We start from the raw sequence: 56,761 nt of genomic DNA, 5'->3' as shown, positions 1-56,761 counted from the left end.
GATGACGCGGATCTATGCGCGGATGGGCGATCGCCTCACCTATATCGGCGGGCTGCCCACCGCCGAGACCTTCGCCACCCCCTATCTGACGATGGGCGTGACCACCTATTCCTCGGCGATCTTCAACTTCATGCCGGAATGGGCGCTGGCCTTCTACAAGGCGGTGCGCGCGGGCGACCAGGCCTATGTGATGGACCAGCTTCGGGCTTTCGTGCTGCCCTATATCGCGCTGCGCAACCGCGGCCGCGGCTATGCGGTGTCGATCGTCAAGGCGGGCATGCGCGTCGTCGGCCGGGATGCGGGGCCGGTGCGCTCGCCGCTCACCGACCTGTCGGCGGCGGAAGAGGCGGAACTGCGCGCGCTGATCGAGGGCGTTTCGCCGAAGGCATTGTCGGCGGCGGCGTGACACGCCGGGCGGGGCGGCTTACCCTCCGATGATGTTCGAACTGAGCCAGCTCCGCTGCTTCGTCGCGGCGGCCGAGGAACTGCATTTCGGCCGTGCGGCGCAGCGCCTCAACATGACGCAATCGCCGCTCAGCCGGCAGATCCAGTTGCTCGAGCGCATCCTCGACGTGCAACTGCTCGAACGCACCAGCCGGCAGGTCAGCCTGACCCCGGCGGGCAGCGTGTTCCTGATCGAGGCGCGGCGGATCGTGCGGCTGGCGGACAGCGCGGCGCTTTCCGCCCGCCGCGTCGCCAAGGGCGATGCCGGGCGGGTCGCGCTCGGCTTCACCGCGGTCTCGGGCTATAATGTCGTGCCGCGCATCGTCGCGCAGGCGCGCATCGCGCTGCCCAATATCGAGCTCGAACTGCGCGAGATGGTGTCGGGCGACCAGATCGACGCGCTGCTGACCGGCCTCATCGACATCGGCTTCGTCCGCCCGCCGATCGACCGTCACGAGTTCGAGACGAGCTGCGTGCTGCACGAGCCGCTGGTGGTGGCGCTGCCGCCGGGCGATCCGCGTCAGGCCAAGGCCGCGCTCGATCCCGCCGATTTTGATGGGCTGCCGCTGATCATGTATTCGCGGCAGGGCGCTTCCTATTTCCACAACATGCTGGTGACCTTGTTCGACGAGGCGGCGGTGGCGCCGCTCTACGTCCAGCACGTCACCCAGATCCATTCGATGCTCGGCCTCGTCCATGCCGGGCTGGCGGCGGCGATCGTGCCCGAAAGCGCGACCGGGCTGCACATGATGGACGTCCAGTTCCGCCGGCTGCTGACCCCCCAGGAGAAGCCGGTCGAACTCCACATGGCGTGGCGGCGGGACAATGCCAATCCGGCGCTGCCGGCGATGCGCCAGCTTTGCGCGGAGACGGCATGACGGATCAGGTGGACCGGCGGACGGTGCTGGGGGCGATGGCGGCAGCGCCGGTGATCATCGCGGCGAAGCGCCCGGCAAAGCCCAGCCCGGTCGCCACCACCCGGTACGGCCGCGTGCGCGGCAGCACCGAACGCGACGTGATGGTGTTTCGTGGCGTGCGCTACGGCGCCGACACCGGCCCGCGCCGCTTCCAACGCGCCGTGCCGCCCGCGCCCTGGGCCGACATCGCCGACGCCACCCGCTATGGCGCCGCGGCGCAGCAGACGCGCGCGGATGAGCCGACCTCGGAAGATTGCCTGTTCCTCAATGTGTGGACCCCCGCGCTCGATGCCGGAAAGCGGCCGGTGATGGTCTATCTGCACGGCGGCGCCCACGCGCACGGCTCGGGCAGCGACCCGCTCTATGACGGCGGTAACCTCGTGCGGCGCGGCGATGTCGTGGTGGTGACGCTGAATCACCGGCTCGCGGGGCTCGGCTATGCCTATCTCGCGCAGCTCGGCGGGCCGGCGGAATCGGGCAATGTCGGCAATCTCGACATCATCCTCGCGCTGCAGTGGGTGCGCGACAATATCGCCGGCTTCGGCGGCGATCCGGGACGGGTGATGATCTTCGGCCAGTCGGGCGGCGGCGCCAAGGTGGTGACCCTGATGGCGATGCCCGAGGGGCGCCCGCTGTTCCACAGCGCCGCGACGATGAGCGGCCAGCACGTCACCGCCGCCGGGCCGATGCACGCGACCGAACGTGCGCGGGCGTGGATGGCGAAGGCGGGCGCGGCCGACATCGCGACGCTGCGGGCGCTGCCGGTCGAGCGGCTGGTCGAGGCGATGGCGATGACCGACCCGCTGGAGAACAAGGGCGAGATCAGCTTCGTCTCCACGCTCGACCATGGCGTGCTGCCGCGCCACCCCTTCGTGCCCGACGCCCCGCGTGAGGCGGCACATATCCCGCTGATCGTCGGCAACACGCATGACGAGACCGCGCTGTGGATCGAGAAGATGCTGCGCGCGGGCGATACGACATGGGACAATCTGCCGCAGCGGCTGGCGAGCCAGACAGTGAAGGATCTGGCGCCCGATCATGTCATCCGCCGCTATCGCGAACTCTATCCCGATCGCACGCCGGGCCAGATCCTGCTCGCCGCGACCACCGCGGGCCGATCCTGGCCCGGCCATCTGATCCAGGCCGAGGAGCGTGCGAAGCTCGGCGCGCCGACCTGGATGTATCAGCTCGATTTCCCCTGCCCGGAGGCCGGCGGTGTGCTCGGTGCCTTCCACTCGCTCGATATCCCGCTGGTGTTCGACAATGTCGACGCCCGTGGCGCTCGGACGGGCAATGGGCCGGATGCACGCAGGCTCGCCGGGCAGATGGCGGACGCCTTCATCGCGCTGGCGGCGCGCGGCGATCCCAATGGCGGCGCGCTGCCGGCCTGGCCGCAGTTCGATCTGAAACGCCGGGCGACGATGATCTTCGATCGCGCGGTGCGGGTGGAGAATGATCCGCGGCGGGAGGAACGGCTGCTGTTCGCGGTGGCACCCTATATCAAGCCCGGCGGCTGACACGGCCTTGCCCCCGCCGCCCGGCGATCTAAACCGGCGGCATGAAGATCCTGTTCCTCGCTTCCGCCGCCGCGCTGCTCGCCGGCACCGCCCAGCCCGTTCTCGCGCAGGGGGAGAGTGCCGCCGCCCGCATCGAACAGACCGTCCGCACGCTCGCCTCCGACACGTTCGAGGGTCGCGCGCCGGGAACGGTGGGGGAGGAGCGGACGGTCGGCTATCTGATCGCGCGCTTCCAGGCGCTTGGGCTGGAACCGGCAGGGCCGGACGGGCAGTGGCTGCAGCCGGTGCCGCTGCTCCACACCCGGCTGGGCACGCCGAAGACGCTGGCGGTCGCCGGCCCGGCGGGCACCGTGCCGCTGGAGACGGGCAAGGACATCTATGTTTCCACCATCCGCCCGGACGATGCCGCGCTGATCGACGCGCCGCTGGTGTTCGTCGGCTATGGCGTGAAGGCGCCCGAGCGGAAGTGGGACGATCTGAAGGGCGTCGACCTCAAGGGCAAGGTCGCGATCTTCCTCGTCAACGATCCCGATTTCGAGGCGAAGCCGGGTGAGCCCGCCGCCGGCAAGTTCGGCGACCGGACGATGACCTATTATGGCCGCTGGACCTACAAGTTCGAGGAAGCGGCGCGGCAGGGCGCGGTCGGCGCGCTGATCGTCCATGATACGGCCGGCGCCGGCTATGGCTGGAACGTCGTCGTCAGCCCCGGCGGCGAGAATTACGATATCGCCCGCAAGCCCGAGGATCTCACCAGCGTGCGGCTGCAGGGCTGGCTGTCCGACGCGGCTGCGCGGGCGCTGTTGGCGTCGTCGAAGCTCGATCTCGACACACTCAAGGCGGCGGCGCGTACACCCGGCTTTCGGCCGGTCGCGCTGGAGGGCATGCGCTTCAAGGCGGACGTGCCGGTCTCGCATGAAGTTGTGACCAGCCACAATGTGCTCGGCCGCATCCCCGGCACCACCCGCGCCGACGAGGTGGTGATGTATGGCGCGCACTGGGATGCCTATGGCAAGGGCAAGCCCGATGCGCAGGGCCGCATCTATCGCGCCGGCGCCAATGACGATGCGCTGGGCCTTGCCGGCATCATGGAGATTGCGCGGACGATGAAGGCGGGCCCCGCGCCGGCGCGCAGCGTGGTGTTCGCAGCGTGGACGGCGGAGGAGCGCGGGCTGCTCGGATCCGAATATTATGCCGCCAACCCGGTCTATCCGCTCGACCGCACCGTCGCCAACCTGACCTTGGACATCCTCCAGACCGCCGGCTTCGCCAAGGATGTCGTACTGGTCGGCAAGGGCCAGAACAGCCTGGAGGACGACATGGCCCGCGTCGCGGCGACGCAGGGGCGGCGGGTGACGCCCGAGGGGCTGCCGGAACGCGGCCTGTTTTACCGCGCCGACCATTTCTCCTTCGCCAAGCGCGGCGTGCCCGTGATGCTGCTGATGGGCATCGCCGGCGCCTCAGACCTCAAGCAGGGCGGGGTGAAGGCCGGGCAGGCGTGGATCGATGCCTACACCGGCACTTGCTACCATCAGGCCTGCGACCAATGGGGGCCCGACTGGAACCTCGACGGGGCTGTGCAAGATATTGCACTTGCTGGTACGATCGGCACGGAACTGGCCAATTCGGACGCATGGCCGACGTGGAAACTGGGCTCCGAATTCCGCGCCGTCCGCGAGCAAAGCCTGAAGCGGAAATAGGTTTTGTAGGGGAGGGGGCGACCACCCCCTCCTTACCCCTCAAACGCTCCTCTTTCCCCCCACGTTCACCCCATAACGCGGCCATTCCGGCCGGATCAGGTGGTGGCGCACATAAGGCGTGCCCTCGCAGGTCACTTCGATCACCGTCGTCGGATCGTCGGGGGCTTCTGCAGGCAGGCTGGTGAAGCGCAGCGCGATCTCGTCCTGGGTGAACTGTACCGGCTGGCCGGTCTTGAGCAGCCGCGCCGACAGCGCCTTGCAGCGCACCCCGCCAACTGCGACGACGGTTTCCTTGGCGAGCGACTCGAGCCATTGCGCCGCCGGGCTTTTCGACGGCCAGAAATAGACGTGGACGTAGAGCTTGTCCCCGGCCTTGGTGAAGTTGGTGTAGTTGCCGAACGCGCCGGCGGCGCGGCCGTCTGAGTTATAAATCGCGGCGCCGTTGGTCTGCAGCCAGTCGCCGACGCGCTCCAGCGTCTCGACCGAGGCCTGCGGCACCGTGCCGTCCGCCTCGGGGCCGATGTTGAGCAGGAAATTGCCGCCCTGCTGCACGCACAAGGTGAGGTCGTTGACGATGCGCTTGGGGCTCTTCCACTCGTCGTCGGTGCGCTGATAGCCCCAGCCGAGGTTCATCGTCTCGCAGGTTTCCCAGGCGCGATCGGCGGCGGCGACGCGATGCTCGGGAGTCGAAAAGTCGCCGTCCAGCCCGTTGCGGTTGTTGACGACGATGCTCGGCTGCAGGTCGAAGACCATCCGGTTCATGTCGCCGGCGCGCCATTGCGCGGGCGTCAGCGGCCAATCGACGTCGTACCAGAGGATGTCGATCTGGCCGTAATTGGTCAGCAGTTCGCGGATCTGTGCATGACCGAAGGATACGAAACGCTCGCGGGCCGCCGGATCATCCTTGCAGCGCGCGCCATCGGGGTGGTGCCAATCCATCAACGAATAATAGAAGCCCACGCGCAGCCCCTCGGCACGGGCGGCATCGACGAATTCGCGCACGATATCGCGCTTCGCTGCCTGCTTCACGCTGTTATAGTCGGTCTGTTGCGTGTTCCACAGGCAGAAGCCCTCATGGTGCTTGGTGGTGAGCACCATGTAACGCTGCCCGGCGCGCTTCGCGAGGCGGGCCCATTCGCGGGCGGCGCCCGGCTTCGGCACGAAATGCTGCGCCAGTTTCTCGTAGTCTGGGATCGGAATGCCTTCCGATTCCATCACCCATTCCTGGTGACCGATCAGGCTGTAGAGCCCGTAATGGATGAACATCCCGAACTTGGCGTCGTGCCACCAGCGCATGCGGCGTTCGCGGCTCTGTTCCTGGATAGGTAGACGGGCGGAGGCCGTAGCACCGCTACCACCGTCCTTTTCCTGCGCTTCGGCACGCGGGGTCGCCAGCGCCAGCAGACCGAAACCGCTCGCGCCCATCATCCCGCGACGATTCATCCGGTGATCCAAAACCGTCCCCTCCTTCGATCATTTGCGATCTGTCTGGTGATCGAAAGAAATCTGACAGCGGGCGCGATGTGGCGCAAGTTGCATATGTAAAAGTCGTTTGAAAACGTTCGAGTTTGGATCGCCCGCTCAATCCAGGACGCGGCGAAACGTCAGGTTGAAGCGTGATCCCTCGACGGCCTTGCGCCTGGGCACGGCGTGCTGCCAGAAATGCTGGAGCGCGCCTTTCATCACCAGCAAGGAGCCATGACGCAGCGGCAGCATGATCCTTACCGACGGATCGTCATGACGGCGGATCACGAAATCACGGGCCGCGCCGAAGCTGGCAGACGCAATGATCGGATTGCGTCCGAGTTCCGGTTCGTCGTCGGCGTGCCAGCTCAGATGATCGTCGCCGTCGCGATACCAGTTGAGCAGCACCGAGTTGAAGCGGATGCCGGCGCAGGCCTCGATCTTCTCCTTGAGGTGGAGCAGGCCCTTGTTCCACGGGTTGGGATGCGAGGTGATGCCCGAATAGGTGTAGGATCGGCCGGCATCGCCATACCAGCTCGTCAGCCGGGGCAGCGGGATCTGCTTGCCGTACATGCTGATCCGGTCCTGCTTCCACGCGATGTTGGCGAAGCGGATGCGCTCCAGCGTTTCCGCATCGACATCGCGCGATCGCGCACTGCGCCAGTCGATGCTGTCATTCTCCTGGAAATAGTCGATCGCGCGGTCGCTCACCGCACGGCCGAAAAAGGCCTCGGCGTAGAAGAAGGCGCCATCGGGCACCTCTACGTCGAAACCGCGCAGCGCCTCGTTCCAGCGCGCGGCATAACCATCGCCGCCCGGGAGGCGGAACGGGAGGTCTGTCGCGCCAGCACCGCTGAACAGGTCATCCATCGGACACCTCCAACTGCACGAACCAGACGATGGCATCGGATTTGTCGCCGTTGCAGCGGGAGGCTGCAAGAGCGCTGTCAACTCAAGGGCGCTTCAGTACAAACTCGCCCGGTCGTTTCGCTTCGCCTTTCACGAATGCGGCCTGTCGCACCGCACCCTTGAACGGATTGACCCTGTTCATGCGGATACCGACCGACGCCTTGCCCGGTCCCTGTGGCTTGAACGGCACCGCCGCTTCCGCCTGCAGCGCGCCGTTGACGTAAGAGCGGTAGGTGGTGCCGTCATAGCTCTGCGCGACATGATACCATGCGCCGACGGGGAAGCGCTTCTCGGGCACGATCAGCACTTGGTTGTAGCCGTCGCCCCGCATGAACGCGTCGAGATACCAATGATCCTCGACGACGCGGATCTCGAACAGCATCCGGGTGGTGCCGGTGCCGGGCGCGACCGGCGGGGTCTGGTCGCTTTCGAGGTGGAACCAGCGCTGCTCGAACGCGCCGCCGTCGGGGCGGAACAGCGCTTCGAAGGTGAAGCGCTCCGCGCCGGCGAGGGGGTGATGGTCGATGAAGAGCGCATCATCCTCGCCATCGAAGGTCAGCGCCGCGCCGAGCGGGGAATCGACGAGGATCGGTGCGCCCTCGACGCGGACCGGGTGGCCGCCGATGCGGGTGAGATCGTCGAACGTCCAGATTTCAGCGCGCGGACGGGCGAGCGCAGGGGCGGTGATGAATGTGGTGGCGAGCGTGCCGATCAGCATGTCGCGGCGGGTGAGGACGGGCACGGACTCTCCTTTTTTTGCCCTCTCCCGCACTTCGCGGGAGAGGGGTGGGTGAGGGCGCGAGCGAAGCGAGCGTTCTTCGGCACCGAGCGATCCGCAGATGCGGAGTTGAAGAACAAGAAGAAGCCTCGCTGCGCTCGGCCCCTCACCCAACCCTCTCCCGCGAAGTGCGGGAGAGGGCTTTCTAGCAAATCGGGGTTGCCCGTGACACCGGTTTCCAACTACCAAAAAGACGAAAATAAACCGATGGTCGCCCGCCCTCAGGAGAGTATCCCTTGACCCGTTTCCGCACCGCCTCGCTGCTCTCGCTGGCCACCGCGCTGATCGCCGGTGCCGCGCATGCCCAGAGCGTCGATAGCCCGCGCACGGATCCCGGCCTCCTCTTCCGCGCCTCGGTGGACGAAAGCTTGACCGCCGATGTCGCGGGCGGCGATCCGGTGCCCAATTTCCGCAGCAATCTGAAGGTCGTGCCCAACGGCGCGATCGGCGGCGCGGCGGAATGGGCGGATGACGGCTATGTCGCGTGGAAGGCGCCGGGCAACATGCAGGCGGCGCGCGGCACGCTGGCCTTCTTCTGGCGCGCGCGGCAGCCGGTGGGCGAGGCGCCGTTCGTGATCTTCCGCGCGGGCTATGCCGATCATTCGAGCTGGGACATGGCCTTCCTGCGCATCGACTGGAACGGCAAGGGCTTCGACGCCTTCGTGACCGACGCCAATCTCTCGCGCCTGCGCGTGTCCTTCGCGATGCCGGCGCTGCCCGATCCGGCGGCGTGGCACCACATCGCCTTCGGGTGGGATGAGACCAGCGGCGTGCGGCTGTTCGTCGACGGGCAGGAGGTGGCGAAGCTCGACCAGAAGGCCGATCTCGACGCGGGGCTCGACAGTTTCGGGCTCGCCGGCCGCGTGCTTTCACCGCACCAGGTGCAGAGCCGCTACAATTTCATGCGCGGCTCCGACCTCGACGAGATCCGCGTCTATGACCGGATGCTCGACGCGGCCGCCGTCGCGGCGCTCGCGGCGAAGCGGGAACCGGCGCCGGCTGCCCCGGCGACGCAGGACGGAGCACGCCGCGCCGCCTGGGCGCATCGTTATGGCTGGGATGCCGGCGCGCCGCCGCTGCTGGAAGATCTTGTCACCCGCATCCGCAAGGTGGAATTCGCCGACGCGAAGGACATGAAGGAATGGATGTGGAAGGGCGTGGACGGCATCGCCGAGACCACCTGGCCCGGCGTCTACAACCGCTCCAAACTGCCGGGGCGCGACGATTATTTCCAGCTTCCGGACTGGAACGTCTATGTCGAGGGCGGCAAGATCTATCGGCTGACCGTGCCCGCCGGCGAGCGCTTCAACCGCGTCGAACTGCGCGGTGCCGCCTATGGCACGCTCGACTGGTCCGATGGCACGACGTCGCAGAAGCTGGCGACGCGCAAGGCGGGCGTGGTGCGCAGCGTCGACAGCTTCGCAGCGCGCTCCGGCGGCACTCTGAGCTTCACCAACACCATGCAGGAACAGCCGATCCAGGAAATCTGGGCCTATGATGTCGGCAAGGGCGTGGTGCCGGAGGGCAGTTTCCAGCTCGACTACACGATCCGCAGCGCGGTGGCGCCGCGCATGGAGATATTGAACGACCTCAACGCCTTCATCGCCGGGCGCCATGCACCGGACGAGCGCAGCACCGTGCTCGCCATGCCGACATCGGGCGTGCGCGCCGCGGTGGGGGCGGGCGCTGCGGGCGCGAGCGGCGCCGCCGAGCGGATGAAGGGCGCGGCGCCGATCGTCCATGTGCTCATCCCCGCCAGCTTCGGCCCGGCACCCGCCGACCAGCCGGTCGCGCGCGCCTGGGATTATGGCTGGCAGAACATCCATGACGGGCTGGACGGCATCGCGATCGATCTGCCCGCGCTCAAGGTGAAGGGTGACGGCAAGGGCCTCGTGCCGCTCAACATCCGGGTGAAGGATCCGATCTGGCCGGGACGCGACATGATCGACGTCTCGGTCTCGGTGCGCGCGGGCGAGGCGCGGACCTTGTGGCTCGACCTGCGCGATCGCATCCTTTCGCATGACAGCCTCTATCTGACGGTCGCCTCGGGCGCCGCCGATTTCGACGCGACCAGCCTCGACGGCACCCGCATCCGGCTGGTGTTCAAGCCGCGCAAGGATGCGGCGAAGGAGCATGTCGCCGACCGCTTCAACCAGGTGAAGGACAATTGGGCCTTCCTGGTCGAGGAACATACCGCCTCGCGCCGCGCGCCGCTCTATGACCGCATTTTCGCCGATGTTTCCGACCTGCTGCGCGTCGATCCGGACAATGAGCTGGCGCGGGGATATTGGGCTGACATCAATTATCGCCCGGAGAATTTCCCCGCCGTCGCCTTGCCGCAGGCGCCCGCAAACGTGCCGCTGTGGGCGTTCCGGCAGGTCGAGGATCTGAAGCTGGTCGGCCGCTTCATCAACTGGTGGATCGACAATCGCCAGGTGCCCTATGGCGATTTCGGCGGCGGGCTTTCGGACGATACCGATCTGACCCAGCAATGGCCGGGGCTGGCGCTGATGGGTGTCGACCCCGACAAGATCAACGCCTCGCTGCGCGCGCTGTCCGACGCGGTCTACAAGAATGGCATGATCACCAACGGCCTCGGCACGATCGAGACCGACGAACTCCACGTCTATGAGGAAGGGCTCAACAGCAATGCCGAGCGGCTCTACCTCAATTGGGGCGAGCCGCTGGCGGTCGAGCGGCTGATGGAGAATGTCGACGGCCTCTCACGCGTGCTGCTGCGCAACCCGGCGGGGCATGTCCATTTCGCGTCGAGCTGGTTCGGCGGGCGCAAGATCTACCGCGACGATCCCTGGTCCTGGCAGAAGCCCTACGGCTTCACGGTGATGCACGTGCCGACGATGCTGGCCGCATTCAACGGCAATCCGGTCGCCACCAACCAGATCACCGGGCTGATGGACGGCTGGATGGCGCATGGCCGCAAGGATGAGAAGGGCGTCTGGGCCTATCCGAACGAGATCAATTGGTATTCGGACAAGGAGCGTGCCGGCGACGGCGGCGGATCGACGATCGTGCTGCAGACCGCGTGGGCGGCGTGGCGGCTGACCGGCGACACCAAATATCTCCAGCCCATCGATGCGCGCGTTGCCCGCGCCGGACCGGCATCGATTGCCGAACTGGGCGACAATCTGTTCGATCGCCTCGCGCAGGGCGACGAATGGCGGGATCAACTGGCGGCGTCGAAGAGCAATGACGCGTTCGCGCTCTACGCCCGCTGGGCGGCGACCGGCGACACCGCCGCGCTGACGAAGCTGCACGGCGATTCGATCATCGAGCGCCAGCAGCACATGTATATGAACACCGAGGGCGATTGGTGGTCCGACCGGGTCGATTCGCCCAGCGATATCCTCCAGCGCGAGCGGCTGGGCGCGGTGGCGCTGCGGCGGAACATGCATTTCCCGACGCATTTCGTGAGCTGGCGGTTCGACCAGCCGGGCGGGGCGGAGCAGGTCGCGATCCTCGTGCCGGGCGCCCGGCCGGACAAGCTGCGCGTGATCGGCTACAACCTCTCCGCGGTCGAGCAGCGTGCGATGATGTCCACCTGGAACGTGATCGCCGGCACCTGGCGCGTCCGCCGCTACACCACGCCCGACGACGGCAAGACTTTGGTGCCCGCGGGCGAATCGCATGATGTGACCTTGGAGCGCAGCGCCAACACCGAGGTGCGCTTCACGCCCGGCGAGACCGTGGTCTATGAATTCGAGCTGCTGCGCCCGTCGACCCCGGTGGAGCATCGGCCCGACCTCGGCATCGGCGCGCACGACATCGCGGTGAAGGGGCGGCGCGTGACCCTGACCGTCCACAGCCTCGGCAGCCAGGCCGTTCCCGGCGGCCGTGCGGTGCTGCGCGGGGCGGATGGCGCGGAAGTGGCGAGCGAGCCGATCCCGGCGCTGGAGGCCCCGCTGGATCTCAAGCCGCGCACGGTGGCGGTGACTTTCAAGCTGCCGGCAAAGGTGGATGCGGAGACGCTGACCGCGGAGGTGGCGCTGGCGGAGGATGCGCCGGAACTGACGCGGCAGAACAATCGCGTGCCGTTGGCGTTGCGACAGAAATAGGGGGGGGGCTTTCGCACATCCGGGCTGAAGACCGAATGTTCCTCCCCGAGCTTTGCTCGGGGAGGGGGACCGCCGGCGAAGCCGGTGGTGGAGGGGCCGGCTCGGACCGGCTCGCTCGCGCTGTAGAGAGATCAGATGCTTCGGTGCCGGCCCCACCACCACGCCCTGCGGGCGCGGTCCCCCTCCCCGTTCCGGGGAGGACATAATCCGAGCGCCCGCCAAGTGCGGGAGAAGCGCCCGAAACTTACCGCAGCCAGCCCTCGGCACGATACCAGTCCGCGGTCGCCTTCAGCCCGGCGCGGGTGTCGGTTTCGGCGCGCCATAGATTGGCCGGGGGCTGGCGGATCGCGGTGCTCACCCAGTCCGGGTGGCACAGATAGCCGACGCGGTCGCCGGTCAGCTTGGCGCGGGTTTTCCGTGCGGCGCGTTCGATCGAGGAGGCGACGCGGAGCAGCGGGCGGGGGGTGTGGATCGCGCGGACGCGGCGGCCGACCGCGGCGCCGATCGCGTGCGCGAACCCTTCATGGGTCCAGCCGCCGGCAACGCCGTCATCCACCTCATAGATCTGGCCGGTGCCGGCGCGGCCCGTGGCCAATGTCAGCAGCAGCCGCGCCAGATCCGTGACCGCGACCACGGAGAAGCGGCCGCGGGGCGGCAGCATGATCACGCCGCGCCGCGCCATGCGGAACAGGTCGAGCATCTCGGTGTCGCCGGGGCCGTAGATCGCCGGCGGCCGCACCATCGTCCAGTCGAGCCCGCTTTCGGCCACCACATCCTCGGCACCGGCCTTGGACCAGCCATAGATAGACAGTGACGGCTCGCGCGCGGAGAGCGAGGAGACATGGACGAAGCGGGTGACGCCTTCATGCCTGGCCGCGCGCACCATCGCGCGGGTGCCCTCGATATTGCCGGCGGCGAAGCCCGCGCGATCGGGCGCGTTGACCACGCCGGCCACGTGGATCACCGCATCGGCACCCCGTGCCAGTTCGGCGAGCGGCTCCGGCGTGTCGAGCGCGCCTGCGATCCAGGTGACGCCTGGCATATCGGGCTGCGGCCGGCGGGTGAGCGCGCGGACCTGATGGCCATCGGCCACCGCCATGCGCAGCAGCGTCTTGCCGACGAAGCCGGTCGCACCGGTCAGCGCGAATATGCTCACAGCAAGGCCATATGATCGCGATGAACGAGTGCGGCGCGCGGCGCGTAGCCGAGGATCGCCTCGATCGCGTCGCGCCTTTTGCCGACGATGCGCGCGGCATCCTCGCTGTCATATTCAGCGAGACCGCGCGCGATCGCATGGCCCTGATCATCGACGATCTCGATGAGGTCGCCGCGCGCGAAGCGGCCGGCGACGGTGGTGGCGCCGGCGGCGAGCAGGCTCTTGCCGCCCGCAAGCGCATTGGCCGCACCGGCATCGACCGCGATATGCCCGCGCACTGTCAGTCGCCCGGCGATCCAGCTCTTGCGCGCGCGCGGCTTGACCGCGGCGGTAAAGACGGTGCCGCAGCCGCCGGCGGCGAAGCGCGCGAGCGGGCGATCATGCTTGCCCGAGACGATCGCCAGCGCGGCGCCGGCACCGGTGGCGATCCGCGCTGCTTCCAGCTTGGAGGCCATGCCGCCCGAGCCCATGCCCGAGGATGTGCCGCTGCCGCCCATCGCGACGATCTGGCGATCGATCCGGTCGACCTGCTCGATCCGCGTGGCATCGGCATGGACGGTCGGATCGCGGTCATAGAGGCCGTCGACGTCGGAGAGTAGGATCACACCCTGCGCATGCGCCGCCTGGCCGACGCGTGCGGCCAGCCGGTCATTGTCGCCGAAGCGGATCTCGGTGGTGGCGACGCTGTCATTCTCGTTGATCACTGGCACGACACCCAAGGTCAGCAGCCGGTCGAGCGTGGCGGTGGCGTTGAGATAGCGGCGGCGATCCTCGAGATCGTCGAGCGTCACCAGCATCTGGGCGGCGGTGAGGCTGTGGCCGTGGAGCAGTTCCGCCCAGCAGCCTGAGAGCGCGATCTGCCCGGTCGCGGCGGCGGCCTGCGCATCCTCCAGGCTGGCGCGCCCGCCCTTGGGCAAGCCGAGCCGCCGTGCCCCCAGCGCGATCGCGCCGGAGGAGACGACGATGATCCGCTGCCCGGCGGCATGGCGCTCGGCAATGTCGGCGACAAGCGAGGCCAGCCAGTCCCGCCGGAGCGTGCCGGAGGGATCGACGAGGAGCGAGGAGCCGACCTTGATGACGAGGCGCGGGCAGTTGGCGGGGGTGAAGGTCACGACATCAGCCTTGGAGCAAGCGGGCCGGAATGGTCCGGAACCCCATCACTTCGTCACCCCGGGCTTGACCCGGGGTCCCGCTTCTTCCGGTCTGCCGTGCAAGGGACTGTTCAGCGCCAAGGGAAGAAGAAGCGGGATCCCGGCTCAGGGCCGGGATGACGGATAGATCGGCGTATATGGGATTAGGTCCGGGGTGACGGTCCCCGCGACCTAGATCGGAGACCATTCGCCGGTCCCCTCGCCGTCCTCATCCTCGTCCATCTCGCCGGGTGCGTTGGCTTCGCCCGGCCCGATCTCGGCGACCAGGCGGTCGAGCACCGCGTCCACGCCGGCGCCGGACGCGCCGGACATCGGCAGCACGTCGGCGCCGCTCGCCTCGCGCAGCGCATCGGCGATTTCCTCGACCAGCTCGGCGTCGAGCGTGTCGCTCTTGTTGAGCGCCAGCACTTCGGGCTTGTCGATCAGGCCGCCGCCATAGGCTTCCAGCTCGGCGCGGACGATGCGATAGGCTTCGATCGGATCGTCCAGCGTCACGTCGACGAGGTGCAGCAGCACGCGGCAGCGCTCGATATGGCCGAGGAAGCGATCGCCGATGCCGGCGCCGTCCGCCGCCCCTTCGATCAGCCCCGGAATGTCCGCGACCACGAATTCGCGATTGTGATGGCTGACTACGCCGAGCTGGGGCCGGGTGGTGGTGAAGGCATAGGCGCCCACCTTCGCCTTGGCGTTGGTCACACCGTTGATGAAGGTCGATTTGCCGGCGTTGGGCAGGCCGACGAGCCCGGCATCGGCGAGCAGCTTGAGCCGCAGCCACACCCAGGCCTCGTCACCGGGCCAGCCGGTGCCGTGCTGGCGCGGGGCGCGGTTGGTGGAGGTCTTGTAGCTGAGATTGCCGCGACCACCGTCACCGCCACGCAGGAAGACTTCGCGCTGGCCGACCTTGGTGAAGTCGAGCAGCACATCCTCCTTGTTCTCGGAGATCACCTGAGTGCCGACCGGCACCTTGATGACGAGATCGTTGCCGCCGGCGCCGGTGCGGTTGGAACCGGCACCGCCCTTGCCGCGCGGGGCGCGAAAATGCTGGGTATAGCGGAAGTCGATCAGCGTATTGAGGCCGGCGACCGCTTCGAAGATGATGTCGCCGCCCTTGCCGCCATTGCCGCCGTCGGGGCCGCCATATTCGATGAACTTCTCGCGCCGGAAGCTGACGGCACCGGGGCCGCCCGAGCCGGAGCGGACGAAGATCTTGGCCTGGTCTAGAAAATGCATCCGGGGCCCTTAATGCTTTTGGGCCACAAGTTGAAGGGCGGTGCTAAACCGGCGCGCAGGACGACCCGAGCTTCGATCCGGCGAGCAGCGATCTGAGCGCCAGGTCTCGCGCGGTTTCGCGTGGCAGCCCCAGCGATCCGGCCATCGCCTCCCCCAGCAGCGCGTCGCCCAGCGCGCTCATCACCAGCGACAGCGTAAGTTCCGCGACCGGTGCGCCCTCATGTCCCTCGCCCAGTTCGTCGACGAGTTGGTGGATCGCCTCCAGGATCGGATTCAGCGCGTCGCGGTTGCCCGACAGGATCATCCAGCCCGCGAGCGCGCCCGCACCCTGGCGGCCGAACGCATCGAAGGTGAGGTCGACGATATGGCGCGGATCGCCTTCGCCGGCGCGGGCGCGGACCACCGCCTCGGCGATCGTCGTCGTCACCGTCTCGGCGATCTCGGTGGCGAGCGCGGTCTGCAGCCCCGCCGCGGAGCCGAAATGGTGAAGCAGATTGGCGTGCGTCCGCCCGATCCGGTCACCCACCGCCTTCAGCGTCACCGCCTGCGGCCCCTGTTCAATGAGCAGCGCGCGTGCCGCCTCCAACGCGGCGGAGCGGCTGGCTTCGGGGCTGAGGCGTTTTCTCACTATTGACATCCATGTAAGTAGATATAGGATCGCGCCATAGCTATGGAGCCATTGCATGAGTTCCGCCAAGACCCCCGAGGATCTGACGATCACGCCGCGCGACCGGCGCTTCGGCCGGAACATCGCCCAGCGGCGCTGGTGGCTGAACGACGATCCGGTCGCCACCGCCTTCTACAACGCGCTTTCGGTGACCTTTCCGAAGGGCGAGGCCTATTTCGTCGAAAGCGTGCGCGCGCATCGCGAAGGCACGCCGCCGGGGCTGGAGGGGGAGATCAACGCGTTCATCCGGCAGGAGGTGAATCACAGCCGCGAACATGTCGCGTTCAATCGTCATGTCACCGACCAGGGCTATGATGTCCGCCGGCTCGACGCCGATGTGGATGCGGCGCTGGCGCTGACCAAGGGGCGGCCGCCGATCGCCAATCTCGCCGCGACGATGGCGCTCGAACATTTCACCGCGATGCTCGCGCACGAACTGCTCGCCAATCCGCGCCACCTTGACGGCGCCGATCCGGAGGCCGCGCGGATGTGGCGCTGGCATGCGGTGGAAGAGATCGAGCACAAGGGCGTCGCCTATGACACCTGGCTGCACGCAACGCGGCACTGGCCGAAGCGGCGGCGCTGGTTTGTGCGCGCGCTTGTGATGCTGCGGACGACCAAGCGCTTCGTTCACGGGCGGACGCGTGGCGTCCTCGAACTGCTGCGGCAGGATGGGCTGAGCGGCCCGCGGCTTTGGGGGCGAATGTTCCATTACGCCCTCGTTTCGCCCGGCATCGTCCGCCGGATCGGTCCGGCCTGGCTGGGCTATTTCCGCCCCGGCTTCCATCCGTGGCAGCATGACGATCGCCGGTTGATCGCAAGCGGGGACGGCGATGTGCTGCCGCAATCGGCGGCCGAACCGGCCTGACGCACCGGCCGCCGAGGGGCGTCGCGCGGAACATGTCGCAATGTTGCGCCTTATTCACGGGCTGTTCAACGCGTTGAGCCTATGCCAAGCCCGTGATGACGATGACCAAGACCCTCCTGCTACCCGTGCTGCTGGGCAGCGCCGCATCCGGCGTGGCCTTCGCACAGTCGGTCGGTGACCAGTATAGCGCCTATGCGGCCCGCCAGCGCGGCGACGTGCAACTGCTGAGCGAGATCGAGCAGCGCGTGAAGCGCGAGATGCGTGACGCGGACTATCTGGGCCCCGAATATGATTCGCGCTCGGGCGTGTACCGGTTGAAGTTCATGCGCCACGGCTCCGTCATCTGGGTCGATGTCGACGGACGCACCGGAGCCGTGATAGGCCGTAGCGGACGCTGACGGCCGTACCTCGGCCGCATGAAACAAAGTGCAGGGGAAAAGCATGCGCGTATTGATCGTCGAGGACGAGCCGAGTCTGGGCACGCAACTGCGGAACACGCTGGAGCGCGAGGGCTATGCGATCGACCTCGCGACGGACGGTGAGGAAGGCCATTTTCTCGGCTCCACCGAAAATTACGATGCGGTGATCCTCGATCTCGGCCTGCCCGAGATCGACGGGCTGACCGTGCTCGACCGCTGGCGCAAGGAGGGCAAGGTGATGCCCGTGCTGGTGTTGACCGCGCGTGACAGCTGGTCGGACAAGGTGGCCGGGCTCGATGCCGGCGCCGACGATTATCTCGCCAAGCCCTTCCAGTCCGAAGAGCTGATCGCCCGTCTGCGCGCGCTGATCCGGCGCGCGTCGGGCAATGCCTCGTCCGAACTGATCGCGGGCGACGTGCGCCTCGACACCCGCTCGGGCAAGGTGACGCTGGCCGGCGAGCCGGTGAAGCTGACCGCGCAGGAATATAAGCTGCTCAGCTACCTGCTCCATCACAAGGGTAAGGTCGTCAGCCGCACCGAACTGATCGAGCATATCTACGATCAGGATTTCGATCGCGATTCGAACACGATCGAGGTGTTCGTCACCCGAATCCGCAAGAAGCTGGGGCAGGACGTGATCACGACGATTCGCGGCCTGGGCTACAGCCTCGAGGATCCCGCCGCCTGACATGACCGGCGAGCACGCGCCCTCCGACGCTCCCGCGCCGGCCGCGGAAGCGGAGGGCGAGGCGCCCCCGGCAGCCAGCGGCGACGGCGAGCCGGTCGGCCCCCGCCGGCGGCGCAACCGCAGCACCGGCTCGCTCAGCCGCCGGATGATCGGCATCGCGGCCGGCTGGATCCTGATCCTGCTCGTCGGCGGCGGCATCGCGCTGGACAGCGTGCTGGCGAGCGCGATCACCCGCAATTTCGACGATGGCCTCGAATATGTGCTGACCGCGATGGCGGCCTCGGCGGAGATCGGGCCGGATGGCGAGGTGTTCTTCAACCGACCGCTTGCCGACCAACGCTTCCTCGAACCCAATAGCGGCCTCTATTGGCAGATCAGCGGCATCGGCCATGATCATTGGCGCTCGCGCTCGCTGTGGGACCGGGCGCTGGTGGTGAAGCCGCCGCACAACGACACCGAAGCGCATGTCTATGACAGCAAGGAGTTCCCCGACCAGGACCTGCGGGTGATGGAGCGCGACGTCCGCCTGCCGGGGTCGGACATCCTCTGGCGCTTCCAGGTCGCAGCCAGCCGCGAGACGCTCGACGCGCAGATCGGCACCTTGCGCCGCACGATGATCCGCAGCTTCGCGCTGCTCGGCCTCGGCCTGATCATCCTCGCGGCGCTGCAGACGCTCTATGGCCTGTGGCCGCTGCGCAAGGTGCGCCTTGCGATCGCGGCGATGCGCGCCGGCCAGGCGCAACGCATCGACGAGGCGCTGCCCAACGAGGTCACGCCGCTGGTCGAGGAATTGAACGCGCTGCTCGAACATAATGAGAAGCAGGCGGAGGAAGCGCGGCGCCACGCCGGAAACCTTGCTCATGCGCTCAAGACGCCGCTGACGGTGATCATGAACGCCGCGACCGCCCAGTCGCCCGATCTCTCCGACACGGTGATCCGCGAGGCGACGACGATGCGCCGCCAGGTCGATCACCACCTCGCCCGCGCCCGCGCGGTCGGCCGCCGCGGCAGTGCGCACAGCCGCGCCGAGGTTTGGCCGAGCCTGCAGGCGGTCGAGCGCGCGGTCGGCCGCCTCTATCGTCATGTCCGCCTCGATATGACCGGCCCCAAGACGCTTGCCGTGCATGTCGAACGCCAGGATCTCGACGAGATGCTGGGCAACCTGATCGAGAATGCCGCGAAATATGGCGGCGGCAGCGTGTTCGTCACGGTCGGCGCGGAGGCCGGCTATGTCGAATTCCTGATCGAGGATGACGGCCGCGGTATCCCCGAGGAGGAGCGCGCCCGCATCTTCGATCGCGGTGTGCGGCTGGATACGTCGAAACCCGGTACCGGGCTCGGCATGGCGATCGTCCGCGACGTCGCCGAGATCTACGAGGGCACGATCAGCCTCGAGGAAAGCGAGGATCTCGGCGGCCTGCTCGTGCGGTTGCGGCTGCCCGCGGCAGCCTAGAAGCATACCCTCCCGGCGAAAGCGCCGAGAGGGGAGGGGGAATCGATCAGCCCGCGAGCGAGGCGTTGTCGATCACGAAGCGGTACTTCACGTCGCTGCGGCCCATCCGCTCATAGGCGGTGTCGATGTCCTGCACCTTGATCAGCTCGATGTCGGAGACGATGCCCTTCTCGGCGCAGAAATCGAGCATCTCCTGCGTTTCGGCAATGCCGCCGATCAGCGATCCGGCGATCGACTTGCGGCGGAAAATCAGCGCCGAGACGTCGGGCGAGGGGTGGGCATGTTCGGGCACGCCGACCAGGGTCAAGGTGCCGTCGCGCTTCAGCAGCGCGGTGAAGGCATCGAGATTGTGGCTGGCGGCGACCGTGTCGAGGATGAAGTCGAAGCTGTTGGCGTGCGCCTCCATCTCGTCCGCATTGCGCGAGACGACGACCTCGTCAGCGCCCAGCGCCTTCGCATCCTCGCGCTTGCTCTCGGAGGTGGTGAAGGCGACGACATGCGCGCCCATCGCGTGTGCCAGCTTCACGCCCATGTGGCCAAGGCCGCCGATGCCGACGATGCCCACCTTCTTGCCCGGCCCGGCCTTCCAGTGGCGCAGCGGCGAATAGGTGGTGATGCCGGCGCACAGCAACGGCGCGACCGCGGCAAGCTGGTCTTCCGCGTGCCTGACCTTCAGCACGAACTTGTCGTTGACGACGATGCTCTGCGAATAGCCGCCCAGCGTATGGCCGGGCGCATCCGTCGTCTTGCCGTTGTAGGTGCCGGTGAAGCCGTTATCGCAGAACTGCTCCTCGCCCTCGGCGCAGGGGGTGCAATGCTGGCAACTGTCGACCATGCAGCCGACGCCGACCAGATCGCCGATCGCGAAGCCGGTAACGGCATCGCCGACGGCGCTCACCTTGCCGACGATCTCGTGGCCCGGCACGCAGGGATAGAGCGTGCCGGCCCATTCGGAACGGACGGTGTGCAGGTCAGAATGGCAGACGCCGCAGAAGGCGATGTCGATCTGCACGTCATGCGGACCGGGGGCGCGGCGCTCGATCGCGATCGGTTCGAGCGGCTTGTCGGCGGCATAGGCGCCATAGGCTTGGGTGACCATGCGGGTTCCTCGCTGGGGTTGGTCTGGAAAGACAGGAATGCGGCCGGCCGGCATGGCAGGCACCGACGGCGCGCCGCTCTCCACGACAGGTTACGATTGAAATAGTGTCAGCCCGGAACATCGACTAGGTGACCCTATCTGCATGCGGCTGTGAACAGGGCTCATCAATGAACCGGCAGGACTTCGCCGATCTCTCCGCCTTCACGGTCGTCGCGCGCGAGCGCAGCTTCACCCGCGCCGCGGCGCGGCTGGGGGTGACGCCCTCGGCGCTCAGCCACAGCCTGCGCGGGCTGGAGGAGCGGCTGGGGATGCGTCTGCTCAACCGCACGACCCGCAGCGTGACGCCGACCGAGGTGGGAGAGCGGCTGCTGCAATCCGTGGCACCCCGGCTGGATGAGATCGAGACCGAGATGGCGGCGTTGAGCGCGCTGCGCGAAAAACCGGCGGGAACGGTGCGGATCACTGTGGACGAATATGCCGTGGAAGCGCTGCTGTGGCCCGCGCTCAGGACCTTCCTGCCCACCTATCCCGACATTCGCGTGGAAGTGGTGATCGACTATGCGCTGACCGACATCGTCGCGCAGCGTTTCGACGCCGGCATCCGGTTGGGCGACACCATCGCCAAGGATATGATCGCGGTGCCGATCGGGCCGGACATGCGGATCGTCGCGGTCGCCTCACCGGCCTATTTCGCCGAACGCGCGCCGCCGCGCACGCCGCACGACCTGACCGAGCATCGTTGCATCAATCTTTGGCTGCCGACCTATGGCGGGCTCTATGCGTGGGAGTTCATGGTGGACGGGCGCGAACTGCGCGTGCGGGTGGATGGGCAACTCGTGTTCAACACGATCAACCAGATCCTCACCGCGGCGCTGGAGGGGTTCGGCATCGGCTATCTCGCCGAGCAGCAGGTGCGGCCCTATCTCGACAGTGGCGAACTGGTGATGGTGCTGGGCGAATGGTCGCCGCCCTTCGCGGGGTACCATCTTTATTATCCCAGCACGCGCCAGCCGACACCGGCCTTCGCCCGGCTGGCGGAGCATCTGCGCTACCGGCCGGGCGGTTGAGGATGGAGCGGCTTATTTTTTGGGCGTGACCCAGATCGAGATCGGCGCGACGACCTTGCCAGGCGCGGGCTTGCCCACATCGATGCGGTCGACGGTGACGAGTTCGCCGGTTTCGAGGTTGAACGAGGCCCAGGGCTTGGGGAGGCGGCCGAAGCTCATCTTCTGGAGCGGCTGGCCGGTGGCGGAGTTCATGATGGTGGTTACAACTGGCATCGGGGGCGGATAGGCGGCTGGAGCAAGGTGTGTCCAGAGGCTTGGCAGCCGGAGCTCAGAGTTTCGGGGACATCAGAGTTTCGGGGACATAATACTAAACTATGGCGGCCCCCTCACGCGGAAGAGTTTGGTATTGTGTCCCCGAAATATCTGGCGCCACTTGGGGAGGAAAGGAAGGCGGCGTCATAAATCCGTCACCTCCAGCCGCCAACGGGCGCCTTGGAATCATGCAACACCAGCACGACATCGTTGCCCGTTGGGTGGCGCGCGAGATCCTGCCGCATGAGGCGCGGGTGCGGGCCTGGCTTGCGCGGCATTGGCGCGGGGCGATCGACGTCGACGATGTGATGCAGGAGGCCTATTGCCGCCTCGCCGGGCTCGCCGCGGTCGACCATATCGAAAACCCGCTCGCCTATTTCCGCCGCACCGCCCACGCGGCGGCGATCGACGCGGTGCGCCATGGCAGCGGAAAAAATGTCGTCTCGATGACGGAAAACGAATGGTTCGACGTCATGGATGATAGCCCCGGTGCGGACCGGGCGTTGGAAGGCGCGCAGGAACTGGGGCGGGTGAACGCGATACTGGCCACTCTCTCCGAAACCTGCCGGCGCGTCATCGCGCTCCGCCGCGTCGAGGGGCTGTCGCAGCGCGAGACCGCGGAGCGGCTGGGCGTGAGCGAGAATGTGGTCGAGAACAATGTCGTGCGCGGCATCCGGCGGGTGATCGGGCTGATCGCCGAGCAGGATGGCGACGGCGGAGAGGGTGAGAAGCGGGAGGGCGTGCGGCTTGGCAAGTTCCGTTCCCGCTGACGTGATCGACGCGCAGGCGGCGCGCTGGGCGGCACGGGCGCTCTATGGCGAGATGCCGGCGGCGTTCGACGCCTGGCTCGCCGCGGACCGGCGTCACCGTGGCGCCTATCTGCGCGCGCGCGCCGGCCTCTATGCAATCGAGGATGCGGTGGCGGATTCGGCCGGCGTGGCGGCGGCACCTGCACCTGCACCGGTGCAGGCCGGAAACGATGATGAGGCGCCGGCGCGTCCGCGCTGGCGGATCCCCCGGCCCCTGCTGTTCGGTGGCGCGCTGGCGGCCTCGCTCGCGGCGCTGGTCGGGCTGGGCCTGCCGATGATCGGATCGCTGCAACCGGCGCGCGAAGCCTCGGACCTGCGGCTGACATTGGCGGACGGATCGGTCGCGACATTGGGTGAGGATGCCCGCATCGCCTATGCGCTGCGCGACGGGGTGCGCAGCGTGGCTCTTATCCAGGGCGAAGCCGTGTTCCATGTTGCCAAGGATCGCGCGCACCCGTTCGTCGTCCGCTCGGGGGACGTCTATGCGCAGGCGACGGGTACGGTCTATTCGGTGCGCCGCGTCGGCGGCACCGGTGGCGCGGTGCGGGTGAGCGAGGGCAGCGTGCTGGTGTGGGCGCGCGATGAACGCGACCAGGCGGTGCTGTTCCATGCCGGTGACGCGGTGACGCTCGAACCCGGCACCCGCCAGCCGGCGCCGCCCGCGCTGGCGAAACCTGCCCCGCCGCCCTCGCCGCCGCCGGCGCTGGCGCAGATCGCGCTGGACAATGTCACGATCGAAACGGCGGCGCGGCGCTTCAACCGGATCAACCGCACCCGCATCGAGATCGCCGATCCGGCGGTGGGGCAGATGCGCATCGTCGGCCTGTTCCGCGCTGACGATCCCGAACAATTCGCTCGCGCGGCGGCAGCGGTCGCCCGTGCGGAAGTCGAGATTTCCGGTGATGGTTCCTTCATAAAATTGAAGTGAAATCGTCGCGGATAATTAATGTGAAGTCCGCTGACGGAAAATCACGACCTCTCCCGTCCTTGTCCTTGAAACCAACAAGCGGGGACTGTTCATGAATTCGCGATATTATCGTGCGACCGCGGCAATTGTCGCAGTCGCAGCCGCTATCGGCTTGCCTGCCGCCGCGCAGGCGCAGGTGCGTGCGTTCGATGTGGCGGCGCAGGGCGCGGCCTCGGGCGTGAAGGAACTGGCGCGGCAGGCGGGCATCCAGATCATCGCCGCCGGCCGCGACGTCGAGGGGCGCCAGACCAATGCGGTCAAGGGCCGGCTCGAAACCCGCGCCGCGCTGGAAGCGCTGATCGCCGATACCGGCCTCACCATCCGCTCGTTCGACGGCCGCACCGCGATCCTCGCCGGCGAAGCGCGCAACGACGACAGCGCGCTGGTCGTCACCGGATCGCGCATCGTCCGCGACGGCTATGAGGCGCCGACGCCGACAACGGTGCTTGGCCAGCTTGAGATCGAACGCTCCGCGCAGATCAACATCGCCGAGCAGATCAACCGTCTGCCCGCGCTCGCCGGCAGCAACAATCCGCGCAACACCGCCAGCAACATCAGCGGCGGCTTCATGGGCATTTCAACGCTCAACCTGCGCAACCTCGGGCCGACCCGCACGCTCGTGCTGTTCGACAGCCAGCGGCTGCCCGCCGCCTCGCTCAACGGCTTCGTCGATGCCAATTCGATCCCCAGCGCGCTGGTCAAGCGTGTCGACATCGTCACCGGCGGCGCCTCCGCCGCCTGGGGCTCGGATGCGGTGGCCGGCGTCGTCAACTTCGTGCTCGACAAGGATTTCACGGGCGTGAAGGGCAATGTCCAGGGTGGCATCACCACCTATGGCGACGATGCCAACTACAAGGTCTCGCTGAGCGCGGGCAGCGACTTCGCGGGTGGCCGCGGCCACATCCTCGTCAGCGGCGAGCATTGGTTCAGCGAGGGCATCGATGGCATGCCGCGTGACTGGTATCGCGGCCGCAAGACACTGTTCAACCCGAACTACACCGCCACCAACGGCCAGCCCGAATATCTGGTGCGCGACGGCGTCGGCTACAGCACGGTCGCGCCCGGCGCGATCGTCACCACCGGCCCGCTGCGCGGCCTCTATTTCGGCCCCGGCGGCACCCCCGCGCAGCTCAATTTCGGCTCGGTGGTCAACAATCCCTTCATGGTCGGCGGCGACTGGCGCTACACCGATTTCGGCAACGGCCCGCAGGATCTCGACCCTGAAGTCTCGCACAAGAGCGCCTTCGCGCGGCTGAGCTATGAAGTGCTCGATAATGTCGAGCTGTTCGGCGAATTCTCCTATGTCGAGGCGCGGACCAAGACGACCGGCACGCCGATGTTCAATTTCGGCGGGCTGATCATCCAGCGCGACAATGCCTTCCTGCCCGAAGAGGTGCGCCAGCGGATGGCTGCGCTGGGCGAAACCTCGCTCAACGTCGGGAGCTGGAACGCGGCGATCGGCGGCATCGTCACCGAGACGCGGCACGATCTCTATCGCTATGCGGTGGGCGCGGAAGGCAGCACAGACCTGTTCGGCACCGACTGGAAGTGGATCGTTCGCGCGAACCGCAACATCAGCAAATTCTTCAACGGCACCAATGTGCCGATCACCGCCAATTATCGCGCGGCGATCGACGCAGTGCGGTCGCCCAGCGGCGCGATCGTCTGCCGTTCCACGCTGACCAACCCGAACAATGGCTGCGTGCCGCTCAACATCCTCGGCACCGGCGTCGCGTCGGACGCGGCGCTCGACTATGTCCTCGGCCATTCCTACCTCAACGCCAAGATCACGCAGGACGTGATTTCGGCCACGGTGCGCGGCGAGCCGCTCTCCACCTGGGCGGGGCCGGTGTCGCTGGCGTTCGGTGCCGAGCATCGCCGGGAGAAGGAAGAGGGTGAGAGCGACGCGATGTCGCTGGGGAACAGCTATTGGGCGGGCAATTACAAGCCGATCCACGGCAGCTTCACCGTCAACGAGGCGTTCCTCGAACTGGTCGTGCCGCTGGCGGCGGAAACGCGCTTCGCCGATGCGCTCGACCTCAACGCCGCGGTGCGCGCGACCGACTACAGCACCTCGGGCTATGTCACGACGTGGAAGCTCGGCCTCACCTATGCGCCGATCCCGGACATCAAATTCCGCGTCACCCGTTCGCGCGACATCCGCGCCGGCAACCTCTCCGAACTCTTCCTCGCCGGGCAGACCAACACGACGACATTGGTCGATCCGTTCAACAACAACCAGGCCTATACCGTCTTCCAGACCACGGTCGGCAACCCGATCGTCGATCCGGAAAAGGCGGACACGCTCAACCTCGGCGCGATCTTCCAGCCGCGCTTCCTGCCGGGCTTTTCCGCCTCGGTCGATTATTTCGACATCGGCGTGAAGGGGGCGATCGCCACCTTGTCGTCCAGCACGATCATCAACCAGTGCTTTCAGGGCAATGCCTCGCTGTGCGACCTGATCGAGCGGGACGCCAACGGCTTCATGACCGAGATCTTCCTGCGCCCGATCAATCTCAGCCGCCAGACCGTGCGCGGGCTCGACTTCGAGGCGGGCTATCGCGTGCCGCTGTCGTCGATCGCGGGCGGGCTGGGCGACGGCAGCCTTGCGATCCGCGGCCTCGCGACGCGCTATCTCGAAGCCAGCGTCGACAATGGCATCAACCCGCCGACCTCCAGCCTCGGCGACAATAATGGCGTGCCGAAGTGGCGCTACCTGGGCGAGATCGTGCTGGAGAAGGGGCCGCTTTCCGCCTCGGTCACCGGCCGCGGTTTCAGCGATGGCGTGCTTTCGACCAGCTTCATCGAATGCAGCAGCAACTGCCCGACCTCGACCAGCCTCAACCGCACGATCGACAACAATCATGTCGACGGCGCCTTCTATATCGACCTTTCCGCCAGCGTCGCGCTGACCGATCAGGTCAAGCTCTATGCCGCGGTAGACAATGTCGCGAACAAGGCGCCGGCGCCCTATGCCCCCGCGGGCACCGGCATCGGCAGCGCGCAGATCGGCATCTCGCAGACCTATTATGACGTGATCGGCCGCTCGTTCCGCGCCGGCGTGCGCTTCCAGTTCTGATCGGCGGGAGGAAAGACGCATGACCTTCGGGACCATCGCCGCCGGCCTGCTGGCGATGCTCGCCGGCCTCGCCGCCACGGTCACGCCGGCAGGGGAGGACGGGCGGTGGTCCCGCTGGAACGCACAAAATGCTGCGCAGCATGCGGTGATGCTGCCGGTCTGCACCGGGCCTTACCAGATCTCCTCGGGCGACGTGAATGGAGACGGCCTGCCCGACCTGATCATCCCGTGTCGCGGCGAATTGCTGTCGCCCAGACTGGCGCGGCCGGCGAACGACCAGCTCACCATCTATCTCAATCCGGGGCGGGAGGGGGCGTGGGTGCGGCGCGACTTCCCCGTCGGCTTCGGCCCCTATCATTCGGCGATCGGCGATCTCGACGGCGATGGCCGGGCGGATGTGGTCGTGCCCAATTACCAGTCCAATGACGGGCGCGACCTTGCGATCCTCTATGGCGCGAAGGATCGCGCGGCGCTGTTCGAACCGACGCGGTTCATCCGCTTTCCGGATGATGGGCTGGTCAATGAATATGGCCTCGATGACAAGGGCGAGCCGCGCTACCCCACGCCCGGCCTGACCTCGGCGATCATCGCGGATGTGAATGGTGACGGGCGGCCGGACATCGTGACGGTCTCCTACCAGTCCAACCTGTTCTTCGTGCTGATCAACGATGGCGGTCGTCGCTTCCGGCAGGTCCGCTACCCGCAGCAGGCCGCACCCTATGACCAGCTCCTCGGCGGCCCGCGTGACATCGCGCCCGCCGACTTCGACGGCGACGGCGTGCTCGACCTCGCTTTCTCGATGTATGAATCCAACCTCGTCGAGGTCTGGAAGGGCGACGGCAAGGGCGGCTTCGCACCGTGGCGGCGTTCGCCCTCGTTCGGCCGCATCCCCTATCATCTGAAGGCCGGCGATCTGGACGGCGACGGCCGCGCCGACATCATCGTCGGCAACCGCAGCACCAGCGACAATGTCGTCGTGCTACGCAACGACGCGGACCGCTTCACCTTCGACGGCTCCTTCACCGCGCAGACCGCGAAGCGCGGCGAGGTGACCGCCGACGAGATCCGCGACGTCTATCTCGCCGATCTCGACGGCGATGGCGTGCCCGATCTGGTCGCGGCGGCGCGGGAATCGGGCAAGCTGGTGTTTTGGCGCGGCACGGGCAAGCGCGGCTTCAACCAGGCCTTCACCGATCGCCGCGTCGCCGAATTCCTGGGCAAGGGCCCCCGCGGCATCGCGGTGCTGCCGGGGGCGGTGGCGGTGATCTTCTACAACAGCAACCAGGTGGGCATCGTGCCGACGCCGTAGTAGGCAGAAGTTGAGTATTGTCTCCCCGAAACTTGAGGGTGCCGGACTGCCCTCACGCCGCCGCGCGGATTTTGTCGTTGGCCAGTGCGACCAGCCGCCGCGCCCACACGCTTTCCGGCTTGTGGGTGATCCGTTCATGCGCCAGCGCCCGGGCGGTGCCGGTCATGCCGCCGACGAGAGCGGCGTGGAACGCCGTGAGGGTCAGCACGTCGCGCTGGGCGTGTGAGCCGCCAAAGCGCTGGGCGGAGCCGCGGACCGCGAGGATGGCCTCGACAGCGGCGGCGTGGCGGCCTTCGACATGGTCGACGAAGGCGCCGGCCAGCGGCAGGCCGACGCGGGCGGCCATCACCGCATTGTCGCCGCAGCCGCCCGCCGCGCGCGCGACGTTGGCGAGCAGCCCCGCCGCCTCGATACGCCGCCCGGCGCCGAGCAACGCCATCAACGCGTGGAGATCGTTGAACGCATAGATGCGCTGGTCGAGCGCGCGCAGCCAGCAATCCGCCAGCGGCTCGAAACGGTCCCCCACATCCACGCCCTCCAGCCGCAGCCGCCACAGCAGCGCCGACGCGTCGATCCATTCGAGCATCACGTCGGCTGAGGGATCGGGGCGGACCTTGCGGTCATAGAGCGCCAGCACGGCGTCATGATCGCCGCGATCGAGGTGGAGCAGCGCGAGGTGCCACCAATTATGGTAGGCGAAGCCGTTGATCTGGGCGAGCGCCTCGGGCTGGTCGGTCAGCCAGGCGATGCCCTCCGCGGTTTGGCCGAGCATCTCGTGGACATGCGCCACCGCATGCACCGCCCAGCCATCGCGCGGGTCAAGGTCCACGGCGCGGCGGCCCATCGCCTCGGCGCCGGCATAGTCGCCGCATTCTTCCAACCCGAACGCCGCCATGCCGAGCAGCGAGTGGTACGCCGGATCCCGCTCGTCCCACGCGCGCAGCGCCTGCAGCGGTGCGTCGCGCAGGTCGGTGGCGCGGCCAAGGTAGAAATGGCCGACATGCGCGGTCTGCAGCGCGAGCAGGTCGCGCGGTGCCTCGCGTGCGATCGCGGTGAAGCCGGCGACCGCGGCGCCGACGCGCCCGGCCGCCCAGTCGGTGCAGGCGGCCAGCATCGAACGATCGCGCGCGCTCGCGGCCACGGCCAGCCCCTCGGCGATCGAGCGCCGCGCCTCGGGCAGATAGGCTGCGTCCTGCTGCTGCACGAGCACCGCCGCGCGTGCCGCCCACGCCGCGGCGAAGCGCGGATCCTCGGCCAGCGCCGCGTCGAGCGCCGCGATCGGATCGCCATGATAGAGGCGGATCAGCTCCAGCGCCTCGTCATAGCGCGCCAGCGCAGTGGCGGACGGGGTGGAGACGGGGTTGCCGTAACGGTCGGTCTTCATGCTGTGCTCCGTGGAGAAATCTTCTCCCCGGCGCGCAGCGTCGGGGAGGTCAATGACAAGTCAAACAATCTCCAGCCGGCCGTTCATACAGATCGGCTGGTTCAGATTGAAGAAGTTCGGGGAAGTCTTCATCACCGCCTGGTGGATCGCCTCGAACTGTTCGGGCGCGCCGTCGCCGCCGATGCGAACGGTATAATCGAGCTGGCGATAGCCCGGAGGCACGCTCTCATCGAGGCCGAGGAAGCCGCGCAGGTCGAGCTGGCCGTGCGTTTCGATCTCCATCGTGTCGAGCGTGATGCCGTGGATCGCCGCCTGCGCGACATAGCCCACCGTCATGCAGGCGTTGAGCGCGGTCATCAGCAATTCCTGCGGATTGGGGGCGCTGTTGCCGCCGAGGAGTTCGGCGGGTTCGTCCGCCGCCACCTTGAAGCGGCGCGCCACTGCCTCGCCGCCCAGTTCGAAGCCCTCGATCACCGTCTCGCTGCGTGTCTGCCCGGTCCAGCGCGTCTTCACGCGGAAGCGAACGATCGCCTTTTCAGGATCGGCCTGGATCTGTTGCACCATCGCGCCGATGGCGGGAACGTCGATGCCGTTGATCGGGCGGGTAGCAATCATCTGGTCGGTCATGTGCGTCATCCTTTTTTGGGCGGTCAGAAGAAGGCGGGGGTGATGGCTTCGAGCCGGTCGAGCGCGGCCTGCGAAAGGCCGCCCACCGTCGCGCGGAAGCGGGGATGGATCATGCCGGATCCGAGGAAGGTGAAGCGCGCGGCCTGGTGCTGCTGGTCGAGCAGCGTGGCGCGTTCGTCCGCCGGCAGCGTGCGGCCGATGCGCTGCTCCAGCGCGTCGAGGTTGAACGCCGCCTGCTGGCGAAGGCCGCCATCGAGATAGGCGCCGATCGCCAGATAGCCCTCGAACGCCGCCATGATGCCCGCCGCGTCGCGGCCCTCGGCCAGTGCCTCGACCATCAAAGTGTCGAGCCGCGCGTGCTGTGCCTCCTCCATCCAGTGATGCTTGAGCAGGCTCTTGAACAGCGGATCGATCGCGCCGTCGTCGCGGACGCTTTCCACATAATGCGCCTGCGTCATCCATTCGATCTGGAGGATGGCGAGCGCGACCGCGAGCGGATCATGCGCGAGGATCTCGGCGGCGATCGCCTCGGCCGGGCCGATCATGCCGCAATCCTGCCCGAAGCCGGCGCGGAACAGCGCATGGAAGCGCTTGAAAAGATGGATATGCTTGGCTTCCTCGCCAGCGAACTGCAGCAGCGCGCGCACGCGCAGATCGTCGCCGTTCAGTTGCGGGCGGGCATGATCGAGCACGAAGGGCAGGATGAATTCCTCCACCAGCCCGAACAGGCACAGATAATCATGGCCGCGGATATGGTTGAGCGTCAGCCGCTCGGCATCGGAGAGGAAAGGCGCCCAGGCGGTGCGGGCAAACAGGCCCGGCAGGAACGGGCGGGTGAAATCGAGCGCGGCGCCGGCCGGCAGCACGTCCTCGATCGTCCAGGCGGCGCGCTGCGAGGATGCGAGCACGGCGCCATAGGTGAAATCATGGTACATGAAACACTCCCTGACTATTCTGGTCCGGTTCTTCGGAAAGGCGCACCGCGCTGCTCAGGCGAGCGGCGCGGTGGTGACGGCGGGGAGCGTGGCACTGGCCAACGCGATGGTGCTGCAGAACAGCGCCAGCGCGGAGGTTGCGACCATACGCAGCCACGTTCTTGACGTGCGGTCCATGGAGGTTTCCTTCGATGTTCCGGCCGTGATTGGCCGATGAACAGCCTCTGCGCCCGGCTCATGGGAAGCAGCGTTGGAATCGGCGTTGAAATTGTCGTGACGGTCGCGTTCTGGTAGTTTCACACGATCCGCGGAAACGGGGGCGGGGCATGAAACTCCAACTGCTGGGGCCGATGGCGCTCGCCCGCGACGGGCAGGCGGTGGCGCTGCCCGCGTCGAAGAAGACGCGCGCCTTGCTCGGCTATCTCGCCGCTGCCGGGCGCTCGGCGCGGCGCGACCGGCTGTGCGCCTTGTTCTGGGACGTGCCGGACGATCCGCGCGGCGCGCTGCGCTGGAGTCTCTCGAAGCTGCGCCCGCTGGTCGACGACGAAGCCGGCTGCCGGCTGATCGCCGATCGCGACACGGTGGCGCTGGATTGCGCGCGGATGGACGTGGATTGGGTGCGGCTGCGCGCCGTCGGCAGCGCCGACGTCCGCAAGCTCGATACGCCGGTGCTCGTCGCGGCGGCTGCGCTGCAGGGTGAATTCATGGAGGGGCTGGACCTGCCGCGCTGCGACACTTTCCAGGCATGGCTGGTCGCGATGCGCGAGGATGTGCGGCGCTGGCAGCTCGCGATCCTGCGCGAACTCGTCTCACGCCCGCTCGATGCCGACGACGCGCTTGAGCTTGCGCGACGCTGGGCGGTACTCGATCCCTATGACGCGCTTGCGCGCACCGCCTTGATCGGGCTGCTCGAAAAGACCGGCCGCCGGAACGAGGCGGAGCAGCAGCGCGCCTTGGGCATCGCCCGGCTGCGCGAAGCCGACCTGCCCATCCCCGCCGCGTTGCGTGGCAGCGGCGGCGCGGCGGAGGAACAGGCTGTCGCGCTGCCGCCGCAGCAGATCCGCTTTTGCACCGCCAGTGACGGCACCGGCCTCGCCTATTCGGTGGTGGGGGAGGGGCCGCCGCTGGTGAAGACCGCCAATTGGCTCAACCATCTCGACCATGACTGGAACAGTCCGGTGTGGCGGCACTGGATCCGCCACTTCGTCGCCTATCGCCGGCTGATCCGCTATGACGAGCGCGGCAACGGCCTGTCCGACTGGAACGCGCCGGACATCTCGTTCGAAGCGTTCGTCGACGATCTCGAAAGCGTGGTGGACGCCGCGGGGCTGGAGCGATTCGACCTGCTCGGCATCTCGCAGGGCTGCAGTGTTGCCATCGCCTATGCCGTCCGCCACCCCGAACGCGTTCGCAAGCTCGTGCTCTATGGCGGCTATGCCGCCGGCTGGCGCAAGCGCGCCTCGGCGGAGGAGATCGAGAAGCGCGAGGCGATGCTGACCTTGACCCGGCAGGGCTGGGGCCAAAACAATCCCGCCTTCCGCCAGATGTTCACCACCTTGTTCTTTCCCGACGCCAGCGCGGCGGAGGCGGAATGGTTCAACGAGCTGCAGCGGCTCTCTACCTCGGCGGACAATGCCGTGCGCCTGCAGCTCGCCTTCGCCGACATCGACGTGCGCAACCTGCTGTCGCAGGTGACGGTGCCGACATTGGTGCTGCACGCCCGGCACGATGCGGTGATCCCCTTCATGTCGGGCCGCTCGCTGGCGGCGGGGATCGCGGGGGCCGAGTTCGTCCAGCTCGAAAGCAACAATCATCTGATCCTGGAACAGGAACCGGCTTGGCCGCGCGCGATGGAGGTGATCCGGGGTTTTCTGGGGGAATGAGGTGCCGGCGTTGAAGGTTGATCGACGCTTAGCTATATACTTAGCTAAAGGAGGCGCGGATGGCGCAATTCTCGGTTCATGATGCCAAGACGAATCTTTCGAAGCTGATTGCCACCGCGCTGGCCGGCGAGGAGGTCATCATCGCGCGCGGCAGCGTTCCGGCGGTGCGCCTTGTCCCTGTGAAGCCACTCGGTCGGCGCCAGTTCGGCGCTCTCAAGGGCAAGATCGCGATGGACGACCGCTTTAACGAACCGCTGCCGGACGATGAACTGGAAGGCTGGAATTTCGATTGAAGCTGCTGCTCGACACGCATGCACTGATCTGGTGGCTGAACGGAGACGAGGCGCTCAGCCACCGGGCGCGTGAAGCCATCGCTGATGAAGCCAATGAAGTCGCAGTGAGCGCAGCTTCCGCGATGGAGGTTGCGACGAAATTCCGTATCGGCAAGCTGCCCGATGCCGCCTTGCTGGCCACGGATTTCGAAGCCGTAATCGCGTCTCAGGGCTTTGCCGAACTTGCGATCACGGTTCGTCATGCACGAGCGGCCGGCGAGATGAAGATCGCGCACAAGGATCCGTTCGATCGCTTCCTGATCGCGCAAGCGCAGGCTGAAGATATGATGCTTGTTTCGAACGAGGCGCTTTTTGACGATTTCACCGTTCAGCGGCTTTGGTGAGATGGCCTCCAGGCCGATCGAACCGCGGCCCTCAATGCCCTAGCGCCATCCACGCCGCCATCGCGATCATCATCAGATTCTCGGTCAATGACAGCGCCCCCAGCGGCACGTTGCTCGACCCGCCGACGCAGGCGCATTTCAATTCGCGCCGGTCGATGTAAACCGCCTTCACCACCGAGACCGCGCCGACCGTGCCGATGAACAAAGCCACCGGGATCGAAACCCAGTTCAGCGCGCCGGCCACCATCAGCACGCCCGCAAGCCCCTCCGCGAAGGGGTAGATATAGGAATAGGGCACCCAGCGCTTTGCCAGCAGGTCGTAGTTCAGGAACATCGTCGCGAAGCTCTCGACATTCTGCAGCTTGAGCAGCGCGAGCACGACCATCGAGAAGCCGATGAACCATTCCGCCGCGCGCATCGCGAGGATCTCGCCCGAGGCCGCGTAGCTCGCCGCCAGCGCCATCAGCGCGGTCATCGCGAACAAGGCGGCGACGGGGCGGTAACTGGTCGCCTTGGGGTCGGCCACGCGCTTGCCGAGGAAGCGGCGGAGATCGTCATGCCCGCCGATGCGCCGGCCGTCGATGAAGATTTGCGGCGTTGTCGCCACGTGGTGCGCGGCCTTGAACGCGTCGGTCTCGGCGCGGCTGGTCAGCCTGTGATCCTCGACGGCATAGCCGGCGCTGCGCAGCAGATGCCTGGCCTTCAGCCCATAGGGGCAGGTGTGCGTCGGCATTTCCATGCGATACAGTTCGGCGCGCTTCGCGACGCTGGCCATGATCAGTCTCCATCAAGCGAACGCCACCCAGATGGGGGCCGTACTGCGGTACGGTTCAAGGGGTGGTTGTCATGTGTCGACGCCTTCCTAGCTTCCGTACCATGATACGGAGTCAAGAGCCGGTCGCACTGACCATCGGCGCCTTCGCCGCGGCGGGCTGCGTGGGGGTGGAAACGGTGCGTTTCTACCAGCGCAAGGGGCTGTTGGGGGTGCCGGACGGGAGCGGATCGGTGCGCCGCTACGGCATGGAGGATGTGCGTCGGCTGCGCTTCATCCGGCAGGCGCAGGCGGCGGGGTTCACCTTGGCGGAGATCGGCGAACTGCTTGAACTCGATGCCGGCGAGGATCGTGCTCGGGCGCACGCGCTGGCTCAGGCGCGGGTGGCGGCGCTCGACCTGCGCATCGCCGAACTGCAGCAGGCGCGTGACGCGCTCGCTCGGCTGGCCGATCGCTGCGGGCAGGGCGGCGCCGGGCCCTGCCCGATCCTCGCCTCGTTCGAGGGGCATGCGCCGTCCGACGCCTGATTGGCGCCCCATCCTCGCCGTGCCAGAAGGCGGCGACAACAGGTGGAGAGCGGATGTGATGAAGGCAATCTGTGCGGCGATAACCGCGATGCTGACGGCAGCACCGCTTGCTGCCCAGCCGGGCGAACGCTTCGGGCTGTTTGCCGATCCCTGCGCCGAACTCCCCCCGCAGCCCGCGATCGTCGCCGCCTATTCGGCCCGCGCTGCGCAAGCGCGGGCGGCCAAGACGGCGATTCCGCCGCGCACCGGACAGGAAGAGACGGCGTTCCGGGAGTGGCAGAAGCAGGTCCGTCTCGCCGATTTCGCGGGCCTGTGCCGCTACCGCGCGGAGAATGCGAAGTTGCCGGCAGCCACGGCCGCGCGTGTCGTGTTCATGGGTGATTCGATCACCGAGGGCTGGCTGCGCGAGCGGCCATCATGGTTCGCGAACAAGAATAGGGTCGATCGTGGCATCAGCGGCCAGACGACGGCGCAGATGCTGCTGCGCTTCCAGGCGGACGTGATCGCGCTCAAGCCGAAGCTGGTTCACATCCTCGCCGGCACCAACGATGTCGCCGGCAATACCGGGCCGACCAGCCAGGCCGATATCCGCAATAACATCACCGCGATGGTTGATCTTGCGGAGGCCAACAAGATCCGCGTCGTGATCGGCACGGTGCTGCCGGCGCGGCATTATTTCTGGCGACCGGAGGTCGATCCGGTGCGCGGCATCGCCGATCTGAACGCGTGGATCCGCACCCTCGCGCAGGCGCGCAAACTGACGTTGATCGATTATTTCGCGGCGATGGACGATGGCCGCGGCGGCCTCTCCACAGCGGACGCAACCGACGGCGTTCACCCCACCCCGGCGGGCTATGCGAAGATGGAGGCGCTCGCCGCGCCGGCGATCGAGCGAGCGGGCGACTAGACGATCCGTGCGCGGAAAGCCGTGCGCACCGTCGCGCCGACGCATGGAATTTGGTACGCGGTGTCGACGAGATCAATCGAGGTGATGGCATGCGGCGCTGGAGTCTTGCCTTGCTCTTCCTCTGGCTGCTGCCTGTACCCGCGCTGGCACAGGTGGCGTCTCCGGATGCGGTTGCGCCCGCCTTCGTCGCGGCGTGGAACGCGCATGACGCTGCTGCCTTCGAGCGGCTTTATTCCGAGGATGCGACATGGGTGCCGGTGGCGGAGGAGCGTACGCAGGGCAGGGATGCCATTGTGCGGGAATTCGCCAGCATCCATGGTTCCGGCGGCTGGGCATCGCGCAGCATGATCGCGCTCAAGGGCACGCCCGAGATCCATCGGCTGCGGCGCGACGTGGTCACCCTGTTCTTCCACATGGATTTCATCCGCGATGGCAAGCCGGTGCCCGGGCTGCAGCGCGCATTGATATTGGTCGCGACCTCCGATCGCGATGGCTGGCGCATCGCGGCGGGGCAACTGACCAAGGAGTCGGTTCCTGCCAATTGACCGTTCAAACCGCTCTCGCATCGCGTTGATCCTGCCGGCACTGGCGCTGGCCGCCTGCACCGAGGCGCCGAAGGATGCGGCGGTCTACACCCGTCCCCTTGCCCACTGGCGCACCACCGGCATCGCCGCTCAGACGCGCCCGCTGCCCGATGGCCGCACCTTGAGCTGGCCCGATGCCGATGCGCTGCTGTGCGGCGCCACGTCGAGCCAGGGGCCGATCTGGAGCAGTTGCTCACTGCGCTTCCTTCGCACCGACGGGCGGCTGATCGGCTTCGACATCGGCTATCATCCGCGCGCAGCGTCGGCCACCTTCGATCTGGAGCCGAACAGCTATGAGGGCGCTTTCCGCATCGCTCGCGGCCATCCCGACCAATGGCCGGAGCAGCCCGACATCGCCTATACTGCAGGCGACAAGTCCTATGCGGGCCCTGTGCGCGGGCGGCTGGCCGGCACGGTTGACGGCCATCGCTACTGGGTCGGCTGCTGGCGCTACACCGATGGCTACCCCTTTCCCTATGGCTGCATCCTGGCGATCGACCAGGGGCGGAATGGATCCTCCTACACCGATTTCGAGACGATCGAGCCGCCGGGCGGTGGCAGCTACCGGCTGGATCGGACGAAGATCGAGCGGCTGGTGCGGATGCACGTTGCGATCCGCAATGCGTTCGAGGAACCGCCGCCTGCCGCAGCCGGCGGAGAGCGCCGATGACGGTCGCGGCATGCCTAGCGCCCGGGGAAGTGCTGGGCGATCGGGTGATGAAGGTGGATCATGCCGGAGAGCATGGCGCGGTCTGCGCCTATCGTGCGCAGCGCTGGATGGCGCGATGGCGCGCGCCCGGCCTGGTCGCCGAGATCGACGCCTTCATCGCTCACGAACGCAGCCATCGCGCGGCGTTCGGCGGCGAGTTAACGCGCCGCGGGCGCCCGCGCTGCCGCAGTTTCCTATTGTGTGGGGCCGGCGGGTTCGTACTCGGTGCGCTGACCGGGCTGACCGGCCGGCAGGCGATCGCCGCCACCACGGTCGCGATCGAGCGCGTCGTGCTGCGGCATATGGAAGCGCAGATCGAGGCGCTGGCGGGACGGGACGATGAGGCTGTCACCCTGCTGCGCACGATCATCCGCGACGAACGGGCGCATCATGATGCCTCACTTGACCATCTGGGCGGCAGCAAGGTTTGGCGCGCGCTGATCGAACCGATCGTCGCAGTATCGACTGAAGCCGTGATCTGGCTCGGTATGCGGCTCTGAGCGGGCGCGCGGTTCACACCGCCCGCGCCCGCAGCCGCCAGTTGAGCAGATGCCCCGCGACCAGCAGCAGGCTGCCTGCGACCGTCACCCAGCGCTGACCGTCCTCGGGCAGCAGCGGCAGCAGGCCGAGCACCAGCCCGGCGACGCCGGCGACGCCGAACAAGGCGGGCAGCGGCGCGCGGTGGCGGCGGTGGCCGAGCCAGAAGGCGGCGAGCGCGGAGGGGACGACGAGCAGCAGTGCCACCGCGTGGAACGCCTCCGACTGCGCGAACAGGCCGATCGCCCCGGGCAACACCATCAGCATCAGCGGCAACGCCAGGCAGTGGACGAGGCACAGCAGCGAGGCCGAGACGGCGGCACCTTCGACGAGATCGGTGCGCCGGTCGGCGGCGACCGGGCGGCTTTGGGCGTGCGGCATGAGCGGGGAAACGTCCTGCGGTTATGATACAAAATATCATTTAGGTTGCGGAGGCATCAGCGGAAGAGACGCCATGAAAAATTACGATGATCGCAGCCGTCGCAGCACCGCCATGGCGATATCTCCATCGCCATCCATCTCGCGCATTTCATCATTGGTTGGTGGTATGTGTCGCGCTATGCGCAGTCGAAAGCAGGGGAGAGTGATGATGTTGAGCTACGCTACGATCGGCTCCAACGATCTTGAAAAGTCGATTCCCTTCTTTTCGGCGCTGCTTGAGACGCAGGGCGCTGCGAAGATTTTCGACCATCCGCGCGGTGGCGCGATGTTCGGCAAGGATGGCAAGCTGCTGCTCGGCGTGCTCACCCCGTTCGATCGCGCCGCGGCGAGCGCGGGCAACGGCGCGATGGTCGCGTTCGAGATGCCCAGCCGCGAGGCGGTCGACTCGTTCCACGCCAAGGCGATCGAACTCGGCGGCACCTGCGAGGGTGCACCGGGAGAGCGTGGCGCGGGCTTTTACATGGCCTATTTCCGCGATCTCGACGGCAACAAGTTCTGCGCCTGCCGCTTCGGCTGAGCGCGCGTCACCCCGCCACCGCCTGCGCGTCGGCAGGGTAGCGCCGCCACGTGCCGGCGGCGAGCATCGCATCGAACGCGGTAACGCCGAAGCGCGCGCGCAGCAGGGTTTCGACCGGGGTGATGAAACCGGCGGCGGCGCCCACGATCAGCACGGGGGCGCCATCGTCACACCGTGCCGCGAGGTGGTGCGCGATGTCGACGCGGGCGGCCTGCGGGTCGATCGTGCGGATGCGCGCGACGCGGCGGCGCGGCAGATCCTCGCCCAGCACGCGCTGGAGAAGAACGGGATCGACGGTCGTCGCGATCGCGGGCGACGGCAGCCCGCGACCGGCGCGGTCACGCAGGATCGCCCGCAGGCTGGCGAGACCGTCCAGATCGCAGGCGATGGTGAGCGCGGGGTCGGTGATGCGCGGCGGCGCAACGTCGGCGATGCGGAGATCGGCATCGCCGCTGCCGAGCAGGTGGCGCATCACCGTGGCGACCGCAGGGCTTTGCTGCGCAGGGCGGTGGACGAGGATCAGGTCGAGCGCGCCGTCCGCTGCGATCGAGGCGATTGGCAAGCGAATGGTGGGGCGGGGCGGGCCGCTCCAGGCGAAGCCGGATGGGAGTAGGGCTGCCGCGACATGCGGCGCGACGAGGACGCCGCCGGCGATGGGGAGGGTGATGGGAGCCAAGTCCCCCTCCCGCCTGCGAGCGATGCAGCCGGGTGAGGCCGGGATTGTCCCCGGCAATCCCTCAGTCATGCCGGGGGCATGACTGACCTCGCCCGGCTGTATCGCTGGGTTAGGGGAGGGCCTGTCCATTGAAGGCACCGAATCCTGACACGCCCTCCCCCGGCCCCTCCCGCGAGCGGGAGGGGGGAGGAACGTGATCTCCACCATTGCGCCCGCTTTCCACTGCAGCAGGCTCGCCTCGGGTGGGGTGAAGCGCAGCGCGCAGACCAGCGCGTCGGCCGTCCGCTCAAGGATGATGCGGTGTTCCAGCCGCCAGCGGTGGAAGCGGCGATCGTCGAAGCGGAGGTGGATGTGGGCATCGGCGAAGGGCGGGCGGATCGGGCTGTAGTGGGTCATGCCCCGTTGCTCGCCCGTCCGTCTTTCGCACTGATTGCCGGATGTGTCTCCGACTTTGCCGGTCAGAACTGCGTGCCGATGTTGAAGGTGAACAGCCGCGTATCATCGCCCTTCTGCTTGAGCAGCGCCTTGGCGATGTCGATGCGGAACGGGCCGAACGGGGAGTTCCAGTTGACGCCGAAACCCACCGACAGGCGCGGCTTCCAGCTGTTCCCGAGAAACTCTTCATAGAAGGGCGAGATGGTGTTGCGCGCCGCCGCGTTGGCGACATCGCCCACGCAGGTGCTGGAGACGAGCTGGCCGGCGGCACAGGTGGTGTAGCTGCCGGCGTTCACCTGGCCCGTCGGGATCGTATAGAGCAACTGCCCGGCCGAGTTGGTGAGCTGGCCGATGTCGCGTGCGTCGGGGGTGCCGTCGCCGTCGAGGTCGGGGAAGGTCTCCAATGTCGGCGTCTTCACGCCGAACACCGAACCGACCACCGCGAAGATCGACGGGCGCAGGCCGAGCTCGCGCGCGCCTGAACCGAGCGGGATCTCGATCTCCGCGCGGCCGAGATAATAATAGCGGCCGCCTAGCGAATCATCGCTGCTGTTGGACGAGACAAGATCGGTGGGATCGGTGGTCGAGGTGTCATAGGCGCGGCGGATCACGCGCGGGCCGATGCCGCGAATGTCGAAGCCGGGGAATTGCGGCTGGCCGAGGAAGAAGCGGTCGGTCAGTCTCACCGGATCGCTGTCCGCGCTGCTGCTGGTCTGCAGCGGGATGATCGCGCCGCCCTCCGCCTTCAGCGATCCGATGAAGCCGGCGCCGATATCGGTATAGGTCGCCGCCTCCGCCCGGGTCTTGAGGTAGCGCACCGATCCGCCGAGGCCGGCGAAATCCTGGCTCAGCACGGCCCGCTGGCCGCCGGTCGGGCGAACGCGGTTGTTCAGCGTGTCGTAGACGAGGCTGTAGCCGATCGAGGAGGTCGTGCGATTGCCCACCGCGTCGCACAGATAGCGACCGGCAAGGAGCGGGCTGCATTCACCGTTGATATAATAGCTGTTCTTGTTGAGGCTGACATCGTCGATGCTGAACGTATAGCGTGCCGCCAGCGAGACGAATTCGGTGATCGGCACGCCCGCGCGCAACTGGAAGCCGGTCGAGACCTGCTGGTAGGTCGTGTTGCGGTCATTATCGTTGATATAGTTGAACGAGCTATAGTCGCGGCGGAAGATGTCGCCGCCGACCGCGATCGTCTTGTCGAACAGATAGGGTTCGGTGAAGCCCAACTCGACCGACTTGGAATAGCTGGAAAGGCTGGCGCTCGCGCGCAGTTCCTGCCCCTTGCCGCGGAAGTTGCGCTGGCGGATCGAGGCGGAGGCGATGAAGGATTCGAGTGACGAGAAGCCCGCGGAAAGCTGGAGTTCGCCGGTCGACTTTTCCTCGACATTGGTTTCGAGGATGACGCGGTCGGGCGCCGAGCCCTGCTTCTGTTCGACCTGCAGATTTTCCTGGAAGAAGCCGAGCGACTTGATGCGGTCGGTCGAGCGCTTGACCAGGAAGCTGTTGAACGCGTCTCCCTCCGCCAGACGGAATTCGCGGCGGACCACCTTGTCCTGCGTCAGCGTGTTGCCGTTGATGTCGATCCGTTCGACATAGACGCGCGGCGCCTCGCCGATGCGGAAAATGATGTCCATCGTCAACGCGTCCTTGTCGCGATTGAACTCGGGGGACACCTCGGCAAAGGCATAGCCGAACAGGCCGGCGCTTTCGGTCAAGGATTCGACCGTGTCCTCGACCATCTTGGCGTTGTACCAGTCGCCCTTCTTCATCGAGACCTTGCCGACATTGCCCGGCTTGAAGTCCCGGATGTCGCTCTCGACCTTCACGCCGCCGAATTTGTAGCGCCGCCCTTCCTCGACGACATAGGTGATGATGAAGTCACGCTTGTCAGGCGTGAGTTCGGCGACCGCGGAAACGACGCGGAAATCGGCATAGCCTTGGGTCAGGTAAAATTGCCGCAACTTCGCCTGGTCATAGGCGAGGCGATCGGGATCATAGCTGTTCGACGAGGAGAAGAAGCGGAAGAAGCGCGACTGCTTGGTCGCCATCTCCGAGCGCAGTTCACCGTCGTTGAACGCCTCGTTGCCGATGATGTTGATCTGGCGGACCTTGGACTTCTGCCCCTCGGTGATCTCGAAGATGATGTCGACGCGGTTCTGGTCGAGCGAGACCATCTTGGGCTCGACGGTCGCGGCGAAACGCCCCTGGCGGCGATAGAGTTCGATGATGCGGGCGACATCCGCACGGACCTTGGAGCGGGTGAAGATCTGCCGCGCGGCGAGGCGGATCTCCGGCCGGATCTTGTCTTCCTTGAGGCGCTTGTTGCCCTCGATGACGATGCGGTTGATGACCGGGCTCTCGCGGACGGCGATGATGATGTCGCCGGTGTCGCCGCCGGTGATCCGCACGTCGGCAAACAGCTCGGTCGCGAACAGATCCTTCAGCGCCTGGTCGAGCGTTTCGGTGGTATAGGACGCGCCGGGGCGAAGCTGGATGTAGGAACGGATGGTTTCCGCCTCCAGCCGCTGGTTGCCGGTGACGTTGATCGACTTGATCTCGCCCAGCGATTTGGCCGGCGCGGGTGATGATGCCGGCGCGATGGGTGCCGGTACTGCCTGGGGCGGTGCGGCCGGCGTGTCGGCCGCCTGTGCTGCGGCGGACCGCGGGGCGCCAACGAAGGCGGCACTGACGCACAGGGCGAGCGCCATGTCGCTGCGCCAGAGCGGGCGGAGACGGGGAATCGAAATGACGGGGGGCATGCGCGCAGGATGTCGCTGCGGCGTGTCCCCGATGTTTCCGGATCCGCGCCGCGCGAGACCGGGGGCTTTCGTCAGTCCTCTGGGTGTGCGGGGGCGGGAAAGGCCGCCGCATCCACCCGCTTCTCCGGCCGGATATAGACCGAGGTGAGTTGCGGCACCGCATGTTTCAGCTCGCTCTCGATCTCCTCGATCAGAGCCTCGCCTGCGCCCATCGGCAGTGCAGGCGCGAACTCCGCACTGATCGCCACGAAGATCGCGTCGGGCGCGGTGTGGATGGTGCGGATATGATTGACGGAGCAGATCTCGCTGCGGCGATCCATGATCGAACGGATCCGTGCGATCAGCGCCGGATCGGCCGCCTCGCCGATCAGCAGGCCCTTGGCTTCACGCGCGAGCAGGGTGGCCACGGCGGCCAGGATCAGCCCGATCAGCACGGATGCGACGCCGTCTATGCGTGGATCGTTGAAATAATGGCTGGCCCATACCCCGATGGCGGCGATGCCGAGGCCGATCAGCGCCGCGCTGTCCTCGAACAACACGATGAAGCCGGCTGGATCCTTCGATCCGCGGATCGCCGGCCACCAGCCGGTGTCGCCGCGCCCCGCGTTGAATTCGCGTACCGCGATCGCCCAGGATGTGCCTTCCAGCAGCACCGCGACGCCGAGGACGATATAGTTGATCAGCGGATCGCGTAGCGGTTCCGGCGTGCGGATGTGCCGCCAGCCCTCATAGATCGAGACGCCGGCGCCCACCGCGAAGATCAGGATGGCGACGACGAACGCCCAGAAGTAAAGTTCGCGGCCATAGCCGAACGGATGGGCTGCATCGGCTTGGCGCCGTGCCCGGCGCTGGCCGTGGAGCAGCAGCAACTGGTTGCCGCTGTCGACCAGCGAGTGGACACCCTCGGTGAGCATCGACGAGGAGCCGCTGATCGCCGCCGCAGCGAACTTGGCGACAGCGATGCCGAGATTGGCCGCCAACGCACCATACAGCACGATGTTGGATTTGAGGCCGCCATCCGCCTTCATGCGCCGCTCCCTGTTCCAGTGCCTGCCTCAACCCTCGTGAAACGGCGTTGTTCACGCTATCGCGCGCCGCGACACTCCCGTCACCCACTGCCAAGGATCCGACATGACGATCGAACGCTTCCATTCCGGCCCCCGCATGAGCCAGGCGGTCACGCACGGCAACACCGTCTATCTCGCGGGTCAGGTCGGCGCGCCGGGTGAGAGCGTGACGGCGCAGACCGAGACCGTGCTAGCACAGATCGACGCGCTGCTCGCTGAAACCGGCAGTGACAAGTCGAAGATCCTCTCCGCGACGATCTGGCTGGCCGACATGGCCGATTTCGCCGCGATGAACGCGGTGTGGGAACCGTGGATCGCGGGCGTCGGCGCCCCGGCGCGTGCGACCGGCGAGGTCAAGCTGGCGACCCCGGACTATAAGGTCGAGATCATCATCGTCGCCGCGCGCGACTGATTGGCGCCGGCGCCGGGGCGCCGCAGCGGCGGCGCTCCGGTGCGCATGAACCTTTTGGCCGATCCACCGACTGAACGTGCGAGACTGGCACGGGGGGCGCATTGTGGAGCAGGCGGATGATAGAGAGCGGGCAGCGGATGCGGACGAATTGCTCGTCATCCGCTGCCAGCTTGGCGAGCGCGCCGCCTTCGATGCGCTGACCGCGCGTTGGGCAGGGCCGATCGCCCGCTATGCACGCCGCGTTACCGGCGATGCCGATCGCGGCGCCGAACTGACGCAGGATATCTGGCTGCGCGTGATCCGCGGCATCGGCCGGCTGCGCGACGGGCGGCGCCTACGCCCCTGGCTGTTCGGTATCGCCCACCGCGCCTTTATCGACACGCTTCGCCATCGCTATGCCGCGCCGCCCCTCGTCGAATTTGCCGAGGAGGAGATCGCAGGCATCGCCACGGAGGATGACAGCGCGCTGCGCGACGATCTCGAGGCGCTCGATCATCATCTCGCCGCGCTGCCGCCGGCCGAACGTGAGGCACTGAGCCTCTTCTATTTCGACGCATTGTCGATCGCCCAATTAGCGGAGGTGCTGGCGATCCCGCCGGGCACCGTGAAATCGCGCCTGTTCCGCGCCCGGCAGATGCTGCGCCACCATTTCGAGCAAGGAGACTGCCATGACCATCGACCATGACACCGCCGCCGCCCAGGCGCTGCGCGGCCTGACCGATGCGCAACTGTCATCGGCTGCCCGGATCGGCCATGGCGTGCTGCTGCTCGCGGCGCTGGGCATGACCAGCGCGATCGCCGCGCTCTGGATCGCCGAACCGGCGCTGCCCGCGCACACGCGCCTCGCCTTCGGTGCGATGGTGCCGATCGGCGCGGCCTGGGTGGTCTATGCCGGCTGGGTGCTGGCGCGCCGCCACGTCCTGTTCGCGCGGCATCGCATCGTCGCGGGCCGGATGGCGTTGCTGTTCGCGCTGATCTTCACCGGCGGCGCGCTGGCGATCGGGTTTGCCGCTGACAAGCCTGCCGGCCTCGTCGCGGCGGTGCTGGGTGTGGGCATGATCGCTGCTGCGGCGATGCTGCTGCGATCGGCGCATCGCCGTGTCGCCGCACTGACCCGCCGCCTGGCGGTGCTGGAGGCGCAGGGTTCTTCCCACCGCTGAAAAAACAGGACCGGCGATCTCGTCTGGCGGGATCGCCGGTCCAGTGGGGAGGGAAGCGTTACCGCGGCCGGGCCAGCGGAAATCTCGAAAGGGAACGCGCTGCGCGGCGTCGTGATGATGGAGGCTGTTCGCGATCGTCAGGGGTGCGATGATGCTGTGGTCGCTCATCGATCGATCGTTCGCGGGCCACTGCCCGCTGCTGCCATCCAGATCCTCTCCCTCATCATCACCGGCTGCCCTCGTGGTGCAGCCCGAAGTCTTATAAATCCTACTTGCGCCTTTCGAGCGGCGCAATATGGATTATGCGACCATATGATGAAATAAGGTCGCCGAAAATGAGAGGATCGGGGATGCACGCTCAACGCCTTATCGGTCATCTGCTCGCCGGCGTCGCCATGGCGGCGACAGCGCTTGCCGGCGCGTCGGCAGCGGCTGCCAGCACGCCCCGCCGAAAGGTTGAAAAACTTGACCGCGCGCTGGTCGTGGTGCCGGCACAGGGCGGTGCCGGAATGCATGTATCGTGGCGTCTGCTCTCCACCGATCCGTCTGCGACCCGCTTCACGCTCAGCCGTGACGGCACTGTGATCGCCACGATCCGCGGCAAGGCGGCGACCAGCTTTATCGATGCCAAGGGCACGCCGACCGCGCGCTACAGCCTGTCCGTCGACGACGAGCCGGTCGCGACCGCGATTCCGTGGGAAAAGGGCTATGTCGCGATCCCACTCGACCGCCCCGCCGCACGCACGACGCCGACTGGGGAGCGTTACGAATACACCGCCAACGATGCGAGCGTCGGCGATCTCGACGGCGACGGCCGCTACGAGATCGTGCTGAAATGGACGCCGACTATCGCCAAGGACAATGCATTCGGCGGCTATACCGGCGAGACCCTGCTCGATGCCTATACGCTGGAGGGCAAGCGGATGTGGCGGATCGACCTTGGTCGCAACATCCGCTCGGGCGCGCATTATACCCAGTTCATGGTGTTCGACCTCGATGGTGACGGCCGCGCCGAAGTCGCGATGAAGACGGCGGACGGCACCGTCGACGGCAAGGGCAAGGTGATCGGTGACGCCAAGGCCGACTGGCGCAGCCGCGCCGCCGAGCTCGAGGCGCAGGACCGCACCGGATCGCGCGAAACCGCTGACGGCAAGCGCATGGCGCAGATCGAGGGGCGCATCCTCAACGGCCCCGAATATCTGACCATATTTGATGGCCGCACCGGCGCCGCGCTCGCCACCGCACCCTACGCGCCGCCGCTCGGCGCGGGCGGTGACGATGAGGCTGCGGTTGCAAAGCGCAAGGCGATTTGGGGCGACGGCTATGGCAATCGTTCCGAACGCTATCTCGCCGGAGTCGCTTATCTCGACGGCCAGCGCCCGAGCATCGTGTTCGGCCGCGGCTATTATGCGCGTTCGACCGTCGCCGCGTGGGACTGGCGCGACGGCAAGCTCAGCATGCGCTGGCTGTTCGACAGCGCAGCGCCCGGCCATGAGCGTTTTGGCGGGCAGGGCAACCACCAGCTTTCGGTCGCCGATGTCGATGGCGATGGTCGCGACGAGGTGCTCTATGGATCGATGACGATCGACGATGACGGCAAGGGGCTTTGGTCGGCGAGCCTCGGCCATGGCGATGCGATGCACGTGTCCGACCTCGATCCTGCCAACCCTGGCCTCGAAAAGTTCGGCGTGCACGAGGACATCCGCGGCAATGGCGGCATCGGCGCAGCGATGCTCGATGCGCGCACCGGCCGCATCCTGTGGACCAAGCCGGCGGACAAGGACACCGGCCGCGGCATCGCGATCGACATCGACCCGCGCCATCCGGGCGCCGAGGCCTGGGCCTCCAACTCGGCGGACCTGTGGGACGTGAAAGGCAATGTCATCCCCGGCGGCCACCCGCGCACCGCCAATTTCGGCATCTGGTGGGATGGCGACGGTTTGCGCGAACTGCTCGACCGCAACCGTATTGCCAAGTGGGACTGGGCGAACGGCAAGGAAGTGCCGTTGCTCATCGCTGAGGGCGCCGAATCAAACAACGGGACAAAGGCCAATCCCGCCCTTTCGGCCGACATCGTCGGCGACTGGCGCGAGGAACTGGTGCTGCGCAGCGCGGACAGCAGCGAGTTGCGCATCTATGCGACGCCGTATGGCACCGACATTCGCCTGCCGACCTTGATGCATGATCCGGTCTATCGGCTCGGCGTCGCCTGGCAGAACACGGCGTACAATCAGCCGCCGCATCTGTCCTTCGCGATCTCGGTCGCCAAGCCCAAGGCCGGCGCGAAATGATCCGCGCCGCCGCCGCATTGGCACTGGTTCTCAGCCCCGGCGCGGCGCTCGCCGCCCCGGGTGACCAGATCCTGATCGCGGGCGATTCAACCGCATCCGACTATCAGGCGGACAAATTTCCGCAGACCGGCTGGGGCACGATGCTGCGTTGTGCGCTGCCCGCCGGCATGGCTGTGAAGAATTTCGCGATGGGCGGACGCTCGACGCGGACCTTCATCGGCGAGGGGCGGTGGGAGCGGCTGATGGCCGCGCTGCAGCCCGGCGACACGGTGCTGATCCAGTTCGGGCACAACGATGCGAACAAGGCCAAGCCCGAACGTTTTGCCGCTGCATACACCACCTACCGCAACAACCTGCTGCGCTTCATCGCCGATGTGCGACGGGCAAAGGGCGTCCCGGTGCTGATCACCCCGGTGGCGCGCCGATCCTTCGACGCCGAAGGCAAGGCCAAGGCGGATTTCCCGGACTATTCTGCGGTGGTCCGTCTCGTCGCGAAGGAAACCGGCGCGGCGATGATCGACCTCGAATCGCTGTCCCGCGCCTGGATCGACCGCAAGGGCGGAGAGGCGGCGCGTGCCTTCTACCTGCATTATCTCGAAGGTGCGCAGGCGGCATTCCCCAAGGGCATCGCCGACGACACCCATTTCAGCGAACTGGGCGCGCGCGGCGTCGCGCATCTGGTGGCGGGCGGCCTGGCCGGGCTCGGCCTGCCGGTATCGACGCGGATCGATGCGGATGCGCCGGCGCTGCTGCGCACGGAGCCGCTGGGATCCACCGAGTGTAAGTAAACCGATCGGTCCCGAGCGGGTAGCGTGTGGGACGTAGCATTATTCCTGCAGATATTTCTTCCCGGCGCTGGATGCTGGGAGGAAAAGCGTCCTATCTGTTCATGTCACCGCTCGATGTGATACCGGCGTCACCGCCTTGGCCCGCCGGTCATGTCGCTTCGCGTGAGGACAGAGTCGTGACTGCCGGGGGATTGGGCGACCTCAAATATCCGCGGACCTATCATCTGCCGTCCTCGCCGGGGCTGCAGAATGATGATCGCCGCCTGCCCAGCCTCGCCCCCTTCATCGGCCGCCGTGTGATCGTGACCGAGAAGATCGATGGCGAGGGCACGACGATGACGCCGGCGAAGACCTATCCGCGCTCGCCGGATGGCCGCTATCATCCCTCGCGTGACTGGATCAAGGCGCACCATGCCCGCAAGGCGGCGGACATCCCGCCGGGCTGGCGGATCTCGGGCGAATATGCCTATGCGCGCCATTCGATCGCCTATGCCCGTGCGCTCGGCAACGCGCTGCCCAGCTATTTCCTCGGCTTCGGCGTGTGGGATGAGGGCAATGTGCTGCTCGGCTGGGACCAGACGCGGGAGGTGTTCGCGATGCTCGACATCGTGCCGGTGCCGCTGCTCTACGATGGCCCGTTTGACGAAGCTGTGCTCGATCGCATCGCTGCCGGGCTCGATCCCGAAACGCAGGAGGGTTTCGTGCTGCGCGATGCCGGGCCGATCGCCTATCCTTCGGGCGCGGGCGATGCGGGGCGCTTCTTCGTCGGCGTCGCCAAATGGGTGCGCAGGGGCCATGTCCAGACCGACCGGCACTGGATGCAGGGCCCGGTGATCGCCAACGAACTGCAGGACGGCGTCGACCCGCGCCCCTGATCGTCCACCACCGACACCATATCAAGCCAGGGGAGGCGAGGCGGCCATGCGTGCCGTGATCTTCGACATCGATGGAACGCTGGCCGATGTCGGCCACCGCGTCCACCACCTCGACGGCGAGAAGGACTGGATCGCCTTCTTCCGCGACATGCAGGACGATCCCGTGATCGAGCCGATCGCCACGCTCGCCCGGCTGCTGCACAAGGCGGTCGAGGCGCGGCACGGGCTGGATGCGGTCCTGATCGTCACCGCGCGGCCCGAACGGCCGGACTGGCGGCAGACCACGCTCGACTGGCTGGAGATCAACGCCATTCCCTATGACCGGATTTATTTCCGGCCGGAGGGAGACACGCGACCCGACCAGATCGTCAAGGCGGACATCCTCCAGCGCATCCTAGAGGATGGCTATGATCCGGTGCTGGTGATCGACGATCGCCCGCAGGTGGTGAAGATGTGGCGCGCGCACGGCATCACCACCCTGCAATGCGCCGCCGACGAGCCGGCGGCGAGCGCCTATGCCGGCCAGACCCTGCTGCACATGCTGGTCGGCCCGTGCGGCGCGGGCAAATCGACCTACGCCGCCGCGAACTACAAGCCGCATGACGTCGTTTCCAGCGATGCGCTGCGCATGCAGCTCTATGGCGATCTCGGCCACGCGCCGGATGCGCTGGCGCGGGTGTGGAGGTTCGCCCACGGGCTGATCCGCGCGCGGCTGGACTCGGGCGTGTTCACCGTGCTCGACGCCACCAACCTCGATGCCGACGATCGCGCGCGCGTGCTCGATCAGCTGCCGCGCGGGGTGTTCGCCCGCTACGTCGTGATCGACCGTGACCTCGACCAGAAGATCAGGGAGCGCGGCTGGCGCCCCGAGGAACTGGTGCTCAAGCAGCACCGCCTGTTCCGGGCGGGGGAGAAGGCGATCATGGCGGGCGACGACCATGCCTATGTGACAGTGCAGGATCGGAGGCAGCGATGATCGGACGGTTGATCGCGGCGGCGTTGCTGGCCGCCTGCTGGTGGACGGCGCCTGCCGCAGCGCGCAGCGAGGCACCACTCGAGGCGGTGCTCGCCCAATGGGATGCCGATCCCCACCCCGACCTGCGCGGCGTGGTCGTGATGCGTGACGGCAGGATCGTCGCCGAACGCTATTACAATGGCGCCAACGCCGAGGCGCTTCACGACATCCGCTCGGCCGGCAAGAGCGTGACGGCGCTGCTCGTGGGGATTGCGGTCGATCGCGGCGCGATCCGCAGCGTTGACGATCCGGTCTCGGCTTATTGGCCCGAGGCCCAGGGCAGTGCGATCGGCGATGTCGCGCTGCGCGACGTGCTGACGATGCGTTCCGGTCTTGCCGCGTTCGACGAGGATCCGAAATCGCCCGGCAATGAGGACAGGATGGACGAGGCGGCGGATCCGCTCGCCTTCGTCCGCGCCGTCCCGCGCGTTGATCCGCCCGGCAGCCGCTACCGCTATAATTCGCTGACCAGCTATGTCGCCGGTGTCGTGACGGCGAAGGCGACCGGTCGGCGCCTCGCTGATGTCGCAGCCAAGCATCTTTTCGATCCGCTCGGCATCCGGCGCTGGCAATGGGCGTCAGACGCTGCCGGCTATACCAAGGCGCAGGGCAATCTGATGCTTACCACGCGCGATCTCGCGACCCTCGGCGAGATGGTGCGCGGGCGGGGCCTGTATCGTGAGCGCCGAATCGTCAGCGCGGGCTGGATCGACGCGGCGCTGGCGCCCAGGGTCTCGATCGCGGCGGACGATCCCTATGCCGATGGCTATGGCTATTACTGGTACTCGAAAGTGCACGAAGTGGATGGCGTGGCGGTGCCGGTGTCCTTCGCGTCGGGCAATGGCGGCAACAAGATCTATGTCGTGCCGAGCCGGCGGCTGGTGGTGGCGATCACCTCGGCGGCCTATGGGCGTGGCTATGGCCAGCGGCGGTCGCAGGATATTCTGAAGGCGGTGCTGGCTGCGGATCTGGCTGCCTCCCGCTGATCGGGCGGTCAGGCGGATTCCTCGACGACCAGCCCCTTCTTCGCCGACCGCAAGGTGATGATGGTGACGCCGGCCAATGTCACGATGCCGCCGAACACCGCGAGCGCGGTGACGGGTGCGCCGAAGACCATCGCCGAAAAGATCACCGCGAGGATCGGCGACACCAGCGTGTAGGGGATCACTACATTGATCGGATGGCGCTGCACCAGCCAGCTGAAGCCGCCATGGCCGATTAAGGTGGAGCCGATCGCCGAAAAGGCGATGGCGCCGAACGTGGCGGGGGCGAGGTCGGGCACGCCGGCCATCGCGCCGGGCTCGAAGATCAGGCTCAGCAGCGCCATGTTGATGCTGCCGACCAGCCCGATCCAGGCGAACAAGGTGCGCACCGGCACGTCGCTCACCCGGCGCGTCAGGATCGATCCGATCGCCCAGACGAAGGCTGCGGCGGCGTTGAGCAGCAGCGCGAGCCCCTCATGGATGATCCGCGGATCAAACCCCACCAGCAGCACGCCGACAAAGGCCATGGCGATGCCGGCGATACGCGGCAGGCCGATGCGTTCGCCGAGGAAGATCACCGACAGGATCACCGAAAAGGGCACGCTGAGCTGACCGACGATCGCGACCGCGGCAACATTGCGCGCGTTCACCAGCGCGAAGTTGGTGAGCACGTAGAACATGCCCCCGGAGATCAGCGCGATGGCCAGGATGGTCCGCATCTTGCCGGGAACGATGCGGATGAAAGGCAGGCAGACCAGCCCGAAGATGAGCTGGCGCAGAAAGGCCGCCGTCATCGGGGCGACCGCATCCACCGACAGCTTCACGAAGACGATGTTGAGGCTCCACACCAGATTGACCGCCACCAGCAATGCCCAGTCCGTCCACACCAGTCTCTTGTAGGGCTGGGGCGAGGGGGCGGGTGCGGTCACGAATCCTCCTGGGGCAAAGCCGGTCATGCGTGCGAGCGGCCCCGCAGCGCCGATCAGGGGCGACGGGCAGGCGGTAAGGCCCTGACGCTGTACGCGATAGTCAGGGCCCTAGGCAAAATGGCAGGGAAGGACCAGTGTGCAGGCGCCGGAATCATTGATTGCGGGCGTGGGGGTGACATCCGCCGTTCTCTGCCCGTCCTGTGCTCACTCCGGACGATTTGCTCCTCGGCCTCAACCCGCTCGTCTCGAGCGAAGCTGAAGACGCCCCCGGTATCCGTCACGCGACTCGCTCCTCAACTGCGCTCGGGGCGAACGGGGTGCGGGGAGCAACAGTCGCAGGAGCTCAGCTTGCCCCGCCGATCGCCCCCGGCGTCAGTGCCAGCGAAAGCAGCACCAGTGCGATCCCGATATAGCCCCAGGCGCCCATGCCGGCCCACGCGATGCTCGGGCCGCTCGCCTCACTCTTCTCCGCCTTCGCCAGCCGGAAGGCGTAGATCATCGTGCCGGTGACCGCCAACCCGGTCATCGCCGCGCCGAACAGGAACCAGAGCAGCTTGGTGGCCAGCCCGCCGAAGGTGCCGAAGTGCAGCGGATCGGCCATTTCGGAGATGCGCTGGTGGACGGAAAGGGTGCGCCCGTCGAGCCGGCCGGTCACCGCCATCGTCGCTGGATCGACCGCGACAGCATTGACGCGGTCACGCACCAGCCAAGCGTGGGACTGGCCCAGGAGAACCACGCCATTGGTCTCGGTGAAGCGGATCTCGCGGATGTTCAGGTCCGGGTCGGCACGCCTTGCCACCGCGATCAGCCGGTCGAGCGCGGCGCCGGTCGGCGGCGGACCGCTTTCGGTGATCTCCGGCAGCCGGTCCACCGGCGCGTTGCCGCCCAGTGTTTCGACCAGATACCAGATGCCGGTGAGCGCGATCAGCGCGACGAACCACAGGCTCCACAGCCCGGCCAGCCGGTGGATGTCCCCGGTTAGCCGGCGCCCGTCGCCGCGGCGGGGCAGGCGGAAGAAGCCGCGCCAGAACTTCTTGTAGGTGACGATGCCCGAGACCAGCGAGACCGCGATCAGCAGCGCCAGCGAACTGACCAGCGGAATGCCGATCTTCGTCGGCAGCATCAGGTGGCGATGTACCTGCCGCAGGAAGCGGTGGACATTGGCCCAGCCATGCTTGCCGGTGACTTCTGCGGTCCATGGATCGACATAGACGCGGCCCGGTGCGCCCTTACCGCGATCGATCCACGCCTCCGCGGCGAACCAGGGATCGATCGGCGCGTAGAGCGTCTGCAACCGGCCTTCGGGTGCCGCCTCGGCCGCGGCGGCGGCGAGCTGGCCCCAGCTTGCGGTCGGGGCGGCCTGTGGTGACACCTGCATCGCGGGTGTCACCAGCCAGTCGATCTCATGCGCGAACACTGCGAGCGTGCCGGTGAGCAGGATGAAGGTGAGGAAGATCGACAGTTTCAGGCCGATCCACGCATGCACCACCCACCATAGCGACCGGCCTTTCGCGGTGCGCGCCTTCGCCATCGTCAGAACTTGAGCCGGAGCTCGGCGAGGAAGGTACGCGGTTCGCCGGGGAAATGGCCGCTCTGCGCGGAGAAGCCCGAGGCCGCGTAGACCTTGTCGAAAATATTATCGACGCGCAGCATCAGTTCGGCGAAACCCAGCCCCTTGGTGATCGAGGCGTCAAAGATCGTATATGGCTTCACCTTCTGGCCGGAGAGGCTGATCCGCTTCGAGACATGCTCGCCGCCCACCGCGAAGGCGGTGTCGATTACGGGCACCTGATAGCGGCTCCAGAAGCCGACCTTGTGCTTGGGCGCGTTGGCGAAGCGATTGCCCACCGCGTTCGTGATCGCCTGCCCTGCGATCGTGCCGGTGATCTTGGTGTCGTTATAGCCATAATTGACCAGCAGTACCCAGTTGGGGGTGATGTCGGTGGAGAGATCGATCTCGAAGCCCTTGCTCGTCACTTCGCCGATCGGGCGAAGCTGGTCCTGCCCGTTGACCGGCGGCAGGCTGGGATCGGCCTGGAGGATGTTCTTGCGGACGATGCGATAGGCCGCGAGATTGGCCTGCAGCCGGCCGTCGAACAGGTCGGTCTTCACCCCGCCCTCGAACTGGTCGCCGGTGACCGGCGCGAAGGGGCCGCCCACGTCGATGTTCTGGCTGGCGGCGGTCTGCGGCTCGAAGCTCTGCGACCAGCTCAGGTAGAGCGACACATCGTTGCGCGGCTTGAAGATCGCGCCGGTACGCAGGGTGATGTCATCATCCTCATAGGATGCCGCATTGACCACGCGATCCTCGAATTTGTCGTAGCGGATGCCGCCGACAAGGAGGAAGGCCTCGGTGAGGCTGATCTGATCCTGCAGATAAACGCCTTGCCGCTTGGTGCGCGTGTCGGTGCGGGTGAAGGGCAGCAGCGCGGCGCGCGCCACGTCGCGCGCCGAATTGGTGTAGACCGGATTGCTGAGGCTGAGCGGGGTCACGCCCGCGCGCAGGATGCGCGAATCGAGCACGCTGGTCTCGTCATACCAGTCCGCCCCGGTCTGAAACTTGTGCTCCATGCCGAGGATGTCGACGCGTGCGGTGAGATTGGTCGAGAAGGAGAGGCCGTCGACATCACGGATCTGGTCGCGGAACTCGCGTGCGACCAGATCGGGATTGCCCGCCACCAGCCCGCGCGGTTCGTGATATTGCTGCGTCTCGGTCGCCTTGAAATAGCGCACGCCGGCATCGAAGGTCACCCGGTCGCCGATCGCAGTGGCATAGCGCGCCTGATAGGCCTGCGACTTCAGGTGCAGAAAGTCGGTCGGCTCATTGGCGTTCCAACGGATGTCACTCAGGAAATTCCCGTCATCGTCGGTCAGCACGCCGCGCAGGCGGTTAGCCTGCAGATCATTGTCGTAGATCGTCGCCTGCAGGGTCAGCTTGCCGCCCTGGTTGGTCTTGATCGAGAGCCCGGCGTCGCCGATCAGCGACTTGTTCTGAGTATTGCGGCGATACGGGTCCATCGATTCGTAGAAGCCGCCGAGGCGGTAGGTGACGATCCCGTCGGCATCGACCTTGCCGGTCGCTTCGGACGAAATGCCGACGCGGTCGTAATTGCCGCCGGTCAGCACCGTGCGCAGCCCGGCCTTCTCCGACGGCATTTTCGAGACATAGTTGATGATGCCGCCCGGCGATCCGGGGCCGAAGAAGAGCCCGGACGGGCCCTTCAGCACTTCGACCCGCTCGACGTTGAAGAGCTGCGGCACCGAGAAGCCGATGAACGGATTGCCCCGCATGCCATCGTAAAAGGACTGATCCTGCCGGAAGCCGCGGAAGGTGATGCCGGCATAGGAGAAGAAGCTGACGCCGGAGATGTTGCGATAGATGTCCGTCGCGTCACGCGCGCCCTGATCGATGAACAGCTCCGAATTGATGACCTGCAGCGCCTGGGGGATGTTGAGCGGATCCTCGGCGACCTTGCCAACGGTGGTGGTCTCGGTGCGATAGAGCCGCTGCGCGCGGCCGGTGACGATGATGTCGTCTCCTCCCTCGGCGGCAGGCTCCGCGGGAGCGGTGGAAACCTGCGCGATGGCAACAGCCGGGCACAGCGAAACGGTCGCGAACAGCGCGAGACGAGCGATAAGCACCAGAACCCCCGTTCAATTTATATTATATTGCGAGTTAGTCGCACTAGCGACGATGCCCAGGAATTGCAATGGCCCGAACGCAGACGGTGCGGATGCCGCACTGGCGTCGCCAGTTCCCTCACGTAAGTGCCTGGGAACGCATCCTTCGGCCGGACAATACGTTTTGGATCCGTCTCGGCGGCGCCAAGCCATTGTCGTGCAAGGCTTTCAGGAGATCGTGGATGCACAGGTCGCATAAAATCGCGCTGGCGGGTTTCATGCTTGCGCTGAGCCAGCCGGCCTGGGCGGAGATCGTGAACCTCACCAACAGCGCCGAGGGCGAGAACAACGACAAGGGTGTCGCCGCGGTCAAGCAGAAGCTGGTGGCGGCGTGCACCGAACGCAGCGGCAAGCCGGATACGGCATCGTTCGAGATCGTCTTCGAGAAGACATCGCCGAACCCGGATGTGCCCAAGCCTTATTATGTCGACGGCAAGATTAAATGCGATCTGCCCTGATGCAGGGCTGATCGCACGGCCTACCGCTTCCGCGCCGGCTCCGCGCTGAGCCGCGTCATCAGCAGCGCAGCGCGCTTAATCTGGCGCGGGAAGCTCTTGAGGTCAACGCGTTCCTCGGGCGTATGGTCGCCGCTGCTGTTGGGGCCAAGGCCGGCAATGCCGTCAACCTGGGCGGCGACGAAGCTGATGTCGCCAGCGCCGCGCTTCAGCGGATCGAGCACCGGCATCTCCGGCAGGCCGAGATCTGTATTGATCCCGTTGATCCGGTCGAGCAGCGCCTTGTTGCCCGCCGTCGGCGCCATCGGCGGATAGCCTTCCTCGAACGCGATGGTCGCGCCGGTCTGCGGCAGATGCTGCGCGACGATCGCCTCCATCTTCGCCTTCACCCGCACGATCTGCTCGTCGGTCAGCGCGCGGAAATCGCCCTTGGCGATGGCGATGGGGGGCACGATGTTGGTCTTGCCGGTCGCGAAGATCTCGGCGTCGTTGGCGCTCGGCGTCGCGGTCGCACCGCCGCCGATCAGGCCGATGTTGAAAGTCAGGTTCGGCTCGGGCAAGTCCTTGCGGAACGCGGTGAGGATCCGCGCCAGTTCGTAGATCGCGCCGTCACCCACTTCGGGGGACCATTGCAAAAGTGGATCGGGGCTGATTCACTTCGTCATTGGGAGACGAAGATGTCGGTTCAGCTCGGATTTGCAGATCACGTGGTCGGTG

53 protein-coding genes and 1 pseudogene (1 of these 54 cut by a window edge) are annotated in these 56,761 nt (G+C 66.9%); 33 read left to right on the top strand and 21 right to left on the bottom strand.

The window, feature by feature from the left end:
* The 4 genes in view from kdgD to FHS96_RS20555 are tightly spaced (at most 41 nt apart) and all read left to right on the top strand, a layout consistent with a single transcriptional unit that may run on beyond the window.
* On the top strand, positions 1-406 hold the end of the coding sequence (kdgD, locus tag FHS96_RS20570; RefSeq protein WP_429596110.1) for a 5-dehydro-4-deoxyglucarate dehydratase. The gene continues 533 nt to the left of window position 1, outside the view; only the last 406 of its 939 coding nucleotides appear in the window; the start codon falls outside the window, past its left edge; the stop codon is at positions 404-406.
* 28 nt (positions 407-434) lie between these two features.
* Positions 435-1,322, top strand: a complete 888-nt coding sequence (locus FHS96_RS20565; protein ID WP_429596108.1) for a LysR family transcriptional regulator — start codon at positions 435-437, stop codon at positions 1,320-1,322.
* A complete protein-coding gene (locus FHS96_RS20560; RefSeq protein WP_429596105.1) occupies positions 1,319-2,878 on the top strand; it encodes a carboxylesterase/lipase family protein in 1,560 nt (519 codons plus the stop codon). Before FHS96_RS20565 ends, FHS96_RS20560 begins: the two co-directional genes overlap by 4 nt.
* A gap of 41 nt (positions 2,879-2,919) precedes the next feature.
* A complete protein-coding gene (locus FHS96_RS20555; RefSeq protein ID WP_429596102.1) occupies positions 2,920-4,575 on the top strand; it encodes a M20/M25/M40 family metallo-hydrolase in 1,656 nt (551 codons plus the stop codon).
* Positions 4,576-4,614: 39 nt separating this feature from the next.
* Here FHS96_RS20555 and FHS96_RS20550 read toward each other — a convergent pair whose 3' ends face one another.
* The 3 genes from FHS96_RS20550 to FHS96_RS20540 form a co-directional block, all read right to left on the bottom strand.
* A complete protein-coding gene (locus tag FHS96_RS20550; protein ID WP_429596099.1) occupies positions 4,615-6,018 on the bottom strand; it encodes an alpha-L-fucosidase in 1,404 nt (467 codons plus the stop codon).
* Between the two features lie 138 nt (positions 6,019-6,156).
* A complete protein-coding gene (locus FHS96_RS20545) occupies positions 6,157-6,909 on the bottom strand; it encodes an alpha-ketoglutarate-dependent dioxygenase AlkB family protein (RefSeq protein WP_429596096.1) in 753 nt (250 codons plus the stop codon).
* A gap of 82 nt (positions 6,910-6,991) precedes the next feature.
* Positions 6,992-7,690: a LamG-like jellyroll fold domain-containing protein gene (locus tag FHS96_RS20540; protein WP_429596093.1), complete on the bottom strand. Its 699-nt coding sequence runs from the start codon at positions 7,688-7,690 to the stop codon at positions 6,992-6,994.
* A gap of 272 nt (positions 7,691-7,962) precedes the next feature.
* On the opposite strand from FHS96_RS20540, the gene FHS96_RS20535 reads away from it, so the two are divergent.
* Positions 7,963-11,799, top strand: coding sequence for a LamG-like jellyroll fold domain-containing protein (locus tag FHS96_RS20535; RefSeq protein ID WP_429596090.1), 3,837 nt, complete (start codon positions 7,963-7,965; stop codon positions 11,797-11,799).
* Positions 11,800-12,043: 244 nt separating this feature from the next.
* Here FHS96_RS20535 and FHS96_RS20530 read toward each other — a convergent pair whose 3' ends face one another.
* The 4 genes from FHS96_RS20530 to FHS96_RS20515 all read right to left on the bottom strand — a co-directional run bounded on the left by FHS96_RS20530 (position 12,044) and on the right by FHS96_RS20515 (position 15,973).
* Complete coding sequence (locus tag FHS96_RS20530) at positions 12,044-12,955, bottom strand: NAD-dependent epimerase/dehydratase family protein (protein ID WP_429596087.1); 912 nt, start codon at positions 12,953-12,955, stop codon at positions 12,044-12,046.
* Positions 12,952-14,067, bottom strand: a complete 1,116-nt coding sequence (proB, locus tag FHS96_RS20525) for a glutamate 5-kinase (protein ID WP_429596084.1) — start codon at positions 14,065-14,067, stop codon at positions 12,952-12,954. The genes FHS96_RS20530 and proB overlap by 4 nt, the downstream gene beginning before the upstream one ends.
* A 210-nt stretch (positions 14,068-14,277) precedes the next feature.
* Positions 14,278-15,336 carry a GTPase ObgE gene (gene obgE, locus FHS96_RS20520; RefSeq protein ID WP_429596081.1) on the bottom strand — a complete coding sequence of 353 codons (1,059 nt, stop codon included), beginning with the start codon at positions 15,334-15,336 and terminating at the stop codon, positions 14,278-14,280.
* Positions 15,337-15,379: 43 nt separating this feature from the next.
* A complete protein-coding gene (locus FHS96_RS20515; protein WP_429596879.1) occupies positions 15,380-15,973 on the bottom strand; it encodes a TetR family transcriptional regulator in 594 nt (197 codons plus the stop codon).
* Between the two features lie 46 nt (positions 15,974-16,019).
* Between FHS96_RS20515 and FHS96_RS20510 the strand changes: the two genes are divergently transcribed.
* From FHS96_RS20510 to FHS96_RS20495, 4 genes are all read left to right on the top strand, one after another.
* Complete coding sequence (locus tag FHS96_RS20510; RefSeq protein WP_429596078.1) at positions 16,020-16,871, top strand: metal-dependent hydrolase; 852 nt, start codon at positions 16,020-16,022, stop codon at positions 16,869-16,871.
* A 101-nt stretch (positions 16,872-16,972) separates the two neighbouring features.
* Positions 16,973-17,269, top strand: a complete 297-nt coding sequence (locus FHS96_RS20505; RefSeq protein WP_429596075.1) for a hypothetical protein — start codon at positions 16,973-16,975, stop codon at positions 17,267-17,269.
* 43 nt (positions 17,270-17,312) lie between these two features.
* Complete coding sequence (locus FHS96_RS20500; protein ID WP_025295202.1) at positions 17,313-17,978, top strand: response regulator transcription factor; 666 nt, start codon at positions 17,313-17,315, stop codon at positions 17,976-17,978.
* A 1-nt stretch (position 17,979) separates the two neighbouring features.
* The gene (locus FHS96_RS20495) at positions 17,980-19,431 is read left to right on the top strand and encodes a sensor histidine kinase (RefSeq protein ID WP_429596072.1); all 1,452 of its coding nucleotides are present in this window, start codon (positions 17,980-17,982) and stop codon (positions 19,429-19,431) included.
* 46 nt (positions 19,432-19,477) lie between these two features.
* On the opposite strand, the gene FHS96_RS20490 is transcribed toward FHS96_RS20495, so the two are convergent.
* On the bottom strand, positions 19,478-20,530 hold the full coding sequence (locus FHS96_RS20490; RefSeq protein WP_429596070.1) for an NAD(P)-dependent alcohol dehydrogenase: 1,053 nt from the start codon (positions 20,528-20,530) through the stop codon (positions 19,478-19,480).
* Positions 20,531-20,697: 167 nt separating this feature from the next.
* Between FHS96_RS20490 and FHS96_RS20485 the strand changes: the two genes are divergently transcribed.
* A complete protein-coding gene (locus FHS96_RS20485) occupies positions 20,698-21,597 on the top strand; it encodes a LysR family transcriptional regulator (RefSeq protein WP_429596067.1) in 900 nt (299 codons plus the stop codon).
* Between the two features lie 12 nt (positions 21,598-21,609).
* Here FHS96_RS20485 and FHS96_RS20480 read toward each other — a convergent pair whose 3' ends face one another.
* Positions 21,610-21,810, bottom strand: coding sequence for a hypothetical protein (locus FHS96_RS20480; RefSeq protein ID WP_429596065.1), 201 nt, complete (start codon positions 21,808-21,810; stop codon positions 21,610-21,612).
* A gap of 227 nt (positions 21,811-22,037) precedes the next feature.
* Here FHS96_RS20480 and FHS96_RS20475 point away from each other — a divergent pair, with 227 nt between their 5' ends.
* From FHS96_RS20475 to FHS96_RS20460, 4 genes are all read left to right on the top strand, one after another.
* Complete coding sequence (locus tag FHS96_RS20475) at positions 22,038-22,619, top strand: RNA polymerase sigma factor (protein ID WP_429596062.1); 582 nt, start codon at positions 22,038-22,040, stop codon at positions 22,617-22,619.
* Positions 22,597-23,586 carry a FecR family protein gene (locus tag FHS96_RS20470; protein ID WP_429596059.1) on the top strand — a complete coding sequence of 330 codons (990 nt, stop codon included), beginning with the start codon at positions 22,597-22,599 and terminating at the stop codon, positions 23,584-23,586. Before FHS96_RS20475 ends, FHS96_RS20470 begins: the two co-directional genes overlap by 23 nt.
* Before the next feature lie 91 nt (positions 23,587-23,677).
* Positions 23,678-26,704: a TonB-dependent receptor gene (locus FHS96_RS20465; RefSeq protein ID WP_429596056.1), complete on the top strand. Its 3,027-nt coding sequence runs from the start codon at positions 23,678-23,680 to the stop codon at positions 26,702-26,704.
* A 19-nt stretch (positions 26,705-26,723) separates the two neighbouring features.
* On the top strand, positions 26,724-28,013 hold the full coding sequence (locus tag FHS96_RS20460; RefSeq protein ID WP_429596053.1) for an FG-GAP repeat domain-containing protein: 1,290 nt from the start codon (positions 26,724-26,726) through the stop codon (positions 28,011-28,013).
* A gap of 52 nt (positions 28,014-28,065) precedes the next feature.
* On the opposite strand, the gene FHS96_RS20455 is transcribed toward FHS96_RS20460, so the two are convergent.
* Genes FHS96_RS20455 through FHS96_RS20445 form a run of 3 tightly spaced genes read right to left on the bottom strand, consistent with a single transcriptional unit; the run spans position 28,066 to position 30,959 of the window.
* Positions 28,066-29,397: a tetratricopeptide repeat protein gene (locus FHS96_RS20455; protein ID WP_429596050.1), complete on the bottom strand. Its 1,332-nt coding sequence runs from the start codon at positions 29,395-29,397 to the stop codon at positions 28,066-28,068.
* A gap of 60 nt (positions 29,398-29,457) precedes the next feature.
* A complete protein-coding gene (locus FHS96_RS20450; RefSeq protein ID WP_429596047.1) occupies positions 29,458-30,024 on the bottom strand; it encodes an OsmC family protein in 567 nt (188 codons plus the stop codon).
* Between the two features lie 23 nt (positions 30,025-30,047).
* Entirely contained in the window at positions 30,048-30,959 is a 912-nt protein-coding gene (locus tag FHS96_RS20445; protein ID WP_429596044.1) for a diiron oxygenase, read from the bottom strand.
* Here FHS96_RS20445 and FHS96_RS20440 point away from each other — a divergent pair.
* From FHS96_RS20440 to FHS96_RS20425, 4 genes are all read left to right on the top strand, one after another.
* Positions 30,958-31,176, top strand: a complete 219-nt coding sequence (locus FHS96_RS20440; protein ID WP_429596041.1) for a hypothetical protein — start codon at positions 30,958-30,960, stop codon at positions 31,174-31,176. The genes FHS96_RS20445 and FHS96_RS20440 overlap by 2 nt on opposite strands.
* A 109-nt stretch (positions 31,177-31,285) precedes the next feature.
* On the top strand, positions 31,286-32,842 hold the full coding sequence (locus FHS96_RS20435; RefSeq protein WP_429596039.1) for a bifunctional AfsR/SARP family transcriptional regulator/alpha/beta hydrolase: 1,557 nt from the start codon (positions 31,286-31,288) through the stop codon (positions 32,840-32,842).
* 59 nt (positions 32,843-32,901) lie between these two features.
* Positions 32,902-33,135 (top strand): type II toxin-antitoxin system Phd/YefM family antitoxin, encoded by a 234-nt coding sequence (locus tag FHS96_RS20430; protein ID WP_429596036.1) that lies wholly within the window; start codon positions 32,902-32,904, stop codon positions 33,133-33,135.
* Positions 33,132-33,518: a type II toxin-antitoxin system VapC family toxin gene (locus FHS96_RS20425; RefSeq protein WP_429596033.1), complete on the top strand. Its 387-nt coding sequence runs from the start codon at positions 33,132-33,134 to the stop codon at positions 33,516-33,518. Before FHS96_RS20430 ends, FHS96_RS20425 begins: the two co-directional genes overlap by 4 nt.
* A gap of 31 nt (positions 33,519-33,549) precedes the next feature.
* On the opposite strand, the gene FHS96_RS20420 is transcribed toward FHS96_RS20425, so the two are convergent.
* The gene (locus FHS96_RS20420; RefSeq protein ID WP_429596030.1) at positions 33,550-34,293 is read right to left on the bottom strand and encodes a MauE/DoxX family redox-associated membrane protein; all 744 of its coding nucleotides are present in this window, start codon (positions 34,291-34,293) and stop codon (positions 33,550-33,552) included.
* Between the two features lie 101 nt (positions 34,294-34,394).
* Here FHS96_RS20420 and FHS96_RS20415 point away from each other — a divergent pair, with 101 nt between their 5' ends.
* From FHS96_RS20415 to FHS96_RS20395, 5 genes are all read left to right on the top strand, one after another.
* Positions 34,395-34,817: a MerR family transcriptional regulator gene (locus FHS96_RS20415; protein ID WP_429596027.1), complete on the top strand. Its 423-nt coding sequence runs from the start codon at positions 34,395-34,397 to the stop codon at positions 34,815-34,817.
* Between the two features lie 58 nt (positions 34,818-34,875).
* Positions 34,876-35,724 (top strand): GDSL-type esterase/lipase family protein, encoded by an 849-nt coding sequence (locus FHS96_RS20410; RefSeq protein ID WP_429596024.1) that lies wholly within the window; start codon positions 34,876-34,878, stop codon positions 35,722-35,724.
* 89 nt (positions 35,725-35,813) lie between these two features.
* Positions 35,814-36,269, top strand: a complete 456-nt coding sequence (locus FHS96_RS20405) for an SgcJ/EcaC family oxidoreductase (RefSeq protein WP_429596021.1) — start codon at positions 35,814-35,816, stop codon at positions 36,267-36,269.
* A gap of 25 nt (positions 36,270-36,294) precedes the next feature.
* Entirely contained in the window at positions 36,295-36,978 is a 684-nt protein-coding gene (locus tag FHS96_RS20400; protein WP_429596018.1) for a hypothetical protein, read from the top strand.
* A complete protein-coding gene (locus tag FHS96_RS20395; protein WP_429596015.1) occupies positions 36,975-37,517 on the top strand; it encodes a demethoxyubiquinone hydroxylase family protein in 543 nt (180 codons plus the stop codon). The genes FHS96_RS20400 and FHS96_RS20395 overlap by 4 nt, the downstream gene beginning before the upstream one ends.
* 13 nt (positions 37,518-37,530) lie before the next feature.
* Here FHS96_RS20395 and FHS96_RS20390 read toward each other — a convergent pair whose 3' ends face one another.
* Positions 37,531-37,935 carry a MerC domain-containing protein gene (locus tag FHS96_RS20390; RefSeq protein ID WP_429596012.1) on the bottom strand — a complete coding sequence of 135 codons (405 nt, stop codon included), beginning with the start codon at positions 37,933-37,935 and terminating at the stop codon, positions 37,531-37,533.
* Positions 37,936-38,143: 208 nt separating this feature from the next.
* Between FHS96_RS20390 and FHS96_RS20385 the strand changes: the two genes are divergently transcribed.
* A complete protein-coding gene (locus tag FHS96_RS20385; protein WP_429596009.1) occupies positions 38,144-38,512 on the top strand; it encodes a VOC family protein in 369 nt (122 codons plus the stop codon).
* A 7-nt stretch (positions 38,513-38,519) separates the two neighbouring features.
* Here the strand turns inward: FHS96_RS20385 and FHS96_RS20380 are convergent, their stop codons facing one another.
* The 3 genes from FHS96_RS20380 to FHS96_RS20370 all read right to left on the bottom strand — a co-directional run bounded on the left by FHS96_RS20380 (position 38,520) and on the right by FHS96_RS20370 (position 43,416).
* Positions 38,520-39,188, bottom strand: a complete 669-nt coding sequence (locus FHS96_RS20380; protein WP_429596006.1) for a hypothetical protein — start codon at positions 39,186-39,188, stop codon at positions 38,520-38,522.
* 458 nt (positions 39,189-39,646) lie between these two features.
* Positions 39,647-42,337 (bottom strand): outer membrane protein assembly factor BamA, encoded by a 2,691-nt coding sequence (gene bamA, locus FHS96_RS20375; protein WP_429596004.1) that lies wholly within the window; start codon positions 42,335-42,337, stop codon positions 39,647-39,649.
* A 122-nt stretch (positions 42,338-42,459) separates the two neighbouring features.
* Entirely contained in the window at positions 42,460-43,416 is a 957-nt protein-coding gene (locus FHS96_RS20370; protein WP_429596001.1) for a cation diffusion facilitator family transporter, read from the bottom strand.
* Positions 43,417-43,519: 103 nt separating this feature from the next.
* On the opposite strand from FHS96_RS20370, the gene FHS96_RS20365 reads away from it, so the two are divergent.
* The 8 genes from FHS96_RS20365 (at position 43,520) to FHS96_RS20330 (ending at position 50,982) form a co-directional block, all read left to right on the top strand.
* On the top strand, positions 43,520-43,867 hold the full coding sequence (locus FHS96_RS20365; RefSeq protein WP_429595998.1) for a RidA family protein: 348 nt from the start codon (positions 43,520-43,522) through the stop codon (positions 43,865-43,867).
* Between the two features lie 103 nt (positions 43,868-43,970).
* Positions 43,971-44,552 (top strand): RNA polymerase sigma factor, encoded by a 582-nt coding sequence (locus FHS96_RS20360; protein WP_429595995.1) that lies wholly within the window; start codon positions 43,971-43,973, stop codon positions 44,550-44,552.
* Positions 44,536-45,027 carry a hypothetical protein gene (locus tag FHS96_RS20355; protein ID WP_429595992.1) on the top strand — a complete coding sequence of 164 codons (492 nt, stop codon included), beginning with the start codon at positions 44,536-44,538 and terminating at the stop codon, positions 45,025-45,027. The genes FHS96_RS20360 and FHS96_RS20355 overlap by 17 nt, the downstream gene beginning before the upstream one ends.
* 350 nt (positions 45,028-45,377) lie before the next feature.
* Complete coding sequence (locus FHS96_RS20350; RefSeq protein ID WP_429595989.1) at positions 45,378-47,318, top strand: rhamnogalacturonan lyase; 1,941 nt, start codon at positions 45,378-45,380, stop codon at positions 47,316-47,318.
* Positions 47,315-48,106 (top strand): rhamnogalacturonan acetylesterase, encoded by a 792-nt coding sequence (locus tag FHS96_RS20345; protein ID WP_429595987.1) that lies wholly within the window; start codon positions 47,315-47,317, stop codon positions 48,104-48,106. The genes FHS96_RS20350 and FHS96_RS20345 overlap by 4 nt, the downstream gene beginning before the upstream one ends.
* A 176-nt stretch (positions 48,107-48,282) precedes the next feature.
* Positions 48,283-48,981, top strand: a complete 699-nt coding sequence (locus tag FHS96_RS20340) for an RNA ligase family protein (protein WP_429595985.1) — start codon at positions 48,283-48,285, stop codon at positions 48,979-48,981.
* Between the two features lie 46 nt (positions 48,982-49,027).
* Positions 49,028-49,957, top strand: a complete 930-nt coding sequence (locus tag FHS96_RS20335) for a phosphatase domain-containing protein (RefSeq protein WP_429595982.1) — start codon at positions 49,028-49,030, stop codon at positions 49,955-49,957.
* Entirely contained in the window at positions 49,954-50,982 is a 1,029-nt protein-coding gene (locus FHS96_RS20330) for a serine hydrolase domain-containing protein (protein ID WP_429595979.1), read from the top strand. The genes FHS96_RS20335 and FHS96_RS20330 overlap by 4 nt, the downstream gene beginning before the upstream one ends.
* Positions 50,983-50,990: 8 nt before the next feature.
* Here FHS96_RS20330 and FHS96_RS20325 read toward each other — a convergent pair whose 3' ends face one another.
* From FHS96_RS20325 to FHS96_RS20315, 3 genes are all read right to left on the bottom strand, one after another.
* A complete protein-coding gene (locus FHS96_RS20325) occupies positions 50,991-51,908 on the bottom strand; it encodes a DMT family transporter (RefSeq protein WP_429595976.1) in 918 nt (305 codons plus the stop codon).
* A gap of 343 nt (positions 51,909-52,251) precedes the next feature.
* Positions 52,252-53,439, bottom strand: coding sequence for a PepSY-associated TM helix domain-containing protein (locus FHS96_RS20320; protein ID WP_429595973.1), 1,188 nt, complete (start codon positions 53,437-53,439; stop codon positions 52,252-52,254).
* A 2-nt stretch (positions 53,440-53,441) separates the two neighbouring features.
* Entirely contained in the window at positions 53,442-55,550 is a 2,109-nt protein-coding gene (locus tag FHS96_RS20315; protein WP_429595970.1) for a TonB-dependent siderophore receptor, read from the bottom strand.
* Between the two features lie 221 nt (positions 55,551-55,771).
* Between FHS96_RS20315 and FHS96_RS20310 the strand changes: the two genes are divergently transcribed.
* A complete protein-coding gene (locus FHS96_RS20310) occupies positions 55,772-56,047 on the top strand; it encodes a hypothetical protein (protein WP_429595967.1) in 276 nt (91 codons plus the stop codon).
* 20 nt (positions 56,048-56,067) lie between these two features.
* Here the strand turns inward: FHS96_RS20310 and FHS96_RS20305 are convergent.
* Positions 56,068-56,673, bottom strand: a pseudogene (locus tag FHS96_RS20305) (M20/M25/M40 family metallo-hydrolase); the annotation flags it as partial.
* Positions 56,674-56,761: the final 88 nt, after the last annotated feature.

This window comes from Sphingomonas zeicaulis (genome assembly GCF_050433225.1).
GTDB classification, from domain to species: domain Bacteria; phylum Pseudomonadota; class Alphaproteobacteria; order Sphingomonadales; family Sphingomonadaceae; genus Sphingomonas_D; species Sphingomonas_D zeicaulis.
Note: the sequence above shows the minus strand (reverse complement) of the source record. Positions and strands in the feature narration are given on the sequence as shown.

Bases quoted from the DNA above. Each gene is read 5' to 3' on its own strand.
- FHS96_RS20310 (WP_429595967.1), top strand. From the start codon at position 55,772: ATGCACAGGTCGCATAAAATCGCGCTGGCGGGTTTCATGCTTGCGCTG.
- FHS96_RS20415 (WP_429596027.1), top strand. From the start codon at position 34,395: ATGATACGGAGTCAAGAGCCGGTCGCACTGACCATCGGCGCCTTCGCC.
- FHS96_RS20500 (WP_025295202.1), top strand. From the start codon at position 17,313: ATGCGCGTATTGATCGTCGAGGACGAGCCGAGTCTGGGCACGCAACTG.
- FHS96_RS20485 (WP_429596067.1), top strand. From the start codon at position 20,698: ATGAACCGGCAGGACTTCGCCGATCTCTCCGCCTTCACGGTCGTCGCG.
- FHS96_RS20330 (WP_429595979.1), top strand. From the start codon at position 49,954: ATGATCGGACGGTTGATCGCGGCGGCGTTGCTGGCCGCCTGCTGGTGG.
- FHS96_RS20420 (WP_429596030.1), bottom strand. From the start codon at position 34,293: ATGGCCAGCGTCGCGAAGCGCGCCGAACTGTATCGCATGGAAATGCCG.
- FHS96_RS20345 (WP_429595987.1), top strand. From the start codon at position 47,315: ATGATCCGCGCCGCCGCCGCATTGGCACTGGTTCTCAGCCCCGGCGCG.
- FHS96_RS20465 (WP_429596056.1), top strand. From the start codon at position 23,678: ATGAATTCGCGATATTATCGTGCGACCGCGGCAATTGTCGCAGTCGCA.
- FHS96_RS20350 (WP_429595989.1), top strand. From the start codon at position 45,378: ATGCACGCTCAACGCCTTATCGGTCATCTGCTCGCCGGCGTCGCCATG.
- FHS96_RS20445 (WP_429596044.1), bottom strand. From the start codon at position 30,959: ATGTACCATGATTTCACCTATGGCGCCGTGCTCGCATCCTCGCAGCGC.
- FHS96_RS20430 (WP_429596036.1), top strand. From the start codon at position 32,902: ATGGCGCAATTCTCGGTTCATGATGCCAAGACGAATCTTTCGAAGCTG.
- FHS96_RS20365 (WP_429595998.1), top strand. From the start codon at position 43,520: ATGACGATCGAACGCTTCCATTCCGGCCCCCGCATGAGCCAGGCGGTC.
- FHS96_RS20355 (WP_429595992.1), top strand. From the start codon at position 44,536: ATGACCATCGACCATGACACCGCCGCCGCCCAGGCGCTGCGCGGCCTG.
- FHS96_RS20370 (WP_429596001.1), bottom strand. From the start codon at position 43,416: ATGAAGGCGGATGGCGGCCTCAAATCCAACATCGTGCTGTATGGTGCG.
- FHS96_RS20335 (WP_429595982.1), top strand. From the start codon at position 49,028: ATGCGTGCCGTGATCTTCGACATCGATGGAACGCTGGCCGATGTCGGC.
- FHS96_RS20495 (WP_429596072.1), top strand. From the start codon at position 17,980: ATGACCGGCGAGCACGCGCCCTCCGACGCTCCCGCGCCGGCCGCGGAA.
- FHS96_RS20505 (WP_429596075.1), top strand. From the start codon at position 16,973: ATGACCAAGACCCTCCTGCTACCCGTGCTGCTGGGCAGCGCCGCATCC.
- FHS96_RS20395 (WP_429596015.1), top strand. From the start codon at position 36,975: ATGACGGTCGCGGCATGCCTAGCGCCCGGGGAAGTGCTGGGCGATCGG.
- FHS96_RS20510 (WP_429596078.1), top strand. From the start codon at position 16,020: ATGAGTTCCGCCAAGACCCCCGAGGATCTGACGATCACGCCGCGCGAC.
- FHS96_RS20385 (WP_429596009.1), top strand. From the start codon at position 38,144: ATGTTGAGCTACGCTACGATCGGCTCCAACGATCTTGAAAAGTCGATT.
- FHS96_RS20555 (WP_429596102.1), top strand. From the start codon at position 2,920: ATGAAGATCCTGTTCCTCGCTTCCGCCGCCGCGCTGCTCGCCGGCACC.
- FHS96_RS20475 (WP_429596062.1), top strand. From the start codon at position 22,038: ATGCAACACCAGCACGACATCGTTGCCCGTTGGGTGGCGCGCGAGATC.
- FHS96_RS20440 (WP_429596041.1), top strand. From the start codon at position 30,958: ATGAAACACTCCCTGACTATTCTGGTCCGGTTCTTCGGAAAGGCGCAC.
- FHS96_RS20455 (WP_429596050.1), bottom strand. From the start codon at position 29,397: ATGAAGACCGACCGTTACGGCAACCCCGTCTCCACCCCGTCCGCCACT.
- FHS96_RS20545 (WP_429596096.1), bottom strand. From the start codon at position 6,909: ATGGATGACCTGTTCAGCGGTGCTGGCGCGACAGACCTCCCGTTCCGC.
- FHS96_RS20480 (WP_429596065.1), bottom strand. From the start codon at position 21,810: ATGCCAGTTGTAACCACCATCATGAACTCCGCCACCGGCCAGCCGCTC.
- obgE (WP_429596081.1), bottom strand. From the start codon at position 15,336: ATGCATTTTCTAGACCAGGCCAAGATCTTCGTCCGCTCCGGCTCGGGC.
- FHS96_RS20450 (WP_429596047.1), bottom strand. From the start codon at position 30,024: ATGACCGACCAGATGATTGCTACCCGCCCGATCAACGGCATCGACGTT.
- FHS96_RS20435 (WP_429596039.1), top strand. From the start codon at position 31,286: ATGAAACTCCAACTGCTGGGGCCGATGGCGCTCGCCCGCGACGGGCAG.
- FHS96_RS20560 (WP_429596105.1), top strand. From the start codon at position 1,319: ATGACGGATCAGGTGGACCGGCGGACGGTGCTGGGGGCGATGGCGGCA.
- FHS96_RS20460 (WP_429596053.1), top strand. From the start codon at position 26,724: ATGACCTTCGGGACCATCGCCGCCGGCCTGCTGGCGATGCTCGCCGGC.
- FHS96_RS20515 (WP_429596879.1), bottom strand. From the start codon at position 15,973: ATGTCAATAGTGAGAAAACGCCTCAGCCCCGAAGCCAGCCGCTCCGCC.
- FHS96_RS20565 (WP_429596108.1), top strand. From the start codon at position 435: ATGATGTTCGAACTGAGCCAGCTCCGCTGCTTCGTCGCGGCGGCCGAG.
- FHS96_RS20390 (WP_429596012.1), bottom strand. From the start codon at position 37,935: ATGCCGCACGCCCAAAGCCGCCCGGTCGCCGCCGACCGGCGCACCGAT.
- FHS96_RS20550 (WP_429596099.1), bottom strand. From the start codon at position 6,018: ATGAATCGTCGCGGGATGATGGGCGCGAGCGGTTTCGGTCTGCTGGCG.
- FHS96_RS20320 (WP_429595973.1), bottom strand. From the start codon at position 53,439: ATGGCGAAGGCGCGCACCGCGAAAGGCCGGTCGCTATGGTGGGTGGTG.
- FHS96_RS20490 (WP_429596070.1), bottom strand. From the start codon at position 20,530: ATGGTCACCCAAGCCTATGGCGCCTATGCCGCCGACAAGCCGCTCGAA.
- FHS96_RS20405 (WP_429596021.1), top strand. From the start codon at position 35,814: ATGCGGCGCTGGAGTCTTGCCTTGCTCTTCCTCTGGCTGCTGCCTGTA.
- FHS96_RS20410 (WP_429596024.1), top strand. From the start codon at position 34,876: ATGAAGGCAATCTGTGCGGCGATAACCGCGATGCTGACGGCAGCACCG.
- bamA (WP_429596004.1), bottom strand. From the start codon at position 42,337: ATGGCGCTCGCCCTGTGCGTCAGTGCCGCCTTCGTTGGCGCCCCGCGG.